We start from the raw sequence: 46,901 nt of genomic DNA, 5'->3' as shown, positions 1-46,901 counted from the left end.
GGGGCGGGGGAGAGGGCAAGGGCGTTCGCCATGGCGGGCACTTGCGCATGGCGACTGTCGTTTTGTGGTGGTCCAATTTCCTCAGACAGGTCGATAGGTGGAAAATCACGATCGACGAGGAAAAGCCAATGACAAAGCCACGCAGGAAATTCGATGCCAGCTTCAAGCTGGAAGTGGTCCGGATGGTCAGGGACCAAGGTCTTTCGGTCGCCGAGGTGTGCCACACGATGGGAATTGGGGAGACAGCGCTGCGGCGCTGGCTGACCCAGTACGACCTGGAGATGGCGGGCGGCCCCGGGATTGGAAAGCCGCTGACACCGGAGCAGTTGCGGATCCGGCAGCTGGAGGAAGAGAACCGCCGGCTCAAGGAGGACAACCTGATCCTAAAAAAGGCATCGGCCTTCTTCGCCCGGGAACTGAAGTGATGTATCGCGCAGTGACCGCGTTGCAGAAGGAGGCCATCTCGATCAGCCGGGCCTGCCGAGTATTGGGCGTGAGCCGTGCCGGATACTACGCGCACAGGCAAAGGCGGCAGGGGAAGGCGGCCCGCTCCAGCCAGCGAGCCTATGTGCGGGCGGCATTCGAGCGCAGCGGGCACAGTTACGGCAGCCGCCGGATTGTGCAAGCCGTGATGGCGCAAGGCGTGAAGATTGGCCGTCACCGCGTGCGCACGCTGATGCGCGAGGCCAGCCTGCGCCCGGTGTGGAAGCGCAAGTTCGTGGCGACCACGAACAGCCGGCATGATTGGCCCGTAGCGAGCAATGTGTTGGCCCGGCAGTTCAAGCCAGCCCAGCCGAACCGGGCTTGGGCGGCGGATATGACGTATATCCGCACGGGCCAAGGATGGCTCTATCTGGCGGTAGTGCTGGACCTGTACTCGAGGAAGGTAGTCGGTTGGGCAATGGCGCCGACCATGCCCGCTGCGTTGCCGGTCTCGGCGCTGAAGATGGCGATCCAGCAACGGAACCCTGCGCCCGGGCTGATCGTGCATTCGGATCGCGGCAGCCAATATGCCAGCGAGCAATACCAGGCCGTGCTGGCGCGTCACGGGCTGATTTGCAGCATGAGCGGACTGGGCAATTGTTGGGACAACGCTGTCGTCGAGCGCTTCTTCCTCAATCTGAAGATGGAGCGCGTCTGGCAACGGCGTTATGGGGACCGGGACGAAGCCCGGCGCGATATCACGCAGTACATCGTCGGCTTCTATAACCCAGTGCGATTGCACTCGACACTGGGTTACACGTCGCCGCAGAACTACGAGGACAAGCACAACCACCAGACAACCTAAACACCTGTCTGAAAAAACTTGACCACTACATTTCCCTCTCCCCCAACCCCTCTCCCGCGAGCGGGAGAGGGGAGTATCGGTCTGCTCAGACGTAATCGAGCGGCAGCGCCGTCGTGTACTTGATCTGCTCCATCGCGAAGCTCGAGCTGACGTCGGCCAGTTCGGCGCCCTGGATCAGCCGCTTGTAGACGCGGTCGTAGGCGGCGATGTCCGGCACCACCACCCGCAGCAGATAGTCGGTGTCGCCTGCCATCCGGTAGAACTCGGTGACTTCCGGAATCGACGCCACCAGCCCGTGAAAGGTCTTGAGCCACTTCGCGCTGTGCTGGTTGGTGCGGACCGACACGAACACGGTGACGCCCACGTTCAGCTTGGCGGGATCGAGCAGCGCCACGCGCTTGCGGATCACGCCGCTCTCCTGCAGCTTCTGCACGCGGCGCCAGCAGGGCGTCGAGGTCAGGCCGACCCGTTCGGCCAGTTCGGCCACCGGCAGGTCGGCGTTCTGTTGCAGCTCGGCCAGAATCTGGCGGTCGTATCGATCAAATCGGTCCATGGCGGTGGCGGGCTCCGTCGGTGTTGCAGGGATTCGATGGATCGCGAACCGGCGGGCCTCGCTGCGCGATGGCCCGCTAGCCGGCCTCCACCAGCAGATTGACGCCGGTGGCGATCTGCGCGGCCTCGACGCCGTACAGATGCAGCGAGATGGCGATGTCGTTCGCGGCGTCATCTGCCGCATCCATTTGGCGGCCCGGATGGCCCAGCGAATGGATATGCCCCAGGCCCGCCGGCACGCTGAACACTGCCCCCGGTTCGCGCATGACGCTGCCGCTCGGCCGCGCGACCTGCGCCGCCTCGTCCCAGCGGTAGTGCCGCTCGACCAGCGTGCCCTGCAGCACGCGGTAGGCGCACCAGGTGCGATGCCCGTGCACGGGACTGGCCTGGCCCGGACGCCAGACCAGCAGCATCGCGGAGAAGCGCGCCATCGGGTCGGCATAGACCAGGTGGCGGGTATAGCCATCGGGGCTGCCGGCACGCGCGGCCGCCGGCAGCAGGGCCAGCAGCGCGTCGGCGTCGCCCAGGCACGCCTGGACCTGCGCCGCCACGGTACGCGCGCTGTCGTCGAACACCCGCGCCAGCGCCGGCGACAGGGCCGACAGCGAGGAAGGCGTGCCGAGGCCGGCCGGCATGGGCGTGGATGGGCGGGACTGCGGTTCGGCGTGCAGGCTGGACATGGAGACTCCGGAGGACAAGAGGTCGGATGGGTCCGATCATAGCCAGCAGGGCATAGCAAGACGATCTAAAATGTCGCGCCGATGCGATCCATTGGGGAATGATATTCCGTCGCGGCGTTTCATCCTAGAATATTTTTGCGACCGCTGCCGCGGAGAGATAATGCGCCATGGAAATCAAATGGCTTGAAGACTTCGTCAGCCTGGCGGAGACGCACAGCTTCTCGCGCTCGGCCGAGCTGCGGCACGTGACCCAGCCCGCCTTCTCGCGCCGCATCCAGTCGCTCGAGGCCTGGGTCGGCACCGAGCTGATCGACCGCTCCAGCTATCCGACCAACCTGACTCCTGCCGGCAAGGTGTTCTACGAGCAGGCGCTGGCGATGCTGGCGCAGGTCAGCGAGACCCGCGCGCTGATGCGCGGCCAGCGCTCGGCCAATGCGCAGATGCTCGAATTTGCCGTACCGCATACGCTGTCGCTGACGTTCTTCCCCGAATGGCTGAAGGCGCTGGAGCGGCAGGTCGGCACGCTGGCCTGCCGGCTGCGCGCGCTGAACGTGCACGACGCGGTGCTGATGCTGGTCGAGGGCGGCTGCGATCTGGTGATGGTCTACCACCATCCGCGCCAGGCGATCCAGCTCGATCCCTCGCACTACGACATGCTGGTGCTCGGCGTCGAGCGGATGTCGCCGTTCAGCGTGCCCGACGCCAGCGGCAAGCCGCTGTACCGGCTGCCGGGCACCGACCGCAAGCCGGTGTCCTTCCTCAGCTATACGCCGAACGCCTTCCTGGGGCGGATGGTCGAGATGCTGCTGTCGGACACCAGCGAGTCGTTCAAGCTGGACAAATGCTACGAGACCGATATGGCCGAGGCGCTCAAGGTGATGGCGCTGGCGGGCCATGGCCTGGCCTTCCTGCCCGAGAGCGCAGTGCGGGAGGAAGTGGCGCAGGGCCGGCTGGTGCGGGCCGAGGGGCCGCGGGCGGCGCCGCTGTCGATCGAGATGGAGATCCGCCTGTACCGCGCGCGGCCGGGCGAGCATGGCAACGACCGGCGCGGCAGCCAGCTGCGCCGCAAGCGCGAACTGGTCGACCGCATCTGGGCCAGCCTGTCGGCCGGCGCGGCGCCGATCCCGATCGAGGGCGGGGCGGGCTGACGTGGGGGGGCGGTGGCACTGCCCGCCGCTCGCACCCCACTCGCGTGGGGTGCGCCGCCCGCCAGAAGGTTATGCATTTCCTGCATGACCGAATGAACAAACGGCATTGGATTTCCGCGGGGCGGCGCCCCTAAGCTTGTCGGCATTCCACTTTCGGACTTGCCACGATGTCTTCCGATTCGCCGATCATCACCGCCTCCGCGCACGCCGTCCCCTCCTATCTGAACGCCGACAACCTCGGTCCCTGGGGCATCTACCTGCAACAGGTCGACCGCGTGACCCCGTACCTGGGCTCGCTGGCCCGCTGGGTCGAAACGCTCAAGCGCCCCAAGCGCGCGCTGGTGGTCGATGTGCCGATCGAGATGGATGACGGCACCATCGCCCATTTCGAGGGCTATCGCGTCCAGCACAACACCTCGCGCGGCCCGGGCAAGGGTGGCGTGCGCTTCCACCAGGACGTGACGCTGTCCGAGGTGATGGCGCTGTCGGCCTGGATGTCGGTCAAGAACGCGGCCGTCAACGTGCCGTACGGCGGCGCCAAGGGCGGCATCCGCGTCGACCCGCGCAAGCTCTCGCGCGCCGAGCTCGAACGCGTGACGCGCCGCTATACCAGCGAAATCAACATCATCATCGGACCGAACAAGGACATCCCGGCCCCCGACGTCAACACCAACGAACAGGTGATGGCGTGGATGATGGACACCTATTCGATGAACGAGGGCAGCACGTCCACGGGCGTGGTCACCGGCAAGCCGATCTCGCTGGGCGGCTCGCTGGGCCGCCGCGAGGCGACCGGCCGCGGCGTGTTCGTGGTGGGCGCCGAAGCGGCGCGCAACCTCGGCATGGAAATCAAGGGCGCGCGCATCGTCGTGCAGGGCTTCGGCAATGTCGGCAGCGTTGCGGCCAAGCTGTTCCACGAGGCCGGCGCCAAGGTCATCGCGGTACAGGACCACAAGACCGCGCTGTTCGACCCGGCCGGCCTGGACGTGCCGGCGCTGATCGAACACGTGACGCACAACGGCACCATCGAGGGCTTTCGCGCCGAGACCATCAACGCCGAGCAGTTCTGGCAGACCGAGTGCGAGATCCTGATCCCGGCCGCGCTGGAAGGCCAGATCACCGCCGCCAACGCGCCCCATATCAAGGCCCGCATGGTCATCGAAGGCGCCAACGGCCCGACCACGCCGGAGGCCGACGACATCCTGCGCGAGCGCAATATCCTGGTGGCCCCGGACGTGATCGCCAACGCCGGCGGCGTCACGGTGTCGTACTTCGAATGGGTGCAGGACTTCTCCAGCTTCTTCTGGACCGAAGAGGAGATCAACCAGCGGCTGGTACGGATCATGCAAGAGGCGTTCCGCGCCATCTGGCAGGTCTCGCAGGAGAACAAGGTCACGCTGCGCACCGCCGCGTTCATCATCGCCTGTACCCGTATCCTGCAGGCTCGCGAAATGCGCGGTCTCTACCCCTGATCGCCGGGCGCGAAATCGGGGCGAGCGGACCCGCGCTGGGGCAGGCACCATGCTGCAATGCACCAAGACGGGTCCGAAGCAGAAAGAGGCGGCAGCCGGAAATTCCGGCTGCCGCTTTTTTATTACAGCCGCGTGGCGCAGCCGATTGCCGGACAGCGGCGGCTAGGGAAATACCCGTTGTAGCGGAGCGTCGGCTTGCGCAATACTATTTCGTCGGCGGCACGTTTCTTGTTAGAGTCCCGCCTTTCTCTCATGGTCAAGGAGATGTTATGAAGGTTGCCAAGTTGGCTGCGCTGACGATTGCGGCAGGCGTGCTGTGCGGTACCGCACAAGCGGCCGAGCAATTGACCGGCACGCTGAAGAAGATCAAAGACACGGGTGTGATTACGCTTGGCGTGCGGGAATCGTCGATTCCCTTCAGCTATAACCTCGGCGGTGTCCGTACCGTCGGCTATTCCTATGACATCAACGTCAAGATCGTCGAAGCGATCAAGGACCAGCTGAAGCTGCCGAATCTGCAGGTCAAGGAAATTCCGATTACTTCGCAGAACCGCATTTCGCTGCTGCAGAACGGCACCATCGATATCGAATGCGGCTCGACCACCAATAATCTGGAGCGCCAGAAACAGGTCGGCTTCAGCAACACCATCTTCATCATCGGCACCCGCTTCATGACCAAGAAGGACAGCGGGATCAAGGATTGGGCCGACCTGAAGGGCAAGAACGTCGTCACCACCGCCGGCACCACGTCCGAGCGCCTGCTGCGCACGATGAACGACCAGCAGAAGCTGGGCATGAACATCATCAGCACCAAGGACCACGGCCAGTCGTTCCTGACGCTGGAGTCGGGCCGCGCCGCCGCCTTCATGATGGACGATGCGCTGCTGTACGGCGAGCGCGCCAAGGCCCGCAACCCGGCCGACTGGGTCGTCACCGGCAAGCCGCAATCGCGCGAATCGTACGGCTGCATGCTGCGCAAGGACGATGCCCCGTTCAAGAAGGTCGCGGACAACGTGATCGCGAATCTGATGAAGACCGGCGAGATCAACAACCTCTACGCCAAGTGGTTCACCCAGCCGGTGCCGCCGAAGGGCCTGAATCTGGACTTCCCGATGTCCGACGACATGAAGGCACTCATCAAGAACCCGAACGACAAGGCGCTCGACTGATTCGGCTCCAGTCACGCGTGTGAAACGGAAGGCGTGCGCGAAGGCATGTCCTTCCGTTTCTTTTTGAGGACGCATCATGAATTACAACTGGCATTGGGGTGTTTTCCTCGAAGAAGCCGCGATGAACGAGTCCTATCTGGACTGGATGATTTCCGGTCTGAAGGTCACCATCGCGCTCGGCCTGACTTCGTGGGTGATCGCCCTGATCATCGGCTCGATTCTCGGCGTATTGCGCACGGTCCCGAATAAATTCCTGGCCGGCATCGCGGCGACTTACGTCGAAATCTTCCGCAATATTCCGCTGCTGGTGCAGCTGTTCATCTGGTATTTCGTGGTTCCCGAATTGCTTCCGTTCGGCGAATCGATCAAGCAGATGAATCCGTTCACCCAGCAATTCCTGGCCGCGATGTTCTGCCTCGGCACCTTTACGGCCGCGCGGATCTGCGAACAGGTGCGCTCGGGCATCAACTCGCTGCCGCCGGGACAGCGCAACGCCGGCCTGGCGATGGGCTTCACGCTGCCGCAGACCTATCGCTATGTGCTGATGCCGATGTCGTTCCGCGTCATCGTGCCGCCGCTGACCTCCGAATTCCTGAATATCTTCAAGAACTCGGCGGTGGCGTCGACGATCGGCCTGCTGGAACTGGCGGCGCAGGGCCGTCAGCTGGTCGACTACACGGCGCGGCCGTACGAGTCCTTCATCGCGGTCACGCTGATGTACGCGCTGATCAATATCGTCGTCATGCTGGGAATGCGCTGGGTGGAAAAGCGCACGCGCGTGCCGGGCTTCATCGGCAGCAAGTAAGGGGAACGCGATGGCTTATTCATTCGATTTCACCTCGATCAACGCCGATACGCTGCACGTGCTCGGCGAGGGCATGATGGTGTCGCTGAAGATCACCGCCACCGCGGTGGTGGTCGGCATCGTCTGGGGCACCATCCTCGCGATGATGCGCCTGTCCTCCGTCAAGCCGCTGAACTGGTTTGCGCAGGGCTACGTCACCGTGTTCCGCTCGATCCCGCTGGTGATGGTGCTGCTCTGGTTCTTCCTGATCATTCCGCAGGTACTGCAGGGGCTGTTCAATCTGTCGCCTGCGACCGATCTGCGCATGACCTCCGCGCTGGTGGCCTTCGCGCTGTTCGAGGCGGCCTATTACTCGGAGATCATCCGCGCCGGCATCCAGAGCGTGTCGCGCGGGCAGATGTATGCGGCGCAGGCGCTGGGCATGACCTACGGGCAGACCATGCGGCTGGTGGTGTTGCCGCAGGCGTTCCGCAACATGGTGCCGCTGCTGCTGACGCAGGGCATCATCCTGTTCCAGGATACGTCGCTGGTCTACGTCAGCGCGCTGGCCGATTTCTTCGGGCAGGCGTATGGCATCGGCGAACGCGATGGGCGCATCGTCGAGATGCTGCTGTTCGCGGGTCTGGTCTATTTCGTGATCTGTTTTTCCGCATCGTTGCTGGTCAAGCGATACCAGAAAAAGGTGGCTGTATGATCGAAATCAATAACGTCTCCAAGTGGTACGGCACCTTCCAGGTGCTGACCGATTGCACCACCCGCGTGGCCAAGGGCGAAGTGGTGGTGGTGTGCGGCCCGTCGGGTTCGGGCAAGTCCACGCTGATCAAGACCGTCAACGGGCTCGAGCCCTTCCAGAAGGGCGACATCCTGGTCGACGGCATCTCGGTGGGATCGCCGAAGACCAATCTGCCGAAGCTGCGTTCGCGCGTCGGCATGGTGTTCCAGAACTTCGAGCTGTTCCCGCATCTGTCGATCACCGAGAACCTGACGATCGCGCAGATCAAGGTGCTGGGCCGCTCGCGCGAGGAAGCGATGGCCAAGGGCATGAAGTACCTGGAGCGCGTCGGCCTGAAGAATCAGGCGGACAAGTATCCGGGCCAGCTGTCGGGCGGCCAGCAGCAGCGCGTGGCGATCGCCCGCGCGCTGTCGATGGATCCGATCTGCATGCTGTTCGACGAGCCGACCTCGGCGCTGGACCCCGAGATGGTCAACGAGGTGCTCGACGTGATGGTGCAGCTGGCCCAGGAAGGCATGACGATGATGTGCGTGACCCACGAAATGGGCTTTGCCCGCAAGGTGGCCAACCGCGTGATCTTCATGGACCAGGGCCACATCGTCGAAGACGCGGCCAAGGAGGAATTCTTCGGCAATATCGAGGCGCGCTCGGAGCGGGCCCGGCACTTCCTGTCGAAGATCCTGCAGCACTGAGGGACTGCGCTTTCTTGCAGTTCTCCCTCTCCCCCTCAGGAGGAGAGGGTCGGGGAGAGGGAGGTGGTTTTCAACAACCGCAGCAGCCATTGAGCCGCTGTTTTCCCTCTCCCCCAGCCCCTCTCCCGCAGGGCGGGAGAGGGGAGCAACACCCCTTCCACAGCAGGCCGATCAGCGCTCAAGTACAGGCCGAATTGGCCGCGTTGCGCGCCTGCACCTCGGGCGGAATCGGCACCGTCAGCGTCATCGTCGGCTGCCCGGCCTCGAACATCATCAGTTCCCCCGGCGCGAACGGCGTCCATACCTCGTCGTCGGTCAGCGGCGCGGTGGCGATCACCGCCACGCGATCTTCTGGCGTCGTCACCTGCGCGAAGTCGATCGACAGGTCCGCATCGATCAGATGCGCGGTCGAGAACGGCCACTGGCGCACCAGGTAATAGAGCCGCGTCGAACAGTGCGCGAACAGCGCCTGCCCATTGCTCAGCAGATAGTTGAAGACGCCGTACAGCGTGATCTCGCGCGTGATGTCGGCCAGCGCGTGGCACAGCTCGTTCAGCGGCGGCTGGGAGCCGGGAAACCGCTTGCGCAGGCCCTGCATCAGCGCGCAGAAGGCCAGTTCGCTGTCGGTATCGCCGACCGGCTGATAGACGCCCGACAGAAACGGCGAAAAGCCCTTCAGATCGCCGTTGTGGGCAAAGATCCAGTGGCGGCCCCACAGTTCGCGCATGAACGGATGGCAGTTCTCCAGCCGCACCGTGCCCTGCGTCGCCTTGCGGATATGGGAGATGACGTTCTTGGACTTGATCGGGTAGTTCTTGATCAGGTCGGCCACCGGCGAGGTGCCGGCGGACTGATTATCGATGAACAGGCGGCAGGCCTTGTCCTCGAAGAAGGCCACGCCGAAGCCGTCGGCGTGATGGTCCGTGAGGCCGCCGCGCGCGGCGAAGCCGGTGAAGGAGAACGTCACGTCGGTCGGCGTGGCGCAGTTCATGCCGAGCAGCTGGCACATGGCGTGGGACCGGGACGGCGTGGGCGCCGGCCGATTGCAATAGAATTGCGTCATTATCCCGCCGGGCCCGGCGTTCTGCCAAGCAGGGCCGCGGCGGCCGGCGCGGTCCGCCGGAAATCCCCCGAATCGCCGCCGATCCGCCCTCAACCCCATTCAACCGCCTGCACCGAACCTTCCGCCATGAGCCAATACAAGATTGCCGTGATCCCTGGAGACGGGATCGGCACCGAAGTGATGCCCGAAGGCATCCGCGTGATGGACGCCGCCGCGCGCCGCTTCGGCATCGACCTGCAGTGGGACCATTTCGATTTTTCGAGCTGCGACTATTACGCCCGCCACGGCAAGATGCTGCCCGACGACTGGTTCGATACGCTCGCGCGCTATGACGCGATCTATTTCGGCGCGGTCGGCTGGCCGGCCACGGTGCCCGACCACGTGTCGCTGTGGGGCTCGCTGCTGCAGTTCCGGCGCGCGTTCGACCAGTACGTGAACCTGCGCCCGGTGCGGCTGATGCCGGGCATCCGCAGCCCGCTGGCCGACCGCAAGCCGGGCGATATCGATTTCTACGTGGTGCGCGAGAACACCGAGGGCGAGTATTCCAGCATCGGCGGCCGCATGTTCCCCGGCACCGAGCGCGAGGTGGTGATCCAGGAAACGGTGATGAGCCGGATCGGCGTGGACCGCATCCTGAAGTTCGCGTTCGAGCTGGCGAGCAGGCGTCCGAAGCAGCATCTGACCTCGGCCACCAAGTCCAACGGCATTTCGATCACGATGCCGTACTGGGACGAGCGGGTGGAGGCGATGGCGGCAAACTATCCCGAACTGAAGGTCGACAAGTACCACATCGACATCCTGACCGCGAACTTCGTGCTGCATCCGGACTGGTTCGACGTGGTGGTCGCCAGCAATCTGTTCGGCGACATCCTGTCGGACCTCGGGCCGGCATGTACCGGCACCATCGGCGTCGCGCCGTCGGCCAATATCAATCCCGAGCGCACCTATCCGAGCCTGTTCGAGCCGGTCCATGGCTCGGCGCCCGATATCGCCGGGCGCGGCATCGCCAACCCGATCGGCCAGATCTGGTGCGGCGCGATGATGCTCGAACACCTGGGCCATGCCGATGCCGGCGCGGCGGTGCTCGGCGCGATCGAGTCGGTGCTGGCCGCCGGGCCCGCGCATGCGCCGCTGACGCGCGATATCGGCGGCGCCGCCGGCACCGAGGATCTTGGCCGCGCGATCGCGGAAGCGCTGTGAGCCAGGCCGCCAAGGGGGCCGGCACGCTGCGCGTGGAGCCGCGCGCGCTGCTGCGCGAGAGCTTCGATGCCGCGGTGGCCGCCGCCGATCCGCTGCGCATCGTCGCCGCGCATCTGCCGCCGCCCTGCCGTGAGGGCCGCACGCTGGTCGTCGGCGCGGGCAAGGCCGCGGCGTCGATGGCGCTGGCGGTGGAGCAGGCGTATGCCGATGCAGGGGTGGCTCTCAAGGGTCTGGTGGTCACGCGCTACGCGCATGGTCTGCCGACCGAGCATGTGCGGGTCATCGAGGCCGGCCATCCGGTACCGGACGAGGCCGGCGAGCGCGCCGCCGCGGAGATCCTGGCCCGCGTGCAAGCGCTCGGGCCCGAGGACCGGCTGATCGTGCTGGTCTCCGGCGGCGGCTCCAGCCTGCTGTCGCTGCCCGCCGACGGCGTGTCGATGGCCGATCTGCGCGCCACCACGCAGGAACTGCTGCGCTGCGGGGCGCCGATCACCGAGATGAACGTGGTGCGCAAGCATCTGTCGCGCATCCAGGGCGGGCGCCTGGCCCAGGCCAGCCGCGCGCCGGTGACCACGCTGATCGTCTCCGACGTGGCCGGCGACGATCCCAGCGCGATCGCATCGGGCCCGACCGTACCCGATCCGAGCACCTACGACGATGCGCTGGCGATCCTGCGCCGCTACGAGGCGCGCGTGCCGCCGGCGGTGCAGGCCTATCTCGAGGCCGGCGCCCGCGGTGAACATGCCGAGACGCCCAAGCCCGGCGATCCGCTGTTCGAGCGCGTCGACAATCGGATGATCGCCACCGCGCATGGCAGCCTGGCCGCCGCCGCCGACGTGTTCCGCGCGCACGGCGTGACCCCGGTGATCCTGGGCGACACCGTCACGGGCGAGGCTCGCGAGGTGGCGCGCGTCTATGCGGCGCTGGCCCGGGAAATCCGCGCGTACAATGCGCCGTTTGCCGCGCCGGTGGCACTGATCTCCGGCGGTGAATGCACCGTGACGCTGCCCAAGGTCGGCGCCGGGCGCGCCCGCGGCGGCCGCTGCTCCGAATTCCTGCTGTCGCTGGCGATCGAACTGGAAGGCGTGCCGGACGTGCATGCGATCGCCGCCGATACCGACGGCATCGACGGCTCCGAAGACAATGCCGGCGCGCTGGCCGACCCGACCACGCTGTCCCGCGCGGAGGCGGCCGGCATGCCGGCGCGCCGCCAGCTCGAGGCGCACGACGCCTGGGGGCTGTTCGATGCGATCGGCGATCTGGTCGTGACGGGTCCGACCCGCACCAACGTCAACGACTACCGCGCCATCCTGATCCTGTAACCGCCGGCCTGTTTGCCCGCCTTTCGATTTGCCGAAGTCCATGACCCAGACCCTGACCATCACCCGCCCCGACGACTGGCACCTGCACCTGCGCGACGGCGCCGCGCTCGCCGCGGTGCTGCCCGATACCGCGCGCCAGTTCGCCCGCGCCATCGTGATGCCGAACCTGAAGCCGCCGGTCACCACGGTGGCGCAGGCGCAGGCCTATCGGGAGCGCATCCTTGCCGCCTTGCCGGCCGGCCTGTCGTTCGAGCCGCTGATGACGCTGTATCTGACCGACAACACCCAGGCCGACGAAATCGTCGCTGCCAAGGCCAGCGGCTTCGTCCATGCAGTCAAGCTGTATCCGGCCGGCGCCACCACCAACAGCGATGCCGGCGTGACCGACATCCGGCGCTGCACCGCGGCCCTCGAAGCGATGCAGCGCGTTGGCCTGCCGCTGCTGGTGCACGGCGAGGTCACCGACAGCGAGATCGACCTGTTCGATCGCGAGGCGGTCTTCATCGAGCGCGTGATGACGCCGCTGCGGCGCGATTTCCCGGCGCTGAAGGTCGTGTTCGAACACATCACGACCAAGGACGCGGCCGACTACGTGCGCGAGGCCGAAGGACCGGTCGGCGCGACCATCACCGCGCATCACCTGCTGTACAACCGCAACGCGATCTTCATCGGCGGCATCCGCCCGCATTACTACTGCCTGCCGGTGCTCAAGCGCGAGACGCATCGTCAGGCGCTGGTCGCCGCGGCGGTATCGGGCAACCCCCGCTTTTTCCTGGGCACCGACAGTGCACCCCATGCGCGCGGCCTGAAGGAACACGCCTGCGGCTGCGCCGGCTGCTATACCGCGCTGCATGCGATGGAGCTGTACGCCGAAGCCTTCGATGCCGCGGGCGCGCTGGACAAGCTCGAAGGCTTCGCCAGCTTCCATGGCGCCGACTTCTACGGCCTGCCGCGCAATACCGGCACGCTGACGCTGACGCGCGAACCGTGGCAGCTGCCGGAAGCGCTGCCTTACGGCGAGACCGAACTGGTGCCCCTGCGTGCCGGCGAAACGCTGCAATGGAAGGCCGCGCTGGCCGTCTGAGCGATGGGCGGCCCCGGCGCTGAGCGGGCCGTCGAAGGCGGGCAATTGACCGTGGATCTGGCGCGGCAGCTGGCCCGGATCGACTGGTCCCGGCCCTGGTTCGCGCCGTTCGCCGCAACGGGCGCGGCGCTGGCGGACCAGGTCTGCGGGGGCCGGCCGGTCCATGCGGCACTCGACGCCTTTGCCGCCGCGCGGGGGCTGGCCAACGCCGCCGGCCTGCCGCTGCGCTTCGTTTCTCAACAGGCGCTGCCGCCCGGCGGTGCCTACGAAGCCCATATCCATGCGCACGGCGAGGTGCCGACGCGCGAGAACCTGCACGACTTCTTCAATGGTCTGATCTGGCTGCATTTCCCCCGCACGAAGGCGATGCTGAACCGGCTGCAGGCCGAGGCCATCGCCGTGGAGGGCGTGCGGCCCACGCGCGGCCCGTTGCGCGACGCGGCGACGCTGTTCGACGAAAACGCGGTGCTGTTCGTCAGCGCGGAGCCGCGGCTCGAGGCGGCATTGCGCGGCTTCCGCTGGCGCGAACTGTTCGTCGATGGCCGGGATGCGTGGCCCGACCGCTGCGCGGTGGTGCCGTTCGGCCATGCCTTGCTGGAAAAGCTGGTCGCGCCCTACAAGTCCATCACCGCGCACGCCTGGCCGATGGCGATGGTGCCGGAGGACCCGCGTCCGGCCACGCTCGACGCGCCGCTCGCCGACAGCCTGGCGCAGGCGCAACTGCGGGGCCGGAGCAGCTTTGCGCCGCTGCCGGTGCTGGGCATCCCGCACTGGTGGCCCGCCAATGCCGACGCCCGCTTCTACGACGACACCGCGGTGTTCCGCCCGGGCCGTCGCGGCGCGGCCGGTCCAAAGGTGCTAGACTGCGGCCCGCGAAGCAGGACAGACAACCGCTGCTCGCCCGGCAACGGGCGAGGGGAGGAAAGTCCGGACTCCACAGGGCAGGGTGGTGGCTAACAGCCATCCACGGCAACGTGCGGAATAGGGCCACAGAGACGAGTCTTCGCGCCGGGTTTGCCCGGTGCGAAGGGTGAAACGCGGTAACCTCCACCCGGAGCAATCCCAAATAGGCAGACGATGAAGCGGCCCGCCGAGTCTGCGGGTAGGGAGCTGGAGCCGGCCGGTAACGGTCGGCCTAGAGGAATGGTTGTCACGCGCGCGCGGACCGCAAGGCCCGTGCGTCGCGCACAGAATCCGGCTTATCGGCCTGCTTCGCTTCGAATTCGCTTCCCGGTGCGGTCTGCACCTATGCGTCGGGAATGCCCCTCCACGAGCCGCGACGCCGGCACCCATCAACGCATCACACCTCGATCAGTTCGACGCTATGGCTGATCTCGGCCGTCTTGGCCAGCATGATCGAGGCCGAGCAGTACTTGTCGTGCGACAACTGCACCGCCCGTTCGACGGTCGACGGGTTCAGGTTGCGGCCGGTCACGGTGAACTTGAAGTGGATGCGGGTGAACACCTTCGGGTCCTCGCCAGCGCGCTCGGCCTCGAGCGTGACGGAGCAGCCGCGTACATCGTGGCGTCCGCGCTTGAGGATCAACACCACGTCATAGGCGGTGCAGCCCCCGGTACCGAGCAGCACCATTTCCATCGGCCGCGGCGCCAGGTTGTGGCCGCCGCCTTCCGGCGCGCCGTCCATCGCGACGAGGTGACCGCTGCCGGTCTGCGCGATGAAGCTCATGCCGTCGTTGCCCGTCCAGGTGACCTTGCATTCCATTTCGTTCGTTCCTGCTCTCAATGTTTCGTTTCGATGTGGCGATGCGCGCGCATCGAGCCCTTGCATTTTCCTCAAATTTTCCTTGCGTCGTGTGGTGTCTTTGCCGCCCGAACCGTGGGAAAACCGAGGGAAACCTCTAAGATGTCAGTTTCGTGACATCCTGCTGCCGACTTAAGTCCTTGAATCTATTGGATTCATGCGCGGCTTTGCTGCCTTTACAATTTTTTGCATTACGAAATGCCATTTCGCACTGCAAATTTTCTTGCGTCGCACAAGCTGTCATGTATAATTCGAACCATTGAACGACGGCGCGCCGATGGCCCGCCAGAGTGCGAAAGCGAAGGGTGGTCGAAGCGACCGAGGCAGTTTCCCGACGCCAGCCCGCACCGCCGGCCCCGTCCCGTCGTTCTCCCAGTGTCTCCTCCACCCTCCTCCTTTGGTGGATTCAAACCCAAGCCTCAGCGGCTTGGGTTTTTTTTCGCCCCTGCGCCGGGGCTTCATCCAGCAAAGTGGTCTGCGAGACGCTGCATGACCCAGTCCCTTGACGGCAAACGCAATGTTTGCTTGTGCCGAGTGGGAAACCGCAAGTATAATCGAGGGCTTTTCCGTCATGCCCGCGGAAGAAGAACTCAGGGAGAGCCTGCACACACAAGCAGGAAGGTCAGGTCCAAAGGGCCGGCCGACGACGCAAGTCATGTTACGGGCAGGTTCTACAAGTCTCAGGAAAGATCATGAAAACCTTTTCCGCCAAGCCTCATGAGGTAAAGCGCGACTGGTTCGTGATTGACGCGACGGACAAAGTCCTCGGCCGTGTCGCCAGCGAAGTGGCACGCCGTCTGCGCGGCAAACACAAGCCGGAATTTACTCCGCACGTCGACACGGGCGACTACATCATCGTCGTCAACGCGGCCAAACTGCGTGTCACCGGCACGAAAGAAACCGACAAGAAGTACTACCGTCACTCGGGCTACCCGGGCGGTATCTACGAAACCACGTTCGGCAAGATGCAACAGCGTTTCCCGGGCCGCGCCCTGGAAAAGGCTGTCAAGGGCATGCTGCCGAAGGGTCCGCTGGGCTATGCGATGATCAAGAAGCTGAAGGTTTACGCCGAAGCCGAGCATCCGCATGAAGCGCAGCAGCCCAAGGCGCTGGAAATCTAAGGGGGCCATCCATGATCGGAAATTGGAATTACGGTACTGGCCGCCGCAAGAGCGCTGTGGCACGTGTCTTCATCAAGTCGGGTAAGGGCGACATCGTCGTCAACGGCAAGCCCATCAACGAGTACTTCGCTCGCGAAACCTCGCTGATGATCGTGCGCCAGCCGCTCGAGCTGACCGCTCACGCGCAGACCTTCGACATCAAGGTCAACGTGACCGGCGGCGGCGAAACCGGCCAGGCCGGTGCGGTGCGCCACGGCATCACCCGCGCGCTGATCGACTATGACGCCACGCTGAAGTCCGCGCTGTCCAAGGCCGGCTTCGTCACCCGCGATGCGCGTGAAGTCGAGCGTAAGAAGGTCGGTCTGCACAAGGCACGTCGTCGCAAGCAGTTCTCGAAGCGTTGATGCGCCGGGCAAGCCGGGATCCTGTCCCAGCTTGCGCAGCCAGCAAAAACCGCACGCCAGTCGTGCGGTTTTTGTTTTGGGAGGTGTCATCGCCTGGAGCGTTGTTGCGACATCACGGTGGGACGGGCAGTTGGCCGCACAATGCATCGTCATGGATACAATGGCGCTTTCCCAAGTTTCCCAGTGAGGCCGCGATGCTGTTTTCGAAGAAGAAAGGGTTGACGATCGACACCCTGATCGGTCGCCAGACCGTCGTCGAAGGCGACCTGCACTTCTCGGGCGGCCTGCGCCTCGATGGCCGCGTGCGCGGCAACGTGCTGGCCGTGGCCGGGCAGCCCAGCATGCTGGTCGTCAGCGAGACCGGCGTGGTCGAAGGGGAGGTCAAGGTCGGCCACCTGGTGCTCAACGGCACCGTGACCGGGCCGGTGCATGCCGCCGAGCTGCTGGAATTGCAGCCGCAGGCCCGCGTGCAAGGCGAAGTGCACTACGCGGCGCTGGAAATGCACCAGGGGGCGATTGTCGAGGGCCGTCTGGTCCCGCTCGGGAACACCGAGCCCAAGGCGCTGCCCAACCTGAAACTGGCCGCAGGCAGCGAGGAAAGCGCCTGAGGCCGCGCGTACCGGAAATGCGGAAATGCGCGTGCACAGAGCCCCTTGAATCGATGGGGGATCGGCACGATCTTTCCAGTGCGCTTAGAATACCGGCGTATCTAAATAGGAGAACCCCATGAACGCAGTCGCAGAGGCACCCATTACCGAGGACGTGCCGGCCCCGTTCGTCTTTACCGACAGCGCCGCCGACAAGGTCAAGCAGTTGATCGAGGAAGAGGGCAATGCCGATCTGAAACTGCGCGTCTTCGTGCAGGGCGGCGGTTGTTCCGGCTTCCAGTACGGCTTCACTTTCGACGAGGAAGTGAATGAAGACGACACCACGATGGTCAAGAACGGCGTCACGCTGCTGATCGATTCGATGAGCTACCAATATCTGGTCGGCGCGGAGATCGATTACAAGGAAGACATCAACGGCGCCCAGTTCGTGATCAAGAACCCGAACGCCACGACCACCTGCGGTTGCGGCTCGTCGTTCTCGGTCTGACGCAGTCCGCCTCAGCGAAAAGCGCACCCTCGGGTGCGCTTTTTTGTTGCCTTGTTGACCGTGTTCGCGGGCCTTACTACACCGCCCGCCACACCACCGGAAACCAGTCCTCCCGCATACGGTCCCCATCGGCCAGCCCGATGCCCGGGAAGGGCGGCGACGTGCGCCCGGGCCGCTCGACATAGCGCACGTCATCGCCGAGAAAGCGCGCCGAAAAGGCCCGCCGGCGTCCGCTGCCGGTATTGCCGGCGGCGCCATGCACGGTGCGGAAGTCGAACACCACCGCGTCGCCCGGCTCAAGTTCCGGCGTCAGGATCCGGTGCAAGCCATCCTCGACGTCCGGCATCTCCATGAAGGCGTCGTCGCCGGCATAGAAGTTATCGTTGCTGGCCCAGCGCTTGGGCCGCACCAGCTTGGGCCAGCGATGCGAGCCGAGTACCACGTGCAGCGTGTTGGCCGTCGTGACCGGGTCCAGCGGGATCCAGTAGCTGGCGGTCTGACTGCCGTCGACGCAGTAATAGGGCAGGTCCTGGTGCCAGGGCGTCGGCTTTGCCGTGCCCGGTTCCTTGACGAGGATGTGCTCGTGGAACACCTGCGCCGCCTGCGAGCGCATCAGCTGCCCCGCGATCGCGGCCGCCGGCGATTCCCGCATGAAGGCCGCGAAGGCGGGGATGCGCTGCCAGTTGCAGTAGTCCTCGAAGAAGCGGCCGCTCTCGCCGCTGCGTACGTTTTCGATGGCAAACGGCCCCGGCGCGGCGAGGTTCTGCTCGAACCCTTCGCGCAGCCGCTCGACCCAGTCCGTGAAGGCCCCGCGCAGAACCAGCGCGCCGTCGCGCTGGTAGGCCTCGATCTGTGTGATGCTGATCTCCATCGCTACTCCCCCTCTTTATTGGTGTGGGCGGTCACGACAGTATCTCACCCTGCACAGGGTGGCCAGTCAGCCAGCAGAAGGCAGCGCCTCAGCGCGGATAGATCGCGCCGAGCACGCGCGGGCCGGCGGCGCCCGTCACGGTCGGCATATTGCCCGGCTCGCGGCGCAGGCATTGGCGCGCCAGCCAGGCAAAGGCGAGCGCCTCGACCTGGGAGACCGGTACGCCGAAGTCGTCCGACGTCTGTACCGTGACGCCGGGCAACGCGGCCGCCAGGCGCGCCATCACGAAGCCGTTGCAGGCGCCGCCGCCGCAGACGATCAGGCGGCGCGTATCCGGCGCGTAGTGGCGGATGTCTCCGGCGATGGCCTCGGCCGTCAGCGCCGCCAGCGTCGCCTGCACGTGTTGCGGATCGCGTTCGGTGCCCTGCAGCTGCGCGTCGAGCCAGGCCGGATGGAACAGGTCGCGGCCGGTGCTCTTGGGAGGAGGCTGCTTGAAATACGGCTCGTCGAGCAGCCGCGCCAGCAGCGCCTCGTCGATGCGGCCGCCTGCCGCCCAGTCGCCGTTGGCGTCGAAGGGAAGGCCGCGATGGCGGGCAATCCAGTGGTCCAGCAGCGCATTGCCGGGGCCGCAGTCGAAGCCGATCACCGGCTCGCCGTCGCCCGGCAGCACGCTGATATTGGAGATGCCGCCGATATTGCAGACCACGCGGGTCTCGCCCGCCAGGCCGAACAGCGCGTGGTGCACGGCCGGCACCAGCGGCGCGCCTTGTCCGCCCGCGGCGATATCGCGGCTGCGGAAATCGGCGATCACGTCGATGCCGGTCAGCTCGGCCAGCAGCGCGGGATGCTGGCTCTGCCGTGTATAGCCGATGCCGTCGTAACGGCCGGGACGATGGCGAATGGTCTGGCCATGTGCGCCGATCGCGGCGATCGCGTCGGCTGGCACCTCGGCTTCGCGCAGCAGCGCGGCGACGCAGTCGGCATAGACGCGCGCCAGCACATTGGCGGCCAGTGCCTCGCGATGGATCTCGTCGTCGCCGGGCTGTTGCAGCGCGCCGAAGGCGGCGCGCAGGCTGTCGGGGAAGGGTTGATGGCTGGCCGCGAGGACGCGGGGCTGCGCCCCGGCGAAGTCCACCAGCACGCCGTCGGCCCCGTCCATGCTGGTGCCGGACATCAGGCCGATCAGGAGTTCGGGGCGCGTGGCGGACATCGCGGCGTGGGGCGGTGCGCTCGGTGCCGCGTCAGTTGCCGTTGGAGGCGACGTTGTAGGTGCGCAGCGCGTTGATCCGGCTCAGCATGTCGCTGGTGTAGCTCAGGAACTGCTGGCGCGCGCGGCCGGTCAGCGCCGGCGATTCCATCAGCGTGATCGTCAACGGGTTCTGAGGCACGTCGTTGTGGCGGAACTCGTAGTGCAGGTGCGGACCGGTGGCCCAGCCGGTCGAGCCGACGTAGCCGATCAGCTGCCCCTGCATCACGCGCTGGCCTTGCTGGATGCCGGCAAAGCGCGACAGATGCGCGTAATAGGTCGAGTAGCCGTTGTGGTGCCTGATGACGACGATATTGCCGTAGCCGTTCTGCTGGCCGACGAAATCGACTTCCCCGTCGCCGGTGGCGAAGACCTTGGTGCCGGTCGGCGCGGCGAAATCCACGCCCTTGTGCTGCTGCCACTGGTGGTGCAGCGGGTGGTCGCGGCCGCCGAAGCCCGACGACATCCGCGAGAACTCGACCGGCGAACGCAGGAACGGCCGCTTCATGCTGCGTCCGTCGAAGGTGTAGTAGGCGCCGTTCTTGCCGTCCGGCGCGTACCACAGCGCCTGGTGCAGCTGATTGCGGTTGATCAGTTCGATCGCGACCACGCGGCCGTTGCGCACGAACGCGCCGTCGCGATAGCCCGATTCGTAGACGATGCGGAAGCGGTCGCCCTTGACGATGTCGTGGTGGAAGTCGATCACGCCCGAGAAGATCGAGATCATCTGGTCGACCACCTCGTCCGGCACGTTGGCCGCATCCATCGCCTTGAAGAAGCCGCCGGTGCCGATCGTGCCCGAGCCCATCTCGTAGTGCAGCTCGTTCTTGACGACCTCGATGCGTGCCTTGTAGTCCGGATCGGCCAGATCGCCGGCGCGCTCGATCACCAGCTGGCGCGAGATCGACACGTCGCCGCCCAGATTGGCCTGCAGCGACACCAGCAGATTGCTCTGGTCGACCTCCGCCTGCACGATCTGGCCCGGTTCGAGCTTGAACAGGCCACGCGCGGTCGGGTTCTTGTGGATGAAGGCCTGCGCGTCGGGGTCGTCGACGCCGAGGCGCTTGAGCAGCGTGGCGATGGTGTCGCCGCGCTGCATGCGCTCCTGGCGCACGAAGGTGGCGCTGGTATCGGTCAGCCGCTCGAGCTGGTCGCGCAGGTCGGGCAGGCGCATGCCCTGGACCACGCGGGGCGCGTCGGGATCGTCGTAGGCGGTGCGCGGTGCGACGCCCATGGCCGCGGCCATGCCGAGCGTAAAGACGGTCGCGACCGAAGCCGTCAACTGCTTGCGGCGGCGCGCATGCAGCGCATGGGTCGGATCGACGAGCACCACGAGCTCACGCGCGAAAACTTCGCGGAGTCTGGACCACATCACGTAAAATTCTGCCTTGGTTCGGGCTCCGCTGCCGCGACGATCTGTGCGTGTCTGCCTTCCTCCCCCGAGGTGCGGCGCGGGCTGTCTTTCGTTTGCCGCCTACAATGGCGGTTGGCCGACGGGATGGCTCCCGGCTGGCCGAATCGGCGGATTATACCAAAAAGTTCCCCGGTGTCCGCCCGAATGTTCATGTATTTCAACGACTTAAGTCATGACCGACGTATCCTCCGGCGCCGCGACCTCCTACCCCTTGACACCGTCCGTGATGCACGCGCTGGAAGTGTCCAGGCGCGGCTGCGACGAACTGCTGATCGAATCCGAATGGCTGCAGAAGCTGGCGCGTAGCGAGGCCACCGGCGTGCCGTTGCGGATCAAGCTGGGGCTGGATCCGACCGCGCCGGACATCCACATCGGGCACACGGTGGTGCTCAACAAGATGCGCCAGCTGCAGGACCTCGGCCATCAGGTCATCTTCCTGATCGGCGACTTCACCTCGACCATCGGCGATCCGTCCGGCCGCAACAGCACCCGGCCGCCGCTGACGCGCGAACAGATCGAAGCCAACGCGCAGACCTATTACCGCCAGGCCAGCCTGGTGCTCGACCCGTCGAAGACCGAGATCCGCTACAACAGCGAGTGGTGCGACCCGTTGGGCGCGCGCGGCATGATCCAGCTCGCCGCCAAGTACACCGTCGCCCGCATGATGGAGCGCGACGACTTCACCAAACGCTACCGGTCTGGGATTCCGATTTCGGTCCATGAGTTCCTTTACCCCCTGATGCAGGGCTACGACTCAGTAGCATTGAAGTCCGATCTCGAGCTGGGCGGTACCGACCAGAAGTTCAATCTGCTGGTCGGCCGCGAACTGCAGAAGGAATACGGCCAGGAGCCGCAGTGCATTCTGACCATGCCGCTGCTGGTCGGCCTGGACGGCGTCGAGAAGATGTCCAAGTCCAAGGGCAACTACGTCGGTGTGACGGAGCCGCCCAGCGAGATGTTCGGCAAGCTGATGAGTATCTCGGACGATCTGATGTGGCGCTACTACGAATTGCTGTCGTTCCGCCCGCTGTCCGAGATCGACCTGATGAAGCAGGAAGTGGCGCTTGGCCGCAACCCGCGCGACTGCAAGGTGATGCTGGCGCAGGAAATCGTCACGCGCTTCCACAGCGGCGCCGACGCCGACAAGGCGCTGGAGGACTTCAACCACCGCGCGCGCGGCGGCGTGCCCGACGAGATCCCGGAGGTCAGCCTGTCCGGCGCGCCGCTGGGCATCGCCCAGTTGCTCAAGCAGGCCAACCTGGTGCCATCGTCGTCCGAGGCCAACCGCAATATCGACCAGGGCGGGGTGCGCATCGACGGCACCCAGATCAGCGACAAGGCGCTGAAGGTCGAGCCCGGCACCTATGTGGTCCAGGTCGGCAAGCGCCGTTTCGCGCGCGTGACGCTGTCCTGAGGCGGGGCTCGATGATTGCCCTGATCCAGCGCGTGGCGCGAGCCAGCGTGACGGTCGATGGCCGTGTCACCGGCGAAATCGGTGCCGGCCTGCTGGCGCTGGTCTGCGCCGAACGCGGCGACACCGAGAGCGAGGCCGAGCGCCTGCTGGCCAAGCTGCTGGGCTATCGCGTGTTCTCGGATGCCGCCGGCAAGATGAACCTGCCGGTGCGCGACATCGACGGCCAGGGCACGCCCGGCGGCCTGCTGGTGGTGTCGCAGTTCACGCTGGCCGCCGATACCAACAGCGGCACGCGCCCGAGCTTCACGCCGGCGGCCTCGCCGGAAGACGGCCGGCGGCTGTACGAGCATTTCGTCGCCCGGGCGCGCGCCGCCCATCCCGAGGTGCAGACCGGCGAGTTCGGCGCGATGATGCAGGTCAGCCTGGTCAACGACGGTCCGGTCACGTTCTGGCTGCGGGTGCCACCGCCATCGCCGCCATCGCCGTCCGCATCGTCATCCACGCCGCCCCGCGCGGCCACCCCGTAACCGCAAGGAGACAAGCATGAGACTCTGGAGCAACGCCTTTGCCGACATGGCGCCGATTCCCGGCGAGTTCGCCTTTGCCGTGCCGGACGCCGCCAGCCACGTCACGCTGTCCAGCAACCGCAATCCCGACCTGCACTGGGAAGGCGCACCGTCCGGCACGCGCTCGTTCGTGCTGATCTGCCACGATCCCGACGTGCCCAGCCGCGGCGACGACGTCAACCAGGAAGGCCGCGAAGTGCCGGCGGATCTGCCGCGCGTGGACTTTTTCCATTGGGTGCTGGTCGACATCCCGCCGGGCCTGACCACGATCTCGGCCGGCTCGCACAGCGACGGCGTGATCGCACGCGGCAAGCCCGGGCCGGACGCGACCGGCGGCACCGCGGCCGCGGGCGGCCTGCGCCACGGCATCAACGACTACACCAACTGGTTTGCCGGCGACAAGGACATGGGCGGCGACTACTACGGCTACGACGGCCCGTGCCCGCCGTGGAACGACACGATCGTGCACCACTACGTGTTCACGATCTACGCGCTGGACCTGGACCGCCTGCCGCTCGAGGGCCGTTTCACCGGCGCCCAGGTGCGCGAGGCGATCGAAGGCCATGTGCTCGACCAGGCCAGCCTGACCGGCACCTATACCCTGAATCCGAAACTGGCGGCGACGCAGTCGGCCGCCTGACGCCGCCGCAGCCGCCTATACCAAGAATCAGCCAAGAATCAGCGCGCACCCGGCGCGCGCGAAGGAAACGGCATGACGTTCACGCCCGGGCCGCAGTCGCTGCTGGCCATCACCCATCTGATCGTGATCCGACACGGCGAAACGGCCTGGAACCGCGAACGGCGCCTGCAGGGGCAGCTCGATATCCCGCTGAACGAGACCGGCCACGCGCAGGCCCGCGCGCTGGCCGGTTCGCTGGCGGGCGAGCCGATCGATGCCATCTATTCGAGCGACCTGTCGCGCGCGATGCAGACGGCCGCGCCGCTGTCGCAGGCGATCGGCGTGCCGGTCCAGCCCGAGCCGCGGCTGCGCGAGCGTTGCTACGGCACGCTGGAAGGCATGACCTATGCGGAGGTCGCGCAGCAGCGGCCCGAGGACTTTGCCCGCTGGCAGGCGCGCGTGCCGGACTACGCACCGCCGCAGGGCGAATCGCTGCGCGATTTTCATGAGCGGGCGGTCGAGGTGGTGCTGGCGCTGGTGCGCCGCCATCCTGGCGAGCGCATCGCGCTGGTCGCGCACGGCGGCGTGCTGGACTGCCTGTATCGCGAGGCCACCGGCATGACGCTGGAAGCGCCGCGCGAGCACGAACTGCTCAATGCCAGCGTCAATCGCCTGCGCAGCGACAGCTACCGGCTGACCGTGGCGCAATGGGCCGACGTCAGCCACCTGGCGGCGCTGACGCTGGACGAAGTCGACCGGCGCGTGCCCTGATCGATTGGAGCCGCGCTATACCCGCAGCCGGAACGGCGTGAAGTCGGTGTCGTGGTCGTACCAGTCCTCGTTCTCGGCCCGCTTCAGGAACGCCACCACGCGATAGGTGACCGGCGTCATCACGACTTCCCAGCCGGTCTTGAGCACGTATTGCGCCACTGCGACCTGGATCACCTTCTCCAGCGGCCAGATCCCGTAGAACGCGATCACGTAGAACAACGACGAGTCGACCAGTTCGCCGGCCAGCGTCGAGCCGATCGTGCGGGTCCACAGCCAGCGGCCGCGCGTCCATAGCTTCATCTTGGCCAGCACGTAGCTGTTGGTGAAGCTGCCGCAGCAGAAGGCGATCAGCGAGCCGAGCGCGATGCGCCAGGTGTTGCCGAACACGTCCTGCAGGCTCTTCTGATAGTCGGCCATGAATGGCGCCACCGGCATCGACAGCACCACCACACTCATGAAGGTGGCGAAGGCCAGCGCCGCGAAGCCCGCCCACACCACGCGCCGGTCGCGTCCATAGCCGTAGACCTCGGTCAGCACGTCGCCGAAGATGTACGAGACCGGGAAGAACAGCACGCCGGCGCCGAATGTCACCGGGCCGATCCACGGCAGCGTGACCTGCGCCGCCTTGGCCGCGCCGATCAGGTTGGAGCACAGCAGCACGGTGACGAAGGCCACCATCACCAGATCGTAGTAGCGGTAAACGCGGCCGGTGCGGGGCGCGGCGCGGGTTGTGGTCATGGTGTTCCCTGGTTTTTTGCTGGCGATTATGCCAGCAGCCGGTGGGGCCGGCAGGCAGCGCTGCGGCTCGCTGCAGCCCGGTGCAGCCCGCTCGCGGCCCTCTGCAGGCGCGGAGGACGAGGTGTATCGTTGGGGCATCCGTCGACCGCCCAACCACCGGGAGCCCATCGCCATGACCTGGTCCTCCAACCAGTACCTGCAATTCGAAGACGAAAGAACACGGCCGGCGCGCGAGCTGCTCGCTGCCGTGCCGACGCAGACGGTCCGCAGCGCCATCGACCTGGGCTGCGGGCCCGGCAATTCCACCGAGGCGCTGGCCGCGCGCTATCCCGATGCGCAGATCGTCGGCCTGGACAGCTCGCAGGACATGATCGACGCCGCGCGCAAGCGGCTGCCGCAGTTCCGCTTTGAACTGGGCGACATCAGCGCCTGGCGCGATCCGGGGCCGTACGATCTGGTGCTCGCCAACGCCGCGCTGCAATGGGTGCCGGACCACGCCGCGCTGTTCCCCTCGCTGGCGCAGCGGCTTGCGCCGGGCGGCAGCCTGGCGGTGCAGATGCCCGACAACCTCGATCAGCCGACCCATCGGCTGATGCGCGAGGTCGCGGCGGACGGGCCGTGGGCGCAGGCGCTGTCGCAGGCCGCGGCCGCGCGCACCACGCTGCCGCCCGCGGGCTGGTACTACGATCTGCTGCGGCCGCATTGCGCGCGCGTCGACATCTGGCGCACGACCTATCACCACACGCTGGCGGGCGCGCCGGCGGTGGTCGAATGGTTGAAGGGAACGGGACTGCGGCCTTTCCTGGAGCCGCTCGATGCGGCGCAGCGCGAGGCCTTTCTGGCGCGCTATACGGCCGCGATCGAGCAAGCCTATCCGGCGCAGGTCGATGGGGTGGTGCTGCTGCCGTTTCCGCGGCTGTTCATCGTGGCGACGCGATAACGCAGTGGGGCGCCAAAGCCGTCGTCGCGCGATAACGCCGCGGCGTCAATCCTGGCCGGGGGCAGCGTCGACGGCCGCGTCGGCGAGTGCAGCCGCGCAATAGGCCGCGATCGCGTCGAGCACGCTGTCGGCCTCGCCGACCGCCGCCGCGCAGCGGATCCGGACGCCCGGCAGACGCCCGCGGCAATCGTCCAGCAGCGCCGGCAGATCGCGGCGCAGATGGCCGCCCTGGCCGAAAAACACCGGCACCACCAGGATGTCGTCGATGCCCTGCGCGGCAAGCTGCGCCAGCGTGTCGGGCAGGTCCGGTTCCATCAGTTCAAGGAAGGCCAGCCTGACCGCGCAGTCGGGCAGCATCGTGGTCAGCCGCGCATGCAGCCGGTCGAACGGCTCGCGCCAGCGCGCATCGCGCGCGCCGTGAGCGAACAGCACGAGCGCCTGGCGGGCCGGCTTGTCGCCGGGCTTGTCGCTGGACAGGTCCGCGCGCGATGCCATCGCTCAATGCCGGTCGACCCAGCGCAGCGCCGTCAGCGCGACCAGCAGATACAGCGTGCCCGGCAACAGCGCGGAGACGATCGGCGGCCAGGTGTGCAGCAGGCCCACGTGCGAGAACAGCGTGTTGGACAGGTGGAAGGACAGCCCCAGCATGATGCCGCCGAACACCTTGATGCCGACCGCGCCGGCGCGCGCATGCAGATAGGCGAACGGCAGCGCCAGCGCCATCATCACGAACAGTGTCAGCGGATAGACCACCTTCTTCCAGAAGGCGATCTCGTAGCGCTGCGTGTCCTGCTTGTTGTCGCGCAGATGGCGGATATAGCGGAACAGGTCCAGCGTCGACATGCGCTCGGGCGTCACCAGCAGCACCGACAGGATCTGCGGCGTGAGTTCCGAATGCATCGTCATGTCGGGAAAGCTCTTGCGCTCGGCTCTGAACGCGGGCGCCAGTCCGTCGCGCTGCGCACCCGGCTGCGACGGCGATTCGGCGAAGCGGGTCTCGGTGACCTTGGACAGTTGCCACGACTGGTCGCCGCGATAGCGGCCTTCCTCGGCGACGCGGATCACGCTGAGCCGGTAGTCGGGATCGAACTCGTAGATCGTCACGCCGTTGATGGTCTGGTCCGGCTTCAGGCCCGCCACGTTGACGAAGCGGGTCAGCTCGGCGCCGGTGGCCGGATCCTTGCCGCGGTCCTTGACCCAGACACCCGAGCGGAAGCCCGACGAGACCGTCGCACCCAGCGAATCGAGCTTGACCTTCTGCGCGTACTGCTCGGTCTTCGGCCCGATGAACTCGCCGAACAGGAAGGTCGCGATCGCCAGCGGAATCGCCAGCTTGAACAGCGAGAACAGCGCCTGCCGCGTATTGAGCCCGGCCACGCGGAAGATGGTGTACTCCGACTGGCTCGCCAGCTGGGAGAACACATAGATCGCGCTGATCAGCGCCGCAATCGGCAGCACCTCGTAGATCCGGGTCGGCGCCTGCAGCACCACGTGGAAGAAGGCGACCAGCGAGGTGTAGCCGCCCGTCACGTTCTCCAGCTCGTTGAGCATGTCGAAGAACACGAACAGCGCCAGCACCGCGAACAGGATGAAGGCAAAGACGCCGTAGATCAGCCGGCCGAAGTAGCGCTCGTAGACGTGCAGCAGCCTCATGCCATCTCTCCCTGCGCCGTGCGGCGGCGCAGGCCGAACACCGCGCGCCAGCCGCCCAGGGCGTAGCGCTGGCGGTAGCGGAACAGCATCACCGCGCCGAGGAAGGCCAGCAGGTGGAACGGCCACCAGGCCAGCCCGAACGGCAGCGAGCCGGAACGGACCCAGGCCTGCGACAGGTTGATCAGGTTGCTGTAGGTCAGGTAGATCAGCACGGCGAACACCAGCGGCGTGTAGCGGCCCAGACGCGGGTTCACATAGGCCAGCGGGATCGCGATCAGCACGAAGTTGAAGGCGAGGATCGGCAGCGACAGCCGCCAGATCAGCTCGCCCAGGTTCTCGTTGGTCGGATTGCGCAGCAGCTCGATGGTGTCGCGGCTCTTGACCGGCAGGTTGGCGTCGCTCTCGGGCGGCTTGCTGTCGACCTTGACGGCATAGCGGTCGAACTCGACGATGCGGTAGTCCAGCTTGCCGGGGGTGCCCGCATAGCGGCGGCCGTCCTCCATCACCACCAGCCGGTCTCCGTTGGGCATGGTCTCGAACTGGCCCTGATGGGCCAGCGCCACGCCGATCTTGCCGGCCTCGGCATTGGCGACGAAGACATTGCGCGCATGGCGCATATCGCCGTCGATGCTCTCGATGAACAGCACGTAATTGCCGTTGGCCGGCTCGATGAAGCGGCCGGCCGCGATCATCGACAGCACGCCGCGCTGCTGGAAGCGGTCGCGGAACAGCGCGCTCTGCTGGTTGGCCCAGGGCCAGGCGAAGGCGCCGAGGAACAGCGCCAATATCACGAACGGCGCCGCGAACTGCAGCACGGGCTTGATGAAGTCGCGCAGCGACAGGCCGGCCGAGAACCAGACCACCATCTCGGAGTCCTTGTACCAGCGCGTCAGCACGATCAGCGTGGAGATGAACAACGTCGCGCACAGCAGGATCGCCAGGTAGCCGAGGGCGGCCAGGCCGATCAGCATCAGCACGTCGTTGGGGCTGGCGCGGCCGGTGGCGGCCATGCCGAGAATACGGATCACGAGCGAGGTCAGCATGAAGGTCAGCATGACCAGGAACACCGCGCCGGCGGTGTAGGCGAGCTCGCGACGCAAGGCTTGTTGAAAAATCATGCGATGTCGGTTCCGGGCTGCCGGCCAGCGCGGCGGCGGCGCACGCCGGCGGCTGACGAAGGGTACGGCGTCAGCGCTGCAGGCCAGCGGCGGCCAGTCGCTGCGGAAGTGACTGCCAAAAGTTCGCGAAGCAAAATCGCGGATAATGGAGGCTTTCGTTCTACACGAGCCCCTGGAAGGAAGCGCGATGGAATTTAGCACAAAAGCCCTGGATTTGAGCAAAGCGGGCCAGAATGGTTTCCTGGCGACCAAGACCGACTGCCTGGTGGTCGGCGTGTTCGAGGGCCAGAGCCTGGACGGCGTTGCCAAGGCGCTGGACGCCGCAACCAAGGGCCTGGTGGCTAGATTGATCAAGCTCGGGGACTTCGAAGGCAAGCGCAATTCGCAGCTGATGTTGCACGAGGTGGCCGGCATCGGCGCCGCCCGCGTGCTGCTGGTCGGCCTGGGCAAGGAGGCCGAGTTCGGCGACAAGGCATTCGCCGATGCGGTACGTACCGCATTGCGTGCGTTGAGCGGCACGCGTGCCGCCAACGTGCTGTGGTGCCTCGCGCAGCCGGCCCCCCGCGCGGCAGGGCAGTCCGGCGCAGAGGCCGCGACCCGCGACGTCGCCTGGCGCGTGATCACCACCGTCACGCTGATCCGCGAGGCCGGCTACCGGCTGCTGGAGCGCCATCCCGAGCTGAAGCGCAACGGCGCGAAGAACAACGACAAGGCCCTGGGCCTGCGCAAGGTGGTGCTGGCGGTCGATGCGGCCGAGGCCAAGGCCGCGAACCAGGCCGTGGTGCGCGGCGTGGCGATCGCCAACGGCATGGAGCTGACCAAGGACCTGGGCAACCTGCCTTCCAATATCTGCACGCCGACCTACCTGGCCGACACCGCGCGCTCGATCGCGCGCCGCTTCAAGCTGAAGGTCGAGGTGCTGGGCCGCAAGCAGATCGAGGCGTTGAAGATGGGCGCCTTCCTCGCGGTCACCAAGGGCGCCGCCGAGCCGCCGCAATTCATCGTGCTGCGCTACGACGGCGGCGGCGCGCGCCAGGCGCCGGTGGTGCTGGTCGGCAAGGGCATCACCTTCGATACCGGCGGCATCTCGCTCAAGCCGGGCGAGGGCATGGACGAGATGAAGTACGACATGTGCGGCGCCGCCTCGGTGCTCGGCACGCTGCAGGCCGTGGCCGAGATGGGCCTGAGGCTCAATGTCATCGCCGTGGTGCCGACTTGCGAGAACATGCCGAGCGGCACCGCCACCAAGCCGGGCGACGTGGTGACCAGCATGTCGGGCCAGACCGTCGAGATCCTGAACACCGATGCCGAGGGTCGCCTGATCCTGTGCGACGCGCTGACCTATGTCGAGCGCTTCAAGCCGGCGGCGGTGATCGACGTCGCCACGCTGACCGGTGCCTGCATCATCGCGCTGGGCCACGTCAACAGCGGCCTGTACGCGCGCAGCGACGCGCTGGCCGACCAGCTGCTGCAGGCCGGCCGCAAGGCGATGGACGGCGCGTGGCGCATGCCGCTGGACGACGAGTACCAGGACCAGCTCAAGTCGAATTTCGCCGATATGGCGAACATCGGCGGCCGCCCGGCCGGCAGCGTGACCGCGGCCTGCTTCCTGGCGCGCTTCGCCGACAAGTACGACTGGGCCCACCTCGATATCGCCGGCACCGCGTGGAAGAGCGGGGCGGCCAAGGGCGCCACCGGCCGCCCGGTGCCGCTGCTGACGCAATTCCTGATGGACCGCGCCGGCTGATATCCCACCCATGACGCGCATCGACTTCCACAGCAACGTGCCGGACAAGCTCGGCTATGTCTGCCGGCTGATCCGCAAGGCCTACGGAGCAGGGCAGAGGATCGTCGTGCATGCCGAGCCGGCGGTGCTGGCGCGGCTCGATGCGCAGCTGTGGACCTTCTCGGCGCTGGATTTCCTGCCGCACTGCGGGCTCGACAGCCCGCACGCGGCGGAAACGCCGATCGTGCTGGCCGCCACGCTCGAAGCGGTGCCGCACCACGAACTGCTGATCAATCTGGATACGAAGGTCCCGCTGCAGTTCGCCAGCTTCGAACGCATGATCGAGGTGGTCGGCGGCGACGCCGACGATCGCGCGGCCGGGCGCGAACGCTATCGGCAGTATCGCGAGCGGGGCTATCCGCTGGCGCACCACGATATCGGGCAACGCAACCAGGGCGGCGACGGCACCGCGTAGTGTTGCTGCCGGGGCTGCGATCCGCGGTCTCGTCCTCGCTGGAAAGACCGCTTCAACGTGCCCCTTCAACGTGCCCCGTCAACGGCCCCTCCAAACGCCGCTATCGAACGCACCCTATAGTGGTCCCTGCCAGTTAACTCCGCGACATTTCAGGCAAGCACCGTAGCCAATAGGCTGGCAACTTACGGCATCGGCTTTCGCCGTGTCCCGTTGTCCCTCCTTCAGGTGTCCTTGCCAAATGCTCGACTACTCCGCTTGCCAGTCGCGGCCGCGTGCGCCGCGTCATTCAGCCCGAAACGCAGTCGACCGCCATACTGCCGGTCATGCCGGGCGCTATCCGCTGTACGGTCCTGTCGGCTATCCCACCGGCCATTCCCGCATTCCGCCCGATCATGACGGTCTTGACGTCGGCTTGCCGTGGCGTTTGCCCGGGGCGACTTGCCTCAACGTATGCGAGCCCGACGAAGAGGCAAACGCTTACATGCCGCGTACGCCTGCCCGTCATCACGACGCCTCGTACAAGCTGGTGTTCGCCTTTCGCGAGGTCGTCCGCGATCTGATCCGCGACTTCATCGCGGATCCGTGGCTGCAGACGGCGGACTTCGACTCCATGGAATTGGTGCCGACGCACCACGTCTCGGACGGCCTGCGCGTGGGCATGAACGATGTGGTTTGGCGGCTGCGCGTACCCGATCAGGAACAGCCGGTCCATCTGCTGATCGAGTTCCAGAGCAGCAACGACCCGCATATGGCCGCGCGCATGCTCGCCTACGTCGGCATGTTCTATCGCGATGCCAGCCGGCGATGCCGCGGCACGGGCCGGCGCAGATATCCGCTGGTGTTTCCGATCGTGTTCTACAACGGTACCGCGCGATGGCGGGCACCGACGGACATTGCGGCGATGATCCCGCGGGTACCGGGGTGCGTCGCCGCTTACCAGCCAAGCCAGCAGTACTGGCTGATCGATCGTGCTGCCTATACCGAATCGGAACTGGCGACGCAGCGCAACCTGGTCGCCGCGCTGATGCGGCTCGAACAGGCAACGACGGTCGATGCCGTGTTCGCGCCGTTGCGGCTGGCCAGGGAACTGGCGCAAGGCAATGCCGCGCTCGACACTGCGCTGACCGCATGGATCGCGGCGCGAGCCGCCAACTTCAGCGCCGCCGCGCTGGATCTGAACGAAGTTCACAACCTGATGGAGCTGGATATGGAATTGTCGGAAGGCTATGGAAAGTGGGCGCGCCGGTTGGAGCGAGACATCACACGTAAGGTCAAGGCCAAAGTCAGAGCGGAGGTCAAGGCCGAAGTGAAAGCCGAGCTATTGATCACGCAGCTCGACCATCGCTTCGGTCCCTTGGCCGAGGACATCACCGCCAAGGTGCTTTCCGCCTCGGTGGAACAGATCGAGGATTGGGCCCGTCGCGTGCTATACGCCCAGCGCCTCGATGAGGTGTTCCTCTGCTAGCCTGCGAGCGGCACAGCCAGCGCCTGGGTCGCGCCGTCTGTCGTGCGCCGGCCCTTCGCTAGCGAATCAGCGTCGATTTGCCAAACAGGCTTTCGAGGAAATCGACCATCAGCGTGGCGGTCTGATTGCGGACGTCGCACGCCGGATTCAGTTCGAGCACGTCGAGCGAACCGAGCCGGCCGGTGTCCGCAATCATCTCCATGCACAGCTGCGTCTCGCGATAGGTGGGACCGCCCATCACCGTCGTGCCGACGCCGGGCGCGATGCTGCAGTCGAGAAAGTCCACGTCGAAGCTGATGTGGAGGTGGGTGTTGTCGTCGATGCCGGCGAGCGCGTTCTGCATCGTATGGCGCATGCCGTTCTCGTCGATGTAGCGCATGTCGAAGACCTGGAGGTTCAGGTCCCGCAGCCGCCGTTTCTCCTCGGCGTCGACGCTGCGGATGCCAACTTGCCGGATTTGCGCCGGGTCGACCGCGGGCACCGACCCGCTCAGCGAGGTCAACGGCGCCGGGCCGTCGCCGCACAGGCAGGCGACCGGCATGCCGTGGATATTGCCGGTGGGGCTGGTGGAGCCGGTATTGGCGTCGGCGTGCGCGTCCAGCCAAAGCACCAGCAGCTTCTTGCCCGTCTCGCGGCAATGGCGCGCGGCCGCACTGATCGATCCGATCGCCAGACAATGGTCGCCGCCAAGCAGCAGCGGGAAGCGGCCGCCTTGCAGGCAGCCGTAGCAGGCATCGAACACGGCGCGGTTCCACGCCACCACTTCGTCCAGATGCCGCATGCCGTCGACCGGCGCGTGCAGAGGGTTGGCCGGGCCGGACACATTGCCGCCATCGACGACATCGAGCCCGTTGCGCAGCAGCGCGCCGGCGACATCGGCGACGCGCATCGCCTCCGGACCCATCGATGCGCCGCGCGTGCTGGCGCCGACATCGGTAGGCGCGCCAATCAACATCACTGTCCTCATGGTCCCTCCTTGCGGTTTCGAAGGCCGCCGGTGTCCGTGGGTGTCCGCGGATGTCCGGGGCGCCGATCACGGGGCCATGATACCGCCGCGATACCGGATCAGCCCGGCATGGCGTGCGGGTCGTACTGCGCGGCAAATTCGGGCGACGGCGGAATCGGCTTGATGATGTCGATCAGCACGCCGTTGGGGTCGGCGGTGATGAAATGCCGTTGGCCGAACGGCTCGTCCCGCAGCGCCAGCCGGATCGGCAAGCCGGCCTGCTGCAGCTGCGCGTACAGCGTATCGACGTCTTCCACCTCGAAGTTCAGGATGGTCCCGGCCACCGGCGCGCGGCTGCCCGAAGGGATGGTCTCGTGCCGGTAGTCGAGCACGGCGAGATTGACGCCCGCATCGTCGGCGGCCTGCAGATGCCAGTACCAGTCGCTGCAGAACAGCGCCTTGAAGCCAAAGTGCTGCTGGTAGAAGGCCGCGGTGGCCGCCACATCGGCGGTCTGGATGACGGGGTAGAAGCTGGTGATCTTCATGACGGACTCCGTTCGGTGTGGCGGCCTTCGAGCAAAAGGGAAAAGGAAAACGGAAAAGGCCGGGTTGGATTAACATGCAGCCTGTATCTTTCTTGTCGTTATAACATACAGGCTGTATGTATGCAAAGAAAAATACCACGGACCAATCGTGAACGCACCGAGGCCACGCGCGGCGCCCTGCTGGCCGCCGCGCGTGCGCTGTTCGTCGACAAGGGGTACGCCGACACGTCGACGCCGGAAATCGTCGCGGCCGCCGGCATCACCCGCGGCGCGCTCTATCACCACTTTGCGGACAAGCGCGCGCTATTTCGCGCGGTGCTGGAGGAGGAGGCAAGGGCGGTGGCCGACGAGATCGAGCGCGCCGCACCCGCCACGCGCTCGGCGCGCAAGGCGCTGATCGCCGGCAGCGAGGCCTATCTCGATGCAATGACCGTCGCCGGCCGCACGCGCTTGCTGCTGGTGGACGGTCCGGCGGTGCTGGGCGCCGGCGAGAGCCTGGCGCTGGATCAGGCCCACGCGGGCCGCACGCTGCGCGAGGGTCTGGCGGCGGCGCTCGGGGAGCGGCTCGCGTCGCCGCTGACGGTCGATGCGCTGGCCACGCTGCTGTCGGCGGCGTTCGACCGGGCCGCGCTCGCCATCGATGCCGGCGACGACCCGGCCGCGATCCGCGCCGCGATGGTCAGGCTGATCGAACGGACGGTATCCGGGGCCTGAAACGGGACGACGCGCCGCTCGTGCAGCCGGACCGGTGCAAACAAAAAGGCCGCTCCGAAGAGCGGCCTTGCAGCGCGCAGGTGGGGGTCAATCGTCCAGCAGCGACAGGTCCCGGACCGCGCCCTTGTCGGCCGACATCACCAGCTTGGCGTAGGCCTTCAGGGCGGCAGATACCTTGCGTGGGCGCGGCTTGGCAGGCTTCCAGCCCTTGGCGTCCTGCTCTGCGCGGCGGCGCGCCAGTTCCTCGTCCGACAGCAGCACGTCGATCCTGCGGTTCGGGATGTCGATGCGGATGCGATCGCCGTCGCGCACCAGGCCGATCGCGCCACCGGCTGCCGCTTCCGGCGAGCAGTGGCCGATCGACAGGCCCGAGGTGCCGCCCGAGAAGCGGCCGTCGGTCAGCAGCGCGCAGGCCTTGCCCAGGCCCTTGGACTTGATGTAGCTGGTCGGATAGAGCATCTCCTGCATGCCAGGGCCGCCCTTCGGGCCTTCATAGCGCACGATCACCACGTCGCCGGCTTTGACCTTGTCGTTCAGGATGTTCTCCACCGCCTCGTCCTGCGATTCGGTCACGTGAGCCGTGCCCTCGAACACCAGGATGCTCTCGTCGACGCCGGCGGTCTTGACCACGCAGCCGTCGACGGCGATGTTGCCGGTCAGCACCGCCAGGCCGCCTTCCTTCGAGAAGGCATGCTCGTACGAGCGGATGCAGCCTTCGGCGCGGTCCAGGTCCAGGCTGGGCCAGCGCGTGTTCTGGCTGAAGGCCACCTGGGTCGGAATGCCGGCGGGTCCCGCCAGATAGAAGTTGCGCACCGCCTCGTCCCGCGTCCGGACGATATCCCATTGCTCGAGCGCGTCCTTCAGCGTCGGCGCATGCACGGTCGGCACGTCGGTGTGCAGCTTGCCGGCGCGCTCGAGTTCGCCCAGGATGGCCATGATGCCGCCGGCGCGGTGCACATCCTCGATGTGGTACTTGTTGGTGTTGGGCGCGACCTTGCACAGCTGCGGCACGACTCGCGACAGGCGATCGATGTCGGCCATCGTGAAGTCGATTTCCGCCTCGCGCGCGATCGCCAGCAGGTGCAGGATCGTGTTGGTCGAGCCGCCCATCGCGATATCCAGCGTCATCGCGTTTTCGAAGGCCTTGAACCCCACCGAGCGCGGCAGCACGCGCGCGTCCTCCTGCTCGTAGTACTGACGGGCCAGTTCCACGATGCGGCGGCCGGCGCGCTTGAACAGTTGCTCGCGGTCGGCGTGCGTCGCCACCACCGTGCCATTGCCCGGCAGCGACAGGCCCAGCGCTTCGGTCAGGCAGTTCATCGAGTTGGCGGTGAACATGCCCGAGCACGAGCCGCAGGTCGGGCAGGCCGAGCGTTCGACCTCGGCCACGTCGGCGTCCGAATAGGCCGGGTCGGCCGCGATGACCATCGCATCGACCAGGTCCAGCTTCTTGAACTCGACGGCCTTGGTGACCGGGTTGGCCAGGCGCGTCTTGCCCGCTTCCATGGGGCCACCCGAGACGAAGATCACCGGAATGTTCAGCCGCATCGCGGCCATCAGCATGCCCGGCGTGATCTTGTCGCAGTTCGAGATGCAGACCATGGCGTCGGCGCAGTGCGCGTTGACCATGTATTCGACCGAGTCCGCGATGATGTCGCGGCTGGGCAGCGAGTACAGCATGCCGTCGTGGCCCATCGCGATGCCGTCGTCCACCGCGATGGTGTTGAATTCCTTGGCGACGCCGCCCGCCGCCTCGATCTCGCGGGCGACCAGCTGGCCCAGATCCTTCAGGTGCACGTGCCCCGGGACGAACTGCGTGAAGGAATTGACGACCGCGACGATCGGCTTGGAGAAATCCTCGTCTTTCATCCCGGTCGCGCGCCACAGGGAGCGCGCGCCTGCCATGTTGCGGCCGGCGGTGGAGGTCTTGGAACGGTAGGTGGGCATCGTGATGGCTGCGGTAATGAAATAGCGTGGAAACGCTGCGGCGCAAGCCGCAAAAAAAGAAGCCCGCGGGCGCGCAGGCTTCGGCTCGGATTGGATCGACGGACGGGGCGGCAGCGGCTGCGGCCCCGTCGCTGTCCGGGTTCAGTCGGTCACCGCCCCCTTGCTGGCCGTCGACGCCAGCTTCGAGAACTTGGCCAGCACGCCGCGCGTATAGCGGGGCGCCGGCTGCTTCCAGGCGGCACGGCGGCGCGCCAGTTCCTCGTCGCCGACGTTCAGCTGCAGCAGCAGCCTGTGCGCGTCGATCGTGATCGAATCGCCTTCCTGCACCAGCGCGATGGTGCCGCCGACGAAGGCTTCCGGCGCGACGTGGCCGACCACCATGCCCCAGGTGCCGCCCGAGAAACGGCCGTCGGTGATGAAGCCGACCGATTCGCCCAGGCCCTTGCCGATGATCGCCGAGGTCGGCGCGAGCATTTCGGGCATGCCGGGGCCGCCCTTCGGGCCGAGATAGCGCAGCACCAGCACGTCGCCGGCCTGGATCCGGTCGGCCAGGATCGCGTCCATTGCGCTCTGCTCGTCGTCGAACACGCGCGCCGGGCCCGTGATGACCGGGTTCTTCAGCCCGGTGATCTTGGCCACCGCGCCTTCCTCGGCCAGATTGCCCTTCAGGATGGCCAGATGGCCTTCCTTGTACAGCGCCTTGTCGATCGGCAGGATCACGTCCTGATCGGCGCGCGGCTGGTCGGCCACGTGCTCCAGTTCCTCGGCCAGCGTGCGGCCGGTGATGGTCAGGCAGTCGCCGTGCAGCAGCCCCGCGTTCAGCAGGATCTTCATCACCTGCGGAATGCCGCCGGCGCGGTGCAGATCGGTGGCGACGTACTGGCCCGACGGCTTCAGGTTGCAGATCACCGGCACCTTGCGGCGGATGCGCTCGAAATCGTCGATGGTCCATTCGACCTCGGCCGCATGCGCGATCGCCAGGTAGTGCAGCACCGCGTTGGTCGAGCCGCCGGTCGCCATGACCAGGCTGACGGCGTTTTCGATCGACTTGCGCGTGATGATGTCGCGCGGCTTGATGTCCTTCTTGATCGCCTCGACCAGCACGCGCGCCGATTCCGCGGCGCTGTCGACCTTCTCCTGGTCCGGGTTGGCCATCGTCGACGAGTACAGCAGCGACATGCCCAGCGCCTCGAACGACGAGCTCATCGTGTTGGCCGTGTACATGCCGCCGCACGAGCCGGTCGACGGGCACGCGTTCTTCTCGACGCCCTCGAAGTCCTCCTGGCTCATCCGGCCCGCGGTGAACTCGCCGACCGCCTCGAACGAGGACACGATGGTCAGGTCCTTGCCCTTCCAGTTGCCCGGCTTGATGGTGCCGCCGTAGACGTAGATGCCCGGCACATTGGTGCGCGCCAGCGCGATCATGCCGCCCGGCATGTTCTTGTCGCAGCCGCCGATGACGACCACGCCGTCCATCCACTGGCCCTGCGCGGCGGTCTCGATGCAGTCGGCGATCACCTCGCGCGAGATCAGCGAGTACTTCATGCCCTCGGTGCCCATCGACATGCCGTCGGAAATGGTCGGCGTGCCGAAGATCTGCGGATTGGCGCCGGACGCCTTGATCGCATCGACGGCGGCGTCGGCCAGGCGCTGCAGGCCGGCATTGCAGGGCGTGATGGTCGAGTGGCCGTTGGCGATGCCGACCATCGGCTTGTCGAAGTCTTCCTTCTGATAGCCCAGCGCGTAATACATCGAGCGGTTGGGCGAGCGCGCCACGCCTTGCGTGATGTTCTGCGAGCGTCGGTTGTAGGCCATGGGGATCTCCGGGTGGAATGCGTCGCGCCGGCGGGCGCTGCCTTTGTTGTGGGCGAAAGCATGCCGCTTGCGTTTTTGTGTGTCAAATATATTATTCGTGCCTTATTGAGTCGTTTTGGCTATCAAGCGCGTGGCCGCCGCCGCGCCGGGAGTTCGCGTGGATCTGCGCCAGTTGCGCTATTTCGTCACCGTCGCCGAGGAACTGCACTTTGGCCGCGCCGCCGCGCGCCTGGCCATGACCCAGCCGCCGCTGTCGCAGCAGATCCAGGCGCTGGAGGAAGAGATCGGCGTGCAGCTGTTCGTCCGGACGCGGCGCTCGGTCGCACTGACCCCGGCCGGCCAGCAGTGGCTGCCCGAAGTGCGACGGGTTCTGGCCGACGCGGCGGGTTTGCCGGCCCTGGCGCAGCGGCTGGCCCGCGGCGAGGTCGGCACGCTGTCGCTGGCCTTCGTCAGCACCGCGGACTACGGCATCCTGCCGGACCTGCTGCGGCGCTTTCGCGCGCGGCATCCCGAAGTCCAGCTGCAGCTGCGCGAGGCCACCAGCGATATCCAGCTCGATGCGCTGGCGGAAGGGCAGATCGACGCCGGGCTGGTGATCCGTCCGCAGATGCCGGCCTTGCCCCATGGCCTGTCGTATCTGCCGCTGGTGCGCGAGCCGCTGGTGCTCGCCGTGCCGCAGGACTGGCGCGCGCCAGGACAGCGCGGTGGCGCTGCACAGTCGGATGCGGTGGCGCTGGCCGATTTCGCGCACGAGCCGCTGATCCTGTTTCCTCGCCGAAGCGCGCCGGCATTTCATGACATCATTACCGGTTACTATGCGCGCGACGGCTTCGCCCCGGTGATCGCGCAGGAAGCGATCCAGATGCAGACCATCGTCAGCCTGGTGTCGGCCGGCATCGGTGTCGCGCTGGTGCCTGCCTCGCTATGCAACCTGCGGCGCACCGGCGTGTCGTATCTGACGTTGCGCGGCGCGGTGCCGCAGATCGAGACCGGGCTGGCCTGGCGCGACAACGGCGCGGCCGGACCCAGTCCCGTGCTGCGGTCCTTTATCGAGATCGCGTCGGCGCTGGCCCCGGCCGCGCGGCCGGGCGGCGGCACGCCGAAGCGACGTGCTGCCAGGCCCGAGTCGCAGCCGAAGCATTGATCCACGATCCCGATTCCCGAATCCCGAATCCCAAATCCCGAATCCCGATTTCAATCCCGATTCCGATCCATCCAAACAACGCCAAGCGATAGACCCGCATGCTGATCCATCCGAACTTCGATCCCATCGCCATCCATCTGGGCCCGCTGGCAATCCGCTGGTACGGGCTGATGTACCTGGCCGGCTTCATCATGTTCATGTGGTTCGGCCGGATCCGGCTGCGGCAGCCGCAGGTGGCGGCGCAGGGCTGGACCGCGCGCGATATCGATGACCTGCTGTTCTACGGCGTGCTGGGCGTGATCCTCGGCGGGCGGCTCGGCTACGTGCTGTTCTACAAGCCGTCCTTCTACCTGTCGCACCCGCTCGATATCTTCAAGGTGTGGGAAGGCGGCATGGCTTTCCACGGCGGCTTCCTTGGCGTGGTGATCGCGATGTGGGTGTTCTCGAAGGTCAGGGGCCGGCCCTGGATGGAGGTTACCGACTTCATCGCGCCGATGATTCCGTGCGGGCTGGCGGCCGGCCGCCTTGGCAACTTCATCAATGGCGAACTGTGGGGCCGTCCCACCGATCTGCCTTGGGGCATGGTCTTTCCGCAGGCCGGCGACAATATCGCGCGCCACCCGTCGCAGCTGTACCAGTTCGCCGGCGAGGGCGTTGCGCTGTTCGTGATCCTGTGGCTGTTCGCCCGCCATCCGCGGCCGATGGGCGCGGTCTCCGGCGCCTTCCTGCTCGGCTACGGCGTGTTCCGCTTCCTCGCCGAATTCGCGCGCGAACCGGACAACTTCCTTGGCCTGCTGGCGCTGAACTTCTCGATGGGCCAGTGGCTGAGCCTGCCGATGATCGTGGCGGGCGCGGCGATGATGTGGTGGGCGTATCGTCGTCAGCCACAGCTGTCGGCCTGATATCGGCCTGATATCGGCCTGATATCGGCGCGGGGCGGTTCGGCGTCAGCCCAGCTTCCGGTCCCAGCGCACCCAGCCTTTCGAGGCCGCCTGGGCGCGCCCGCCCCGACCCCGGCCGTCGCCCGGCAGCAGCGACGGGGCGAACCGCTCCAGATGCGATCGCATCATCTGTTCGACGAGCAGTTGCTGGCGCCCCTCGGCGTTCAGTCGTCGAATCAGCCGCCACGCCGGCTTCAGCAGATAGACGCAGGCTTGCGGCGGCAGCAGCGGCAGCACCTTGTCGACATTGCCGACGGTCAGCAGATCGTTGTTCCGAACGGCCGCCTCCAGGCCCGTTTCGTTGTCAGCGGAACGGGCGCACATCAGCGAAGCGAGGAGCATCGGCGGCAGCGACGACAACGCGGCGGCATACGCGGGTGGCGTATCGGAACGCCCGTGCTTGAACGCGTGATACAGGGCCGAGGTCCCGTCCGGCATGGCCGCCACCAGCATGGCGTAGTGATGGTCCTGCGGCAGCAGCGCCTGCAGCAGTTCGACGAATGGCCGGAACATCTCGGTGCGCCCCGCCTTCACGGCGTAACCGAAGGCCGTCGTGCCGCAGTCCGCCCGCGACTCCAGCAGGTGGATCCGCTGCTCCAGCGGAAGGTCGGCGATCAGCTCCCCGAACAGCCTTGCCGACGACGGCAGGCCGAGCGACATGATGTCGTAGAAAAGCTGGGTCGAGCGGTTGGTACTGAGCCGCTGGATGCGTTCCGGCTCAGGCAGCGCGCGCAGGGCCGGCGCCAGCTGACGGACCGCGTCATCGCAGCCATAACGCAGCAGGTACCACAACGCATCGGCCGTCAGAGGCGGCAACGCGCCGGACAATTGGCGCGGCTGCGCGGGCAGGGTCACGTCGATGTCGCGCAGCTGCCGCAGCGTTGCCATATCGAGTTCGATCATCAGCATGGCGTCCACCGTGTTCACGGGCTGGGATTTCGGCAGGAAGGCCGGGTAGTCGGGCGCGAACTCGGTGAAGCCTCGCGCCTCCAGCGCGCGTACCTCTTCCAGGTCGTCGAAGCGCGCTTCGAGATGCGTGGCCGTGTAGTTGGGATCGTAGAAGGCGACGACATGAAGCGTGCGATGCGGCTGACGCACGATGCGCAAGCCGACGGCCATCGCGTGGTCCGGTGTCAGTACCAGCAGGGTCGTGGCCGTTTCGCCGCGGCGCTCCAGGTCGGCCAGCCGCGCGACGAACTCCTTGCCCCAGTCCCCGTTCATCACCACACGCAGCTTGCCGAGCTGCACCGCGTTCGGCACCACCCTGTAGTCGTAGTCCACCGGGACGTTGTCCCGCAGTGCCTGTGCGGTGGCCAGCCGGGAGTAGTCGGGGCCGTCGGGCCGGTCCTCGAGGAACAGTCCAAGCCAGAAGACCGCCAGATGGCGGCAGGCAATCGGCCCGCACGGGCGACCCCGCGCGAAGGCGACCTGTCCATTGAGCCGCACCCGCTGGTCGGTGCCCTTTTTCCAGTGGAAGCGGTCCTCGAACCGTTCGTGGTACCTCTCGGTCAGCAGCGCGGCCAACGCCTGCCGTTGCGGCTTGGTAGCTGTCGCGCTGCGCACCACGATCTGCTGATTTTCCCACCGGATCCGGAAGCGATCGCTTCCGCACTGCAGCCAACCCCCTTGAGCCAGCAATAGCCGCCGCGCGTCACGAATGCGCAGCGCCTCGGGCACGGCGCAGCGCACCACCACGGGTTGCGATTTCGCGGGGGGAAAGGCAGTCAGCATGACGTTCTCCGGAAGAGGGCGGACGAGCAGCATGCGTCCACGGCTTGGCATGGCTCAAGAGACATGTGTCACTTATCGCGAGTTGCTTGTTGATTTATGAAAGCCTTTGCACATAACTTGCGCGATCCTGCGGCGCATCGGCGATTGCGTTGTCGCCTTCGCCTTCGCTCCTCTCCCCTCCGTTCCGCCTGCTTCCCGATCGATCATGCCGCCGCTGTCCGCTCCCGCCATCGCCACCTCCCTGTTTCCATCCCTGACTTCCAACATCCGAGACCATGTCGGCGATCGAACCGGCCCGCCGTCTCCCGAGGCGCCGATCGACACGCTCGCGCAGGCGGAAGGCGCGATCGGCGACACGGTGACAGCGAACTGCGCACAGCATTTGCAACAACTGAAGCGAACGATCGACGCGCTGGCGATTCCGGCCAGCCAGAAGCAGCCGCTGAGAAAGACACTCGAAGAATGCGGCAAGGACATGGAGGCGCTGCTGAATACGGCGCGCGATATCGTGCAGCTCGAACATCGGGCCACCATGCCATGGGAAGCCGGCGCACAGGCGCAGGAGCGGCACACCGCCGTGGTGCTGGCACGCAACCTGAAGCTCGCGACGCAATGCCAGGCGCTGATGCGGAAGCTTCAGTCGCTGCAAGACGAGACCGCCCCTCACGTGCAAAAACGCAGCGTCGGCAAGGCCATCGCGCTGGCGGTGGGCGCGCTGCTCGGCATTGCCGGTGCCGTCACGCTGGCGGTGATCCTGTGGCCAGTGGCCGTGACCGGCGTTGCGCTGGGCGGGTCCTTCCTGCTGACCGCGGCCTGTGCGGCGGGAACGGGTGCATCGGCGGCCGTGGGCGTGATCGCGACCATCTTCGGCGCAGGGGAAGTGTTCGCCAGGCCCGAGGCCTATCGCCACTTTCCTGACCGGCAGCCGGCTCTTGCCCGGCTGATAGACGAGCTTGGCAACCGGATGAGCCGTTGGCTCGAGGCCAATCCGGGCTTCTCGGCGCCGCTGCCGCTGGACGTGCTGACGGAACTCTGTGGCAGCGACATCGGCGCGTTCCACTTTTGCACGGCAGTGCGGGACAGCGAGCTGTGCGATGCGGCCAAGCGCCTGGTCGACCATGGCAGCGAGCGGGCGCCGGCGCAGGGCGGTCTGGCGCGCACCGTATCGTCGCGGCTGATCTCCCCCGATCAGAGCGCGGACGACGCGCCTGACGACGTGGTGGACAATGACGACAGCGATTGGGACGAAGTCCTGGATCACGATCAGATGATCGAACAGCTGTGGCACCGCCTCGGTTTCGAGCGCAAGAATCCGTCGGGCGCGGCGGAGCGCCCCGCGGACGCGGCGCCGGTCGACACGTCGGTCCACGCGTCGGTCCACGCGTCGGTCGACAATGGAAGCGATCCGGCCAGCGACCGCACGTTGAGCCGAACCGCATCCGCCTCGAGCATTGGGTCGTACAACTCGGTCGACATGGCGGAGGGTCCGGACGGGCTGGGCGATCCGTCCGCCTATGGCCTGGGCATCGGCGACAGCGCCTCGCAGACCCTTCACGAGACCGTTCACGTCGTCGGCGACGCGGCCGCGCCAGCGGCCTCGGCAGTGCAGCCCGTGCAAGCAGAGCAGGCGCCGCCGATTGACGCGCGGACACAGTGGGAGGCGAGCCAAGCTTGGGCGGAGAGCCGGATACGGACGGCGGCGCGATACGTGCAGCACCTTTCGACGGCGCTCGGGCAGCCCTATCCGAGGCAGATTGACACGGCCGCCGAGAAGGCGGACGTCATGGTGGAAACCCTGTGCGCCTTCCAGCTGCTGGAAAAGGTACGCAGCGAGATGCTCGTGCTCGAGGAAATGGGGACCCTTCATGCCGGCCGCTTTGCCACGGTGCAGGCAATGAGCCGGCTGGCCGTCACGATGCAGATGGAACGCGGGTGGTTTCTTGGCAATAACGTGACCGGACTGCGCGCACTGTTCGACGACCACAACAGCATCAGCTTCGATGATTTGCCGAATGCCACGGAGCGCGCCGAGGCAAGCCAGGCCTGGAACGCAGCCATTGCCGAGGCCGCGGCGCTGGTCCGCCAACTAAACGACGTATGCGCTTCCGTTTTCCAGCGAAGCTTCCGCGGCCTGGCGGTCGAGCGAGCGATCCGGTTCTTCGGCCAGTCCATCAGCGCACGCATGGCGACGATGGAGCGGGAGTTGAGGCAGGATCCGCCGACGGCGCCGTAGCAGCCGCGCGCTATGCGCGAGCCGGCTTCAGCGAGCCGCCTTCCGCAATCTTCGCGGCGACGATTTCGCGCAATGCCTCGGCGACCGCTTCCGCAGCGGCGGTCCGTGGCAGCGCACGCGGCCAGCAAAGCGACAGCGTGCGGTCGAGCTCGGGGAGAATCAGCCGTGTCGGCAGCGCATCGACGTTCGGCTCGCGGCTCAGTGACGACGCGGGCAAGATCGTGCAGGCCAGCCCTTCGCGCGCGGTCTGCAGCAGGATCGGCAATGAATCAAGGTCGGCGACGACCTGCAGCCGAATGCCGGCGCCGCTGGCGTGCTGCTCCAGCACTTCACGCAGCCCTTGCGCCCCGCTCGGCAGTACCAGCGGAATCTCGGCCAGCGACTTCAACGCAATGGTCGCCTGCTTGCCCGGTCCGGCGCGACGCCGCTTCGAATCCGCGGAAATCGGCGGCGTGCCCACCAGATACAGCGCCTCGCTGGCCAACGGCTCCAGCTCGACCGCGCGCGACGGCGTATCGCGAAACAGGATCGCGAAATCGAGCCGATTGTTGTTCAGCAGTTCGGCGATATAGCCGCTCATGCTCTCGAACAGCTGCAGCCGGACGCCCGGATAGCGCTGGCGGACCGCGCGCACCAGCGGCATGCCGAATGCCGCGGCGGCGGTGGTCGGCAGGCCGATCGCCACGGTACCGGCGATATCGGCGCCGGCCACCTTGACGTCGGCGCGCGCCACATCGATCTGCTTGAGGATCGCGCGGGCATGCCGGTACAGCGTGCGGCCCGCCTCGGTGGGTTTGACACCCTTGGCGCCGCGATGCACCAGCGCCACGCCCAGTTCCGCTTCCAGTGCCGCGAGCTGCTGGCTCAAGGCGGGCTGCGCCACGTGGGCGACCTCGGCGGCGCGGGTCAGGCTGCCGTGCTCGACGATCGCGACGAAATAGCGCATGCCCCGGATATCCATGTCCCGCCCCAGTCAAAGCCGAAGGTATTGATTGTACTTATGGCTGGCTCGCGATTCCGTATTTCCGCGCGCCGGCAAACGCGGCTAGATTGGCGGCATCGTGCCGCTCGGCCATCCATTTCCCTTCGCGAGCCCACCGCCATGTCCCGACCGCTTGAAGGCATTACCGTCATTTCCCTCGAACAGGCCATCGCCGCGCCGTTCTGCACGCGCCAGCTGGCCGACCTCGGCGCCCGCGTGATCAAGATCGAGCGTCCGGGTGCCGGCGATTTCGCGCGGGCCTACGACGATCGCGTGCGCGGCCTGTCCTCGCACTTCGTCTGGACCAATCGCGGCAAGGAGAGCCTGACGCTGGACGTCAAGCACGACGGCGCGGCGCCGGTGCTCGAGGCGCTGCTGGCGCGCGCCGACGTGCTGGTGCAGAACCTGGCGCCCGGCGCGGCGGCGCGGCTTGGGCTCGACCATGCGGCGTTGTCCGAGCGCTTTCCGCGGCTGATCGTCTGCGATATCTCGGGCTACGGCGCCGACGGTCCGTATCGCGACAAGAAGGCCTACGATCTGCTGGTGCAAAGCGAGTCGGGCTTCGTCTCGGTGACCGGCACGCCGGAGGAAGGCGTCAAGGCGGGCGCATCGATCGCCGATATCGCCGCCGGCATGTATGCCTACTCCAATATCCTGGCCGCGCTGATCGAGCGCGGGCAGACGGGCCGCGGCAAGCGCATCGATATCTCGATGCTCGAGTCCATGGTCGAGTGGATGGGTTTCCCGCTGTACTACGCCTTCGACGGCGCCTCGCCGCCGCCGCGTGCCGGCGCCTCGCATGCCACCATCTATCCGTATGGGCCGTTCCCGACCGGGGATGGCAAGACCGTGATGCTGGGTCTGCAGAACGAACGCGAATGGGCCATCTTCTGCGAATCGGTGCTGCAGCAGCCCGAGCTGATCGCGCATCCGGACTACGCCAGCAACAGCCTGCGCAGCGCCAACCGCGCGTCCTTGCGCGAGCGCATCGTCACGGCGTTCTCGCAGTGGAGCGCCGAAGAGGTGGGCGCGCGCCTGGACGCGGCAAAGATCGCCAACGCGCAGGTCAATACGATGGCCGACGTCTGGGCGCATCCGCAACTGGCCGCGCGGCAGCGCTGGTGCGAGGTCGAGACGCCGGCGGGCGCCATCCCGGCGCTGCTGCCGCCCGGCATGACCGAGGCGCGCATGGATCCGGTGCCGGCCCTGGGCCAGCATACCGACGCGATCCTCGCCGAACTGGGCATCGCGGGCGAGCAGATTGCCGCGATGCGCGCGGACGGCGCGGTATGACGGC

44 protein-coding genes, 1 other RNA gene and 1 pseudogene are annotated in these 46,901 nt (G+C 66.6%); 29 read left to right on the top strand and 17 right to left on the bottom strand.

Translation table 11 applies throughout. The features are described from left to right. Nucleotides 1-128: 128 nt before the first annotated feature. Nucleotides 129-1,288 (top strand): IS3 family transposase gene (locus J5T34_RS02340; RefSeq protein WP_208578324.1). Its coding sequence is split into 2 segments (ribosomal slippage): nucleotides 129-396 and nucleotides 396-1,288, totalling 1,161 coding nucleotides; the frame shifts between segments, so codons are not numbered across the junction. 85 nt (nucleotides 1,289-1,373) lie between these two features. Here J5T34_RS02340 and J5T34_RS02335 read toward each other — a convergent pair. Both J5T34_RS02335 and J5T34_RS02330 read right to left on the bottom strand, forming a co-directional pair. Beyond that, on the bottom strand, nucleotides 1,374-1,841 hold the full coding sequence (locus J5T34_RS02335; protein ID WP_174106864.1) for an Lrp/AsnC family transcriptional regulator: 468 nt from the start codon (nucleotides 1,839-1,841) through the stop codon (nucleotides 1,374-1,376). 76 nt (nucleotides 1,842-1,917) lie between these two features. Further along, nucleotides 1,918-2,520, bottom strand: coding sequence for a cysteine dioxygenase family protein (locus J5T34_RS02330; RefSeq protein ID WP_244258656.1), 603 nt, complete (start codon nucleotides 2,518-2,520; stop codon nucleotides 1,918-1,920). A gap of 167 nt (nucleotides 2,521-2,687) precedes the next feature. Here J5T34_RS02330 and J5T34_RS02325 point away from each other — a divergent pair, with 167 nt between their 5' ends. From J5T34_RS02325 to J5T34_RS02300, 6 genes are all read left to right on the top strand, one after another. Continuing rightward, a complete protein-coding gene (locus J5T34_RS02325) occupies nucleotides 2,688-3,668 on the top strand; it encodes a LysR substrate-binding domain-containing protein (RefSeq protein WP_208578308.1) in 981 nt (326 codons plus the stop codon). 167 nt (nucleotides 3,669-3,835) lie between these two features. Further along, complete coding sequence (locus J5T34_RS02320) at nucleotides 3,836-5,140, top strand: Glu/Leu/Phe/Val family dehydrogenase (protein WP_208578307.1); 1,305 nt, start codon at nucleotides 3,836-3,838, stop codon at nucleotides 5,138-5,140. Between the two features lie 269 nt (nucleotides 5,141-5,409). After that, nucleotides 5,410-6,309 carry a glutamate/aspartate ABC transporter substrate-binding protein gene (locus tag J5T34_RS02315; RefSeq protein ID WP_208578305.1) on the top strand — a complete coding sequence of 300 codons (900 nt, stop codon included), beginning with the start codon at nucleotides 5,410-5,412 and terminating at the stop codon, nucleotides 6,307-6,309. Nucleotides 6,310-6,385: 76 nt separating this feature from the next. Then, a complete protein-coding gene (locus J5T34_RS02310; RefSeq protein ID WP_208578303.1) occupies nucleotides 6,386-7,114 on the top strand; it encodes an amino acid ABC transporter permease in 729 nt (242 codons plus the stop codon). Between the two features lie 10 nt (nucleotides 7,115-7,124). Further along, nucleotides 7,125-7,808, top strand: coding sequence for a glutamate/aspartate ABC transporter permease GltK (gene gltK, locus J5T34_RS02305; protein ID WP_174106859.1), 684 nt, complete (start codon nucleotides 7,125-7,127; stop codon nucleotides 7,806-7,808). Beyond that, entirely contained in the window at nucleotides 7,805-8,539 is a 735-nt protein-coding gene (locus J5T34_RS02300) for an amino acid ABC transporter ATP-binding protein (protein WP_208578301.1), read from the top strand. Before gltK ends, J5T34_RS02300 begins: the two co-directional genes overlap by 4 nt. Before the next feature lie 178 nt (nucleotides 8,540-8,717). Here J5T34_RS02300 and J5T34_RS02295 read toward each other — a convergent pair whose 3' ends face one another. Next, a complete protein-coding gene (locus J5T34_RS02295) occupies nucleotides 8,718-9,548 on the bottom strand; it encodes a class II glutamine amidotransferase (protein ID WP_208578299.1) in 831 nt (276 codons plus the stop codon). 180 nt (nucleotides 9,549-9,728) lie between these two features. Between J5T34_RS02295 and J5T34_RS02290 the strand changes: the two genes are divergently transcribed. The 5 genes and pseudogenes from J5T34_RS02290 to rnpB all read left to right on the top strand — a co-directional run bounded on the left by J5T34_RS02290 (nucleotide 9,729) and on the right by rnpB (nucleotide 14,426). Next, nucleotides 9,729-10,802 carry a tartrate dehydrogenase gene (locus J5T34_RS02290; RefSeq protein WP_208578297.1) on the top strand — a complete coding sequence of 358 codons (1,074 nt, stop codon included), beginning with the start codon at nucleotides 9,729-9,731 and terminating at the stop codon, nucleotides 10,800-10,802. After that, complete coding sequence (locus tag J5T34_RS02285; protein ID WP_347880628.1) at nucleotides 10,799-12,124, top strand: glycerate kinase type-2 family protein; 1,326 nt, start codon at nucleotides 10,799-10,801, stop codon at nucleotides 12,122-12,124. The genes J5T34_RS02290 and J5T34_RS02285 overlap by 4 nt, the downstream gene beginning before the upstream one ends. Nucleotides 12,125-12,164: 40 nt before the next feature. After that, a complete protein-coding gene (gene pyrC / locus J5T34_RS02280) occupies nucleotides 12,165-13,208 on the top strand; it encodes a dihydroorotase (RefSeq protein ID WP_208578296.1) in 1,044 nt (347 codons plus the stop codon). A 3-nt stretch (nucleotides 13,209-13,211) separates the two neighbouring features. Beyond that, nucleotides 13,212-14,051: pseudogene (locus tag J5T34_RS02275) on the top strand (DUF3025 domain-containing protein); the annotation flags it as partial. Nucleotides 14,052-14,082: 31 nt separating this feature from the next. Then, nucleotides 14,083-14,426: RNase P RNA component class A (gene rnpB, locus J5T34_RS02270), an RNA gene on the top strand. An 82-nt stretch (nucleotides 14,427-14,508) separates the two neighbouring features. On the opposite strand, the gene J5T34_RS02265 is transcribed toward rnpB, so the two are convergent. Beyond that, on the bottom strand, nucleotides 14,509-14,931 hold the full coding sequence (locus tag J5T34_RS02265) for an OsmC family protein (protein WP_208578295.1): 423 nt from the start codon (nucleotides 14,929-14,931) through the stop codon (nucleotides 14,509-14,511). A gap of 731 nt (nucleotides 14,932-15,662) precedes the next feature. Between J5T34_RS02265 and rplM the strand changes: the two genes are divergently transcribed. From rplM to erpA, 4 genes are all read left to right on the top strand, one after another. Further along, complete coding sequence (gene rplM / locus J5T34_RS02260; protein ID WP_006576930.1) at nucleotides 15,663-16,091, top strand: 50S ribosomal protein L13; 429 nt, start codon at nucleotides 15,663-15,665, stop codon at nucleotides 16,089-16,091. A gap of 11 nt (nucleotides 16,092-16,102) precedes the next feature. Then, on the top strand, nucleotides 16,103-16,495 hold the full coding sequence (gene rpsI, locus J5T34_RS02255) for a 30S ribosomal protein S9 (RefSeq protein ID WP_006576929.1): 393 nt from the start codon (nucleotides 16,103-16,105) through the stop codon (nucleotides 16,493-16,495). A gap of 194 nt (nucleotides 16,496-16,689) precedes the next feature. Further along, entirely contained in the window at nucleotides 16,690-17,103 is a 414-nt protein-coding gene (locus J5T34_RS02250; RefSeq protein ID WP_174106853.1) for a bactofilin family protein, read from the top strand. Between the two features lie 118 nt (nucleotides 17,104-17,221). Next, nucleotides 17,222-17,590, top strand: coding sequence for an iron-sulfur cluster insertion protein ErpA (erpA, locus tag J5T34_RS02245; RefSeq protein ID WP_006576927.1), 369 nt, complete (start codon nucleotides 17,222-17,224; stop codon nucleotides 17,588-17,590). A gap of 76 nt (nucleotides 17,591-17,666) precedes the next feature. Here erpA and J5T34_RS02240 read toward each other — a convergent pair whose 3' ends face one another. The 3 genes from J5T34_RS02240 to J5T34_RS02230 form a co-directional block, all read right to left on the bottom strand. Continuing rightward, on the bottom strand, nucleotides 17,667-18,461 hold the full coding sequence (locus J5T34_RS02240; RefSeq protein ID WP_208578294.1) for a phytanoyl-CoA dioxygenase family protein: 795 nt from the start codon (nucleotides 18,459-18,461) through the stop codon (nucleotides 17,667-17,669). An 88-nt stretch (nucleotides 18,462-18,549) separates the two neighbouring features. After that, complete coding sequence (locus J5T34_RS02235; protein WP_208578289.1) at nucleotides 18,550-19,671, bottom strand: anhydro-N-acetylmuramic acid kinase; 1,122 nt, start codon at nucleotides 19,669-19,671, stop codon at nucleotides 18,550-18,552. A 31-nt stretch (nucleotides 19,672-19,702) separates the two neighbouring features. Continuing rightward, nucleotides 19,703-21,079 (bottom strand): M23 family metallopeptidase, encoded by a 1,377-nt coding sequence (locus J5T34_RS02230; RefSeq protein ID WP_208578286.1) that lies wholly within the window; start codon nucleotides 21,077-21,079, stop codon nucleotides 19,703-19,705. 214 nt (nucleotides 21,080-21,293) lie between these two features. On the opposite strand from J5T34_RS02230, the gene tyrS reads away from it, so the two are divergent. The 4 genes from tyrS to J5T34_RS02210 all read left to right on the top strand — a co-directional run bounded on the left by tyrS (nucleotide 21,294) and on the right by J5T34_RS02210 (nucleotide 24,491). Further along, nucleotides 21,294-22,535: a tyrosine--tRNA ligase gene (tyrS, locus tag J5T34_RS02225; protein ID WP_208578284.1), complete on the top strand. Its 1,242-nt coding sequence runs from the start codon at nucleotides 21,294-21,296 to the stop codon at nucleotides 22,533-22,535. A gap of 11 nt (nucleotides 22,536-22,546) precedes the next feature. Further along, the gene (gene dtd, locus J5T34_RS02220; RefSeq protein WP_208578282.1) at nucleotides 22,547-23,062 is read left to right on the top strand and encodes a D-aminoacyl-tRNA deacylase; all 516 of its coding nucleotides are present in this window, start codon (nucleotides 22,547-22,549) and stop codon (nucleotides 23,060-23,062) included. 16 nt (nucleotides 23,063-23,078) lie between these two features. After that, nucleotides 23,079-23,741, top strand: a complete 663-nt coding sequence (locus J5T34_RS02215; RefSeq protein WP_208578274.1) for a YbhB/YbcL family Raf kinase inhibitor-like protein — start codon at nucleotides 23,079-23,081, stop codon at nucleotides 23,739-23,741. Nucleotides 23,742-23,813: 72 nt separating this feature from the next. Beyond that, the gene (locus tag J5T34_RS02210) at nucleotides 23,814-24,491 is read left to right on the top strand and encodes a histidine phosphatase family protein (RefSeq protein WP_208578272.1); all 678 of its coding nucleotides are present in this window, start codon (nucleotides 23,814-23,816) and stop codon (nucleotides 24,489-24,491) included. A 15-nt stretch (nucleotides 24,492-24,506) separates the two neighbouring features. Here the strand turns inward: J5T34_RS02210 and J5T34_RS02205 are convergent, their stop codons facing one another. Continuing rightward, entirely contained in the window at nucleotides 24,507-25,229 is a 723-nt protein-coding gene (locus J5T34_RS02205) for a queuosine precursor transporter (protein ID WP_208578270.1), read from the bottom strand. Between the two features lie 172 nt (nucleotides 25,230-25,401). On the opposite strand from J5T34_RS02205, the gene tam reads away from it, so the two are divergent. Then, complete coding sequence (tam, locus tag J5T34_RS02200) at nucleotides 25,402-26,169, top strand: trans-aconitate 2-methyltransferase (protein ID WP_208578268.1); 768 nt, start codon at nucleotides 25,402-25,404, stop codon at nucleotides 26,167-26,169. Between the two features lie 45 nt (nucleotides 26,170-26,214). Here the strand turns inward: tam and J5T34_RS02195 are convergent, their stop codons facing one another. The 3 genes from J5T34_RS02195 to lptF are packed head-to-tail and all read right to left on the bottom strand — an operon-like array spanning nucleotide 26,215 to nucleotide 28,940. After that, nucleotides 26,215-26,664 (bottom strand): sirohydrochlorin chelatase, encoded by a 450-nt coding sequence (locus J5T34_RS02195; RefSeq protein ID WP_208578266.1) that lies wholly within the window; start codon nucleotides 26,662-26,664, stop codon nucleotides 26,215-26,217. 3 nt (nucleotides 26,665-26,667) lie between these two features. Next, nucleotides 26,668-27,822, bottom strand: a complete 1,155-nt coding sequence (lptG, locus tag J5T34_RS02190; RefSeq protein ID WP_208578264.1) for an LPS export ABC transporter permease LptG — start codon at nucleotides 27,820-27,822, stop codon at nucleotides 26,668-26,670. Beyond that, nucleotides 27,819-28,940, bottom strand: a complete 1,122-nt coding sequence (gene lptF / locus J5T34_RS02185) for an LPS export ABC transporter permease LptF (protein ID WP_208578262.1) — start codon at nucleotides 28,938-28,940, stop codon at nucleotides 27,819-27,821. Before lptF ends, lptG begins: the two co-directional genes overlap by 4 nt. A 187-nt stretch (nucleotides 28,941-29,127) precedes the next feature. Here lptF and J5T34_RS02180 point away from each other — a divergent pair, with 187 nt between their 5' ends. From J5T34_RS02180 to J5T34_RS02170, 3 genes are all read left to right on the top strand, one after another. Continuing rightward, nucleotides 29,128-30,687: a leucyl aminopeptidase gene (locus tag J5T34_RS02180; protein WP_208578260.1), complete on the top strand. Its 1,560-nt coding sequence runs from the start codon at nucleotides 29,128-29,130 to the stop codon at nucleotides 30,685-30,687. Nucleotides 30,688-30,697: 10 nt separating this feature from the next. After that, complete coding sequence (locus tag J5T34_RS02175; protein WP_208578259.1) at nucleotides 30,698-31,141, top strand: DNA polymerase III subunit chi; 444 nt, start codon at nucleotides 30,698-30,700, stop codon at nucleotides 31,139-31,141. 238 nt (nucleotides 31,142-31,379) lie between these two features. Continuing rightward, the gene (locus tag J5T34_RS02170) at nucleotides 31,380-32,606 is read left to right on the top strand and encodes an Rpn family recombination-promoting nuclease/putative transposase (protein ID WP_208578258.1); all 1,227 of its coding nucleotides are present in this window, start codon (nucleotides 31,380-31,382) and stop codon (nucleotides 32,604-32,606) included. 58 nt (nucleotides 32,607-32,664) lie between these two features. Here the strand turns inward: J5T34_RS02170 and rocF are convergent, their stop codons facing one another. Next, the gene (gene rocF / locus J5T34_RS02165) at nucleotides 32,665-33,573 is read right to left on the bottom strand and encodes an arginase (RefSeq protein ID WP_208578257.1); all 909 of its coding nucleotides are present in this window, start codon (nucleotides 33,571-33,573) and stop codon (nucleotides 32,665-32,667) included. 98 nt (nucleotides 33,574-33,671) lie between these two features. Beyond that, nucleotides 33,672-34,097: a VOC family protein gene (locus J5T34_RS02160; RefSeq protein WP_208578256.1), complete on the bottom strand. Its 426-nt coding sequence runs from the start codon at nucleotides 34,095-34,097 to the stop codon at nucleotides 33,672-33,674. A gap of 120 nt (nucleotides 34,098-34,217) precedes the next feature. Here J5T34_RS02160 and J5T34_RS02155 point away from each other — a divergent pair, with 120 nt between their 5' ends. Further along, nucleotides 34,218-34,811 carry a TetR/AcrR family transcriptional regulator gene (locus tag J5T34_RS02155; protein ID WP_208578253.1) on the top strand — a complete coding sequence of 198 codons (594 nt, stop codon included), beginning with the start codon at nucleotides 34,218-34,220 and terminating at the stop codon, nucleotides 34,809-34,811. An 87-nt stretch (nucleotides 34,812-34,898) separates the two neighbouring features. On the opposite strand, the gene ilvD (J5T34_RS02150) is transcribed toward J5T34_RS02155, so the two are convergent. Together ilvD (J5T34_RS02150) and ilvD (J5T34_RS02145) are read right to left on the bottom strand one after the other, a co-directional pair. Continuing rightward, entirely contained in the window at nucleotides 34,899-36,758 is a 1,860-nt protein-coding gene (gene ilvD, locus J5T34_RS02150) for a dihydroxy-acid dehydratase (RefSeq protein ID WP_174106834.1), read from the bottom strand. Nucleotides 36,759-36,899: 141 nt separating this feature from the next. Continuing rightward, nucleotides 36,900-38,573 (bottom strand): dihydroxy-acid dehydratase, encoded by a 1,674-nt coding sequence (gene ilvD / locus J5T34_RS02145; protein ID WP_208578251.1) that lies wholly within the window; start codon nucleotides 38,571-38,573, stop codon nucleotides 36,900-36,902. Nucleotides 38,574-38,730: 157 nt separating this feature from the next. On the opposite strand from ilvD (J5T34_RS02145), the gene J5T34_RS02140 reads away from it, so the two are divergent. Further along, nucleotides 38,731-39,717 carry a LysR family transcriptional regulator gene (locus J5T34_RS02140; RefSeq protein ID WP_208578319.1) on the top strand — a complete coding sequence of 329 codons (987 nt, stop codon included), beginning with the start codon at nucleotides 38,731-38,733 and terminating at the stop codon, nucleotides 39,715-39,717. 98 nt (nucleotides 39,718-39,815) lie between these two features. Beyond that, nucleotides 39,816-40,619, top strand: a complete 804-nt coding sequence (lgt, locus tag J5T34_RS02135; protein ID WP_208578249.1) for a prolipoprotein diacylglyceryl transferase — start codon at nucleotides 39,816-39,818, stop codon at nucleotides 40,617-40,619. A 45-nt stretch (nucleotides 40,620-40,664) separates the two neighbouring features. On the opposite strand, the gene J5T34_RS02130 is transcribed toward lgt, so the two are convergent. Continuing rightward, on the bottom strand, nucleotides 40,665-42,389 hold the full coding sequence (locus J5T34_RS02130; protein ID WP_208578247.1) for a ShET2/EspL2 family type III secretion system effector toxin: 1,725 nt from the start codon (nucleotides 42,387-42,389) through the stop codon (nucleotides 40,665-40,667). 205 nt (nucleotides 42,390-42,594) lie between these two features. On the opposite strand from J5T34_RS02130, the gene J5T34_RS02125 reads away from it, so the two are divergent. Next, nucleotides 42,595-44,622 carry a hypothetical protein gene (locus J5T34_RS02125; RefSeq protein ID WP_208578244.1) on the top strand — a complete coding sequence of 676 codons (2,028 nt, stop codon included), beginning with the start codon at nucleotides 42,595-42,597 and terminating at the stop codon, nucleotides 44,620-44,622. Between the two features lie 10 nt (nucleotides 44,623-44,632). Here the strand turns inward: J5T34_RS02125 and J5T34_RS02120 are convergent, their stop codons facing one another. Further along, entirely contained in the window at nucleotides 44,633-45,583 is a 951-nt protein-coding gene (locus tag J5T34_RS02120; RefSeq protein WP_208578242.1) for a LysR substrate-binding domain-containing protein, read from the bottom strand. A gap of 141 nt (nucleotides 45,584-45,724) precedes the next feature. Here J5T34_RS02120 and J5T34_RS02115 point away from each other — a divergent pair, with 141 nt between their 5' ends. Then, nucleotides 45,725-46,897: a CaiB/BaiF CoA transferase family protein gene (locus J5T34_RS02115; protein ID WP_208578240.1), complete on the top strand. Its 1,173-nt coding sequence runs from the start codon at nucleotides 45,725-45,727 to the stop codon at nucleotides 46,895-46,897. The last annotated feature ends 4 nt before the right edge of the window (nucleotides 46,898-46,901 follow it).

It is taken from the genome of Cupriavidus gilardii, from assembly GCF_017598945.1.
GTDB classification, from domain to species: Bacteria; Pseudomonadota; Gammaproteobacteria; order Burkholderiales; family Burkholderiaceae; genus Cupriavidus; species Cupriavidus gilardii_E.
Note: the sequence above shows the minus strand (reverse complement) of the source record. Positions and strands in the feature narration are given on the sequence as shown.

Bases quoted from the DNA above. Each gene is read 5' to 3' on its own strand.
- J5T34_RS02335 (WP_174106864.1), bottom strand. From the start codon at position 1,841: ATGGACCGATTTGATCGATACGACCGCCAGATTCTGGCCGAGCTGCAA.
- J5T34_RS02330 (WP_244258656.1), bottom strand. From the start codon at position 2,520: ATGTCCAGCCTGCACGCCGAACCGCAGTCCCGCCCATCCACGCCCATG.
- J5T34_RS02325 (WP_208578308.1), top strand. From the start codon at position 2,688: ATGGAAATCAAATGGCTTGAAGACTTCGTCAGCCTGGCGGAGACGCAC.
- J5T34_RS02320 (WP_208578307.1), top strand. From the start codon at position 3,836: ATGTCTTCCGATTCGCCGATCATCACCGCCTCCGCGCACGCCGTCCCC.
- J5T34_RS02315 (WP_208578305.1), top strand. From the start codon at position 5,410: ATGAAGGTTGCCAAGTTGGCTGCGCTGACGATTGCGGCAGGCGTGCTG.
- J5T34_RS02310 (WP_208578303.1), top strand. From the start codon at position 6,386: ATGAATTACAACTGGCATTGGGGTGTTTTCCTCGAAGAAGCCGCGATG.
- gltK (WP_174106859.1), top strand. From the start codon at position 7,125: ATGGCTTATTCATTCGATTTCACCTCGATCAACGCCGATACGCTGCAC.
- J5T34_RS02300 (WP_208578301.1), top strand. From the start codon at position 7,805: ATGATCGAAATCAATAACGTCTCCAAGTGGTACGGCACCTTCCAGGTG.
- J5T34_RS02295 (WP_208578299.1), bottom strand. From the start codon at position 9,548: ATGTGCCAGCTGCTCGGCATGAACTGCGCCACGCCGACCGACGTGACG.
- J5T34_RS02290 (WP_208578297.1), top strand. From the start codon at position 9,729: ATGAGCCAATACAAGATTGCCGTGATCCCTGGAGACGGGATCGGCACC.
- pyrC (WP_208578296.1), top strand. From the start codon at position 12,165: ATGACCCAGACCCTGACCATCACCCGCCCCGACGACTGGCACCTGCAC.
- J5T34_RS02265 (WP_208578295.1), bottom strand. From the start codon at position 14,931: ATGGAATGCAAGGTCACCTGGACGGGCAACGACGGCATGAGCTTCATC.
- rplM (WP_006576930.1), top strand. From the start codon at position 15,663: ATGAAAACCTTTTCCGCCAAGCCTCATGAGGTAAAGCGCGACTGGTTC.
- rpsI (WP_006576929.1), top strand. From the start codon at position 16,103: ATGATCGGAAATTGGAATTACGGTACTGGCCGCCGCAAGAGCGCTGTG.
- J5T34_RS02250 (WP_174106853.1), top strand. From the start codon at position 16,690: ATGCTGTTTTCGAAGAAGAAAGGGTTGACGATCGACACCCTGATCGGT.
- erpA (WP_006576927.1), top strand. From the start codon at position 17,222: ATGAACGCAGTCGCAGAGGCACCCATTACCGAGGACGTGCCGGCCCCG.
- J5T34_RS02240 (WP_208578294.1), bottom strand. From the start codon at position 18,461: ATGGAGATCAGCATCACACAGATCGAGGCCTACCAGCGCGACGGCGCG.
- J5T34_RS02235 (WP_208578289.1), bottom strand. From the start codon at position 19,671: ATGTCCGCCACGCGCCCCGAACTCCTGATCGGCCTGATGTCCGGCACC.
- J5T34_RS02230 (WP_208578286.1), bottom strand. From the start codon at position 21,079: ATGTGGTCCAGACTCCGCGAAGTTTTCGCGCGTGAGCTCGTGGTGCTC.
- tyrS (WP_208578284.1), top strand. From the start codon at position 21,294: ATGACCGACGTATCCTCCGGCGCCGCGACCTCCTACCCCTTGACACCG.
- dtd (WP_208578282.1), top strand. From the start codon at position 22,547: ATGATTGCCCTGATCCAGCGCGTGGCGCGAGCCAGCGTGACGGTCGAT.
- J5T34_RS02215 (WP_208578274.1), top strand. From the start codon at position 23,079: ATGAGACTCTGGAGCAACGCCTTTGCCGACATGGCGCCGATTCCCGGC.
- J5T34_RS02210 (WP_208578272.1), top strand. From the start codon at position 23,814: ATGACGTTCACGCCCGGGCCGCAGTCGCTGCTGGCCATCACCCATCTG.
- J5T34_RS02205 (WP_208578270.1), bottom strand. From the start codon at position 25,229: ATGACCACAACCCGCGCCGCGCCCCGCACCGGCCGCGTTTACCGCTAC.
- tam (WP_208578268.1), top strand. From the start codon at position 25,402: ATGACCTGGTCCTCCAACCAGTACCTGCAATTCGAAGACGAAAGAACA.
- J5T34_RS02195 (WP_208578266.1), bottom strand. From the start codon at position 26,664: ATGGCATCGCGCGCGGACCTGTCCAGCGACAAGCCCGGCGACAAGCCG.
- lptG (WP_208578264.1), bottom strand. From the start codon at position 27,822: ATGAGGCTGCTGCACGTCTACGAGCGCTACTTCGGCCGGCTGATCTAC.
- lptF (WP_208578262.1), bottom strand. From the start codon at position 28,940: ATGATTTTTCAACAAGCCTTGCGTCGCGAGCTCGCCTACACCGCCGGC.
- J5T34_RS02180 (WP_208578260.1), top strand. From the start codon at position 29,128: ATGGAATTTAGCACAAAAGCCCTGGATTTGAGCAAAGCGGGCCAGAAT.
- J5T34_RS02175 (WP_208578259.1), top strand. From the start codon at position 30,698: ATGACGCGCATCGACTTCCACAGCAACGTGCCGGACAAGCTCGGCTAT.
- J5T34_RS02170 (WP_208578258.1), top strand. From the start codon at position 31,380: ATGCTCGACTACTCCGCTTGCCAGTCGCGGCCGCGTGCGCCGCGTCAT.
- rocF (WP_208578257.1), bottom strand. From the start codon at position 33,573: ATGAGGACAGTGATGTTGATTGGCGCGCCTACCGATGTCGGCGCCAGC.
- J5T34_RS02160 (WP_208578256.1), bottom strand. From the start codon at position 34,097: ATGAAGATCACCAGCTTCTACCCCGTCATCCAGACCGCCGATGTGGCG.
- J5T34_RS02155 (WP_208578253.1), top strand. From the start codon at position 34,218: ATGCAAAGAAAAATACCACGGACCAATCGTGAACGCACCGAGGCCACG.
- ilvD (WP_174106834.1), bottom strand. From the start codon at position 36,758: ATGCCCACCTACCGTTCCAAGACCTCCACCGCCGGCCGCAACATGGCA.
- ilvD (WP_208578251.1), bottom strand. From the start codon at position 38,573: ATGGCCTACAACCGACGCTCGCAGAACATCACGCAAGGCGTGGCGCGC.
- lgt (WP_208578249.1), top strand. From the start codon at position 39,816: ATGCTGATCCATCCGAACTTCGATCCCATCGCCATCCATCTGGGCCCG.
- J5T34_RS02130 (WP_208578247.1), bottom strand. From the start codon at position 42,389: ATGCTGACTGCCTTTCCCCCCGCGAAATCGCAACCCGTGGTGGTGCGC.
- J5T34_RS02125 (WP_208578244.1), top strand. From the start codon at position 42,595: ATGCCGCCGCTGTCCGCTCCCGCCATCGCCACCTCCCTGTTTCCATCC.
- J5T34_RS02120 (WP_208578242.1), bottom strand. From the start codon at position 45,583: ATGGATATCCGGGGCATGCGCTATTTCGTCGCGATCGTCGAGCACGGC.
- J5T34_RS02115 (WP_208578240.1), top strand. From the start codon at position 45,725: ATGTCCCGACCGCTTGAAGGCATTACCGTCATTTCCCTCGAACAGGCC.